This is a genomic window from Mucilaginibacter polytrichastri, assembly GCF_001911425.1.
GTDB classification, from domain to species: domain Bacteria; phylum Bacteroidota; class Bacteroidia; order Sphingobacteriales; family Sphingobacteriaceae; genus Mucilaginibacter; species Mucilaginibacter polytrichastri.
This window is the reverse complement of record NZ_MPPL01000001.1, coordinates 3835597-3893267: the sequence shown is the minus strand read 5'-3', so window position 1 is coordinate 3893267 and position 57671 is coordinate 3835597. Positions and strand designations below refer to the sequence as shown.

Here is a 57671-nt window from a genome sequence, read left to right as displayed (position 1 = left end):
GGGTCGCCTAAAACCGATACCATAGGTGTTTGGTATGTGATAGAAGACCCGGGTACAATACCGGCCTTATATACCAGTTCTACATCGGTAACGGTGTCGTATACTGCCAGTGTAATTAATGGTACCACATTGGGTGCCCCGTTTACCAGTACTACCGATAGTGGTTTTAATCCGTCGTACGTATTGGGGGCAACCATAAAGGGCTGGCAATTAGGGATAGAGGCTGCTAAAATTAATAAAGGTGGTAAAATACGATTGCTAATGTCGTCACGTTATGCATACGGCCCATACCCGCAAACGCAATATGGCCAGTATGACAACGGGAATTATAAATTACCGGCCAATGCTTTACTAGATTTTGAGATAACAATATTTGATGTAACTAATTAATAAATGAAACAAACGCTTACTACGCTTCTGCTACTTTGTACAATCGGGTTTATGTCTGCAGGATTAATTTCGTGCAAAAAAGACAGTAATAAAAACAGTACCATTAAAGAGTACGATCAGCAGCAGATTCAAAATTATATAACTGCCAACGGCCTTACCGGTATGAAACGCGACCTGAGCGGCGGCGATACAACCGGTATGTATTACCAGATATTAAGGCCCGGAAAAGGTAAAGTACTTGATTATTCTGACGCGGTATCTTTTGTATACACCATTAAAACACTCGACGGACAGTACACCGTTGTTGACACTGTTTTAAACCATGCTTATAACTACGTTGGCCACCTTGCCCCTAGTGGATTAATACTGGCCATAAAAAATATTTTAGTAAATGATGGTACACAAGCCAGAATATTAATTCCATCGCGCCTTGCTTATGGTGCTGCAGGTTCTGGTACGGGCAGTACTAGGTTACCGGGTAATGAAAGCCTCGACTATTATATTAATATGATAAATACTACAGTACTGGATGTGCCTAATAGTAACCTTCAGCCTATTTACGATGATATGGTTATACAGAACTATATGAAAACTAACGGGCTTACTGGTTATACAAAAACTGCATCTGGCTTATATTATAAGATTGCACAGGTGGGTACGGGTACTGTGCCGGTAACATCAAGTTCTGTTGTTGGCTTGCAATACACTGGTAAATTATTTAACGGAACCGTTTTTGATCAGTACAATGCTGTTGATACTACCGCAACTGCGGTAAACTATCAAAATATGATATTAGGTTGGCAAGAAGGTTTAAAACTGGTAACCAAAGGTGCAAAGTTATCGTTAATCATTCCATCGGCACTGGCTTTTGGCAAAACACCAGCTAGCAGCGGCTACTCGTTTTCTACACAAACACCGCCTGCAAACAGCTGCCTGGCTTATGATTTCAATATAGAATACGTAACTAACTAAAAAATTATCGCCCAAGGGCTTGCTTGTATGCCTTAAGGCAACGCGCACGCGCTTCGGTATTATCAACTATGGGTTCTGGATATTGGCTTGTGCCATACTCCGGAACCCATTTTTTTATGTACTCCATTTTAGGATCAAACTTTGTTAACTGCGAATCCGGGTTAAAGATCCTGAAATAAGGCATGGTATCTGTACCCGAGCCTGCCACCCATTGCCAGTTACCCACATTGGCCGATGCATCATAATCCAGCAATTTACGTGCAAAATAATGTTCGCCCCAGCGCCAGTCTATCAATAAATGTTTTACCAGCAGGCTGGCTACTACCATGCGTACGCGGTTGTGCATAAAACCGGTAGCATTTAACTCGCGCATACCGGCATCAACTAGTGGGTAGCCAGTTTTGCCATGGCACCAGGCTTCAAATTCTTTTTGGTTGTTACGCCACGCTATCCGGTCATATTCTGGCCGGTAAGCACTGTCAATGGTCTGCGGAAAGAAGTCAAGCGACATCATGTAAAACTCGCGCCATATCAATTCACTCAGCCAGGTACGTTCGGGGTATTGGGTAGCTTCGGTTACCAACTGCCTGATGCTTACGGTGCCAAAGCGCAAATGCAGGGCAACGTGCGATGTCCCTTTAATAGCAGGAAAGTCGCGCTTTTTAGCGTAATCTTCAATTACACTTTTATATTCAATAGGCGGAAACACTGCCTCACTTTCTATAAAGCCCATTTGCTGTAAAGTAATATCCTTTAGTGGTTGGGTTTTATAAAAGTTGGTAAAGTATTTCTCGGTAGGGTAAGCTTTAAGATGAAAAGATGTGAGGTTATTTAACCACCGTTTTTTGTAGGGCGTAAAAACGGTATAAGGTGTTTTGTCATCCTTTACCACTTCCTGGCCCTCTAAAATTACCTGGTCTTTAAAGGTTTTAAACTCAATTTGATGCTGCGCTAAAAAGCTACCCAGTTCTGCATCCCGTTTTTTGGCGTAGGGCTCATAGTCATGGTTGGTGTAAACTGCAGCCACATCATAATCATTAATGATCTCTTTCCATGCATTTGCCGGTTTATCGTATTTTAGTAATAAGCTGCTGCCGTGGTTTTGCAATTCTTTATCAATTGCCTCAATCTGGTTGTAAATAAACGTTACCCGGGCATCATCTCTATCTTCCAGATGATCTAAAATTTCTTTATCGAAGATGAACAGGCATAATACCGTGTTGCCGCTTTTAAGAGCCCGGTACAGGCCTGCATTATCATGCAACCGCAAATCGCGGCGAAACCAAAAGATGGTCAGTGGTTTTTTATCCATATATATTTTTAAGAGCGTCGGCTAGTTTGGGATATTTAAATGTAAAGTTAGTGCTTTCAATCTTTTCGGCCGATACTTTTGTGCTGCCCAATACAACTAAACTTAATTTCCCAAGCATTACGCGCAGCAAAAATGAAGGCACATTTGGCAACCAGTAAGGCCTGCGCAATTGTTTGGCAACAGCTTTGGTTAGTTGTTTGTTGGTAACAGGGTATGGGGCTACCATGTTATATACGGATTGTATGGTTGTGTTTTCAATAGCATGCAGGTACATGTCAACCGCATCTTCAATGTGTATCCAGGGTATCCATTGCTTGCCTGTACCCAATGCGGTACCCATGCCCAGTTTTATAGGGAGTGCCAGTTGCGGTAAAGCACCGCCTTTTTTACTTAGTACAACGCCGGTGCGTAATTTCACAATTCGCAGGTTCAGGTCTTTACCCTGGTCTACGGCTTGCTCCCATACTACGCAGCAATAACCCAGAAAATCTTTGGCTGGTTGGCTTTCTTCGGTCAGCAATTCATCGCCCCGATTACTGTAGTAACCCGTTGCAGATGCCGAAATAATATGTTTAACCAGGTTTGGTTTACGCCTCATGAGGTCATAAATTAATCCGATAGATTTTGTGCGGCTATCTATTAGTTCTCTTTTCCGCTTTTTAGTCCAGCGTTTGTCTGCAATACCTGCGCCGGCCAAATGGATAATAGTATCAACCCCAGTGAGGCAGTTCTCATCTATCTGGCCGCGATCCACATTCCATTGATAGGTTTTAATGCGGCTGTCGTGCCCTTTGCCACGGCTCAGGTGGCTAACTGTGTATCCTTTAGTAAGTAATAGTTCCGTTAAACCTTTACCAATTAAACCGCTGCCCCCGGTAATTAAAATGTGTTGGTTATGCATACCAAAGTACCCGCTAATATCATGCCTGTTGTAAGGCTTCTTTAAAAGTAAGTCGTTTCATGGGCACAATATCCAATATCGCATCATCGCGCGATATCAAATCGTACTTCAAATTTTCTACCAGCGTTTTGGCATGCGAATAACTGATAGGCGTTAAAAAGTTAAGCCAGTAAGAAGACAGTGCAGCCGATACCTGCGGTACAGTAACAATTTTGGTAACGGTATTACGGCAAATTTCGCCGTAGATCATCAGCATTTGCCTAAAGCTAATTACATCCGGCCCGCTGATATGGAACTCGCTGTTGTACGAAGCCTCATTAAGCAGGCAGCCTGTTAAGTAATTAATTACATCACAAACGGCAATGGGCTGCTCTTGTGCCTTGGCCCAGTTTGTAGCAATTATAACAGGCATTTTGCGGGTAAGCCCATCCAGCAGTTCGGTAGCAATGCTGCCCGAGCCTACCATCATAGTGGTTTTCAATATCGTAATAGCTGGGTCGGCCTTGGCCAAAATATCTTCTACATGCTGGCGCGAGAGGCCAACAGTGGTTAAATGATCGTCGATATCGCTCAGCGAAATAATTTGCTTACAATAAGTTTTGTCGATGGCGTCAACAAAGTTTTGAGCCACAATAGCCTCTAAACCGGCAAAGCCCGATGTTTGTACCATGGCATTAACCAGGTAATAAGCCACATCAATATCTGTTGGCAGGGGCTCCATACTATGGCTGCGCAGCAAATCACCAGTGATAATAGTTACCCTATCGGCATAAGCACTTTGTTTGGCAAATAAATTTTTGTCGCGTACAAGGCATACCACTTCATGACCTTTCTCCAGCAATGCCGGGATCAATAAAGTACCTATGTAACCATTCGCTCCGGTAAGCAGCACTTTCATATCTGTAATTGCAACAATAAAAAGAGCAGGGGGTTTTTACAATAGATGTTTAAAAGTTTTTAGGCCTGATTTTTTAGGCGTTTATGAAAGGGGGGGCGACTGGGAACAGATTAGTATCGGTCTAAAATACTTCGTCATCCTATGTTTGCATAGGATGACGAAGGGGGATATAAAATACTGAACCTCGACAGCTATGAGGTTGTAATCCCGATAGCTTTTAAGCCTATCAATAATAAGGTTGGATTTTATGCTCCAACCAAATGCGGCTTAAAAGTATCTGTCCTTACCTCAGCCTTTAACTCGTGCAAAATATTGTACAAGCCAAAATTGGTACGGTTTACATAAATAAAGTGTTTTACCCCACGAGCCTGTTTAAACTCAGGCATTTTGGCTATTTGCTCGCCAAAACTGTACAGGTCATCAAAAAAGGCAGTTTCGCCAAAATTAAAGGTAGTACCCAGATAAGGTTTGGCAAAAAGGCCGATCATTTGCTTATACTGAGTATAGTAAAACTCTATTTGCTGCGGCGAATCTTTCGGTAAAATCATTTCCAGTTCACGGAAAGCTTTGATGGTTTCGGCCTTGTCATCTAACAAATTGGTTGACGTAAGCGAGAAGAAAGGATAATAAAAATCTTCGGGCATCTCTTTAATACAGCCAAAATCAATACAGCCCAGTTTGCCTTCGGGGGTTATCATAAAGTTACCCGGGTGCGGGTCGGCGTGTACGGCACGCAGTTCGTGCTGCTGGAAGTTGTAGAAGTCCCACAATGCCTGGCCTATCTGGTTACGTAATTCCTGTGAAGGATTAGTAGCCATAAATTCCTTTAAATGTTGCCCATCAATCCAACTCATGGTAATAATACGTTTGCTGGATAGTGCAGGGAAATATTCGGGGAATACCACATTGTTCAGATTGGCGCATGCGGTAGAAAACTCGATAGAACGGCGTACTTCCAGCTCGTAATCAGTTTCTTCGAGCAGGCGTTCTTCCACCTCGCGCATGTAAACATCCAGTTCTTTTTCGCTCATGCCCAGCAGGCGGAAAGCAAAAGGCTTTACCAGCTTAAGGTCGGATGAAATGGAGTCGCCCACGCCGGGGTACTGGATTTTTACAGCCAGCTTACGGCCATCCAGTTCGGCCTCGTGAACCTGGCCTATTGAAGCAGCATTGGTAGACCGCAGGTTAAACTTATCGTAGATTTGCTCGGGCGATTTACCAAAATACTTTTTAAAAGTCTGCACAATCAGCGGGCCCGACAGTGGAGGGGCGTTATATTGCGATTGAGAAAATTTGTCCACATACGCTGTAGGCAGCAGGTTTTTATCCATGCTCAGCATTTGGGCTACTTTCAGCGCGCTGCCTTTCAGTTCGCTTAATGAGGCGTAGATATCTGTAGCATTATCCTCATTCAACTGGCTCTTGTCCATATCGGGATTGAAGAGTTTTTTAGAATAATGCTTAATATAATTACCGCCAACCTGGAAGCCGGTTTTTACAAAGCGGGCAGATCGCTCCACTTTGGAGGTTGGCATGCTGTTTTGTTCTTTACTTTGGTCACTCATCTTTTATCGTCAAATAATGCAGCCAGTTTGTTAAGGTCGATGTCTGTATAATCGTTAATTAAAATATCAACGGGTTTCAGTTCACCGGGTTTGTGTGTAGTGGTAATGGCTACCACTTTCATGCCGGCGCTATTTGCTGCTTTAACGCCGGAGATCGAATCTTCAAAAACCACACAATCGGCAGGCTGCATGTTAAGTGCAGTGGCTGCCTTTAAAAATATTTCAGGGTCGGGCTTGCCACGGGTAAGCCCTGTATTATCAACTATAGCATCAAAATACTGGCGGATGTTTAAATGCCCGAACACATAATCAACATTGCCACGCGATGCCGATGTGGCTACCGCCATAATCACACCAGCGTCTTTCAGTTCAGCCAAAAAGTGCTCTAAACCGGTAATTGGTTTAATAAAAGGCGCGTACAGCTTTTTGTAAAGCTCATTCTTTTCCTCAAACATGGCTTTCAGTTCGTCATCGTTAAACTGGCCGTCGAGGATGTGGTGCAGCCCCATTAAGCCAGGTACACCGCTCAGCTGCTCATTAAATAATTGTTGCGAAAGCGCCGGTAAACCGTGTGTTTCAAATAATTGCTGATAAGCTTTGAAATGGTAAACGTTATTGTCAATTAGTGTTCCGTCCATATCAAATATGGCAGCAAATTTTCTCATAGAAAAGCCCCCTCTAAATCTCCCCCGGTTGGGGAGACTTTGGGATTTAAAAATTAATATTATGATTAAACATCAAGCCCTCTCTTCAGGGAGGGCTTGGAGGGGTTACACCCCCATTCGCTCTTTAAACTTACCATTCTTGGCCAAAAACTTGCCATATTCCAGCAGGTTATCAATCGGCGAGCGTTGAAACAGGTCGAAGGTTACGTTAACGCCTTTCTCAATAGCTTCGTCGGTTTTTTCGAACCCGGCCGAGTTATCGTTAATCCAGAAGTTAAGTACAAAGCCAAACTGCATCCAAAGTCCGTCTTTATATCTTTTAGACAGGAAGCGGCGGTCTGCCAGTTCGCCCGTTTCCAGGCCTTGCTTAATCACATCGTCTGCAAAATTCTCAACAATCACCTTTAGTGTATCTAAAACCCGTGGATGCGATAAGCTTTTAGGCTGCCTGTTAATGCTGTAAATGGCAAAACTGCGGCTGCCTTTCAATAATTCGAAAAAGCTGTAAAAGAAAGACAGGGCTTTTTCTCTCGATGAGTATTGTAGCCAGATCTCCTGGGTTTTAATTTCGGTAATGGTTTTTGTAGCAATTTCGGCCCAGATGTTTTGCTCTAATGCCTCAAACGAACCAAAGAAACGATAAAACTCTTCTTCAGTAATTTCATTGTGTTTCGCAAATACGTATACCGACTTAGGTTGCTCGCCCTGGGTAAGTACATAATCTATATAAGCGGATTGTATGCTCTCAATAGTGGCCATAATGCTGCTTGTTTATGCTTTAAAGTTACAGTAATATCTACAAGCAAATGTCATGCTTGTATTATAAATTCGGCAGATAATTATGTAATACATAAACAATATGCTTAATATTTACATTCATTAAACAATGCCAGCACCGAAAAGAATCCTGAAAGAAAACCTGCCGACTAAAATATGCGCGCATTGCAGCTTACCTTTTGCCTGGCGCAAAAAATGGGAAAAGAACTGGGATGATGTAAAATATTGTAGCGAAAGATGCAGAAGAAGTAAATGATTACAAAACGCGTTTGTTTGTATGGTGCCATTAGTATGCACTTGTTGATTTAAAAATGAACAGGCAAAATTTATGTTACGCTATATTTTATCTTTCAACAATATATTACCTTTATACAATAATCTGTAAGTGCGCCCATGTACCCCTGGGTGGATGAAATGTTGGGAAGATGTCAAAAATTGATTGAGTGTGTGCAAATGACACAAATAATTGCAATTTTTACAAATCCGCTAGGCTAAAGCTATAGAATGAGCAATAAGACAATATTGGTTTGGTTCAGAAATGATTTGCGTGTAAACGATAACGAGATATTGTTAGAAGCTACACGCAAAGCCGATAAAGTATTGCCTGTTTATATCTTCGATCCCTATTATTTTACAACAACCGAAGCTGGTGCGCCTAAAACAGGTAACATCCGCGCCCGGTTTTTAATAGAGTCTGTAGCCAACCTGCGCCAAAACCTGCAAGCCCTGGGCGGCGATCTGATTGTGCGCACAGGTAACCCTGCCGAATTAATCCCTCAACTGGCGCAAGAGTACCAGGTGAATGAAGTTTACCATCACCGTGAGGTGTCTTTTGAGGAAACTGCCATCTCTGAAGCCTTGGAAGCTGCACTTTGGAAGATCAAACTTAATCTTAAACATTTTATAGGCCATACCCTTTACCATAAAGAAGACCTGCCTTTCCCGATAAAGGATATCCCCGATAGCTTTGCCGTTTTTAAAAAGAAGGTAGAACGCGATAGCGATGTACGACCAAGTGTACAAGCGCCTGAGCGTATTGATTTGCCCGATAATGCAGAACCCGGAGAAATACCAACCCTGCAACAATTAGGCTTAGAAGAGCCGCTTGCCGATAGCCGTGCCCGCTTTACCTTTACAGGTGGCGAAACTGCGGGTAGCGAGCAGTTGCAACTCTACATTACGCATGCCCTGGCAGCAATGGGCTCGAAGCCTGCGCGCAATGGTATGCAAACTTATGTTTCAGGCATATCTCCATGGCTGGCGCTGGGTTGTTTATCGCCCAGGCAGGTGTATTGGAGTGTGATGCAGCATTTTCATCATAACAACAACCCACTGGTGCTCGAGTTGTTGTGGCGCGATTACTTTAGGTTTATGTTTAAGAAACACGGCAGTACCAAGTTTTTTAATGCCGAAGGTTTTAAAGCCGAAGCACCTGAAGTTGCCCCAAAACAAGACGAACTTTTTGAGAGTTGGAAAAACGGTACCACTGGTAACGCCGCCATCGATGCAGCCATGACCGAGCTTAACCATACTGGTTTTATCAATAACCAAACCCGCCAGGCCCTGGCCGCTTATCTTATCAAGGAATTAAAAGTAGACTGGACCCGCGGTGCGCTTTATTTTGAGAGTGTACTGATAGATTATTCGCCTGCCAGCAACTGGGGCAACTGGATTTTTGTAGCCGGTGTAGGTAACGACCCCCGCGAAAACAAATACTTTGATACGGCTAAATTAAATGCCGAAAGTAAGGATGATTACCTGGCATTGTGGTTATCGCATAGTAAAGACGTAGCATAATTAGGTATCCCTTGATATAACCTGATATAACCGCCCGTCATCCTGAACTTGTTTCAGGATCCTACAGGACAGGTAATAAACATTGCATTTTATATACCAGGCATATGGAATCTTGAAGCAAGTGATCATCGTGACGGCAGTTAGATTAGATGACACTATTCTGATGCCTTAACTGTAACTTTTTCTGTGCAAAAGCGTTCTATATCATATAAATAAATACGTAATTTCGTATTGTTAATAAACCAAAAATGAACTCCTTCGAAGAATTTACCGTAATTATAGGCATCGCCGCCATTGCGTTCGAAGGCTTTGATTATTTCAAAGACTTCGTTAAGAAGCTATTTCATAAAGCCCACCAATAACCGTTTAAGCTTTTTTCCTGAACTTTTAAGGCATGTCTAAACTAACCATGCGTATAAGCGTTGTAGCCATATGACAAAAACACTCCGGCTTATTCTTGGCGATCAGTTAAACAGCAAGCATAGCTGGTTTGCTAAAAATGACCTCGAAGTATATTATGTGCTGATGGAAGTAATGCAGGAACAGCAATACGTAATGCATCATGTACAAAAAATACTGGCCTTTTTTGCAGCCATGCGCAATTTTGCGCATCAGCTTACTAAAGCTGGTCACCGGGTTATTTATATAAAGTTGGATGATACAGATAATCTGCAAAACTTCGATACAAACCTGCAACAGCTTATTTCTAGGCATAAGATCAACCGTTTTGAATATCAATTGCCCGACGAATACCGGCTTGACGAACAACTTAAAGCCTTTTGCCAAACACTCTCCATTGACAGCGGTGTAGCCGATACCGAACATTTTTTAACCACCCGTTACGAAGTGCGCGATTTTTTTGGCGACCGTAAAAGTTATCTGATGGAGACCTTTTACCGGAACATGCGCACCCGTTTAGGGATCCTGATGCAAGGCAAAGACCCACTGGGTAATAAGTGGAACTTTGATCATGATAACCGCAAGAAATACGATTACAAAGTACCATTGCAGGAGCCTATCCGGTTTGATCATAACGTGTTGGCGTTAAAAGCAATGATCGATAAAATGGGAGTGAAGTATTTTGGTAAGGTAGATGCTGAGGAATTCGGTTGGCCACTATCGCGCACGGAAGCGTTGCAATCGCTCAGCTATTTTTGCGAAAACCTGCTACCGCATTTTGGTACTTATGAGGATGCCATGCTTAACGAGCATATCAGCTTGTTTCACTCGCGCTTGTCGTTCGCCCAAAATGTTAAAATGATCTCGCCGGTCGAAATTACTACGGCAGTACTTGCCCAATGGGATAAAAATAAAGAAGCCATTACACTTGCACAGGTAGAGGGCTTTGTGAGGCAGGTAATTGGCTGGCGCGAATTTATGCGCGGAGTTTATTGGGCTAAGATGCCAGCATATGAAACGCTGAATTTCTTTAACCATCAAAGCAAACTGCCCAAATGGTTTTGGGATGGTAACACGAAGATGAATTGCCTCGGCAAGTGTATAGGCCAGTCGCTCGATAGCGCCTGGGCGCACCACATCCAGCGGCTGATGGTGATCGGTAACTTTGCGCTACTTTCGGGTTCTAATCCCGATGAGGTAGATCAATGGTATTTGGGTGTATACATTGATGCCCTGCAATGGGTAGAAATTACCAATACCCGCGGCATGAGCCAATTTGCAGATGGCGGCATTATTGCATCCAAGCCCTACGTATCCTCGGCTGCGTACATCAACAAAATGAGCGACTACTGCAAAAATTGCCACTACGACTACAAAAAGAAATACGGCGACCGTGCCTGCCCGTTCAATAGCCTCTATTGGAACTTCTTTGACCGCAATGCCGAAGCGTTAGAACGTAACCCACGCATTGGTATGATGTATAAAATTATGCGCAAGTTTCCGGCTGAAGAGTTGAGAAAGATTAATGAGCAGGCCGAGGTTTATTTGGGAATGGTTGATGACTTGTAGTGGGGGAGTTCATTACATAATTTTGCGTTATTCAGAACGAAGCAATCGCCAACTTATACAGACAGTGCTTTGATTAATGTGGTTGCTACTAATTAAAGGGAGTAATTTAATTATCGTCAGTCTGCTCATTGCAGGGGCTACCTACTTTTGGCTTGATCCAAAAGTAGGCAAACGATCAAGACAGAAAAATGCTTCGCCACACAAGGCCTACGCATGGCCCGCGTTTCTGTCAGGCCACCGCTCATAATTTGAGATCTACTGCGCTGATGATCCCCAAATAACCTAACAATTGTGGCATCTTAATTTTCGGGCAGCACAATACTCGCTTCAGCACATCCATTAATAGAAAATTGAGCAGCCACGAGTTTTTCTTTGGTGACTTTCTTTTTGCGGAAAAAAGAAAGTTACATCCACTGACGATGCCTAAACCACCCCGCCCATCCTAATGAAAAACGGATTTCTGCTGTATGAAAGTCAGTGCGAATTGGTCTGAGATTGCTTCGTACCTCGCAAAGACGTGCTAGGTTTGCGGGAGCTATGTAACGTTAAAAAAGCGCAGCGGCTATGAACCATTAACTACTAACTATGAACCTCTATCAAAAACTTACTAATTGGTTCATATATTACCTGAATATGAATTTATTTTAAACGGAAATACGAGGTAATTGTCTTAGTTTTGCACTGTTTTACAGATTGATTTCTAAGATGGATCGTTTCACATATCTAAATAACGAAAACACAGCCTATATTGACTCCTTATATGAAGCCTACCAGCAGGACCCTGCCTCGGTAGATTACGGTTGGCAAAAGTTTTTTGAAGGGTTTGACTTTGGTAAAGGTTCGGAAGGTGCGCATGCTGTTGCAGGTAGTGCCGAGACTCCGCCCAACCATGTGTTAAAAGAAATAAACGTTTTAAATATGATAAACGGGTACCGCTCACGCGGGCACTTGTTTACCCATACCAACCCGGTGCGCGAGCGTCGCCAATACTTTCCGGGTAAAGAGCTGGAAACCTTTGGCTTAAGCGATGCCGATCTGGACACTGTATTTAATGCAGGTGTTGAGATTGGTTTAGGCAAAGCTACCTTGCGCGATATCCGCCAGTTATTGGAGGATACCTATTGCCAAACAATAGGTGCCGAGTATAAATACATCCGCAACCCGATAAAAACCAAGTGGTTTGAGGACAGGATGGAGAAAACCCGCAACCAGCCTTCGTTTTCGGCAGATGAGAAAAAACGCATCCTGAACAAGCTGAACCAGGCTGTAGTTTTCGAAAACTTCCTGGGTACAAAGTTCCTTGGTCAGAAACGTTTCTCGCTGGAAGGTGCAGAGGCATTGATCCCGGCGCTTGATTCGGTGATTGAAAAAGGTTCTAAACTGGGTATCGAAGAGTTTACCATTGGTATGGCTCACCGTGGCCGTTTAAACGTATTGGCTAACATTATGGGCAAATCATACAAAGAGATCTTCTCTGAGTTTGAAGGTAAAAACTATGATGTTAATACCGTTTACGGTGGCGATGTTAAATATCACTTAGGTTTCTCTACCGATGTAGAAACATCAAACGGTAAAAGCGTTCACTTAAGCTTATGCCCAAATCCTTCTCACCTGGAAACTGTTGACCCGGTTGTTGAAGGCCAAACCCGCTCTAAAATAGACTTTAAATATAACGGCGATTATAACCGTATTGCACCCATATTAATACACGGTGATGCTTCTGTAGCAGGCCAGGGTATTATTTATGAAGTGCTGCAAATGGAAAAACTGGAAGGTTACCGCACTGGTGGTACCGTTCACCTTGTTATTAACAACCAGATCGGTTTTACCACCAACTATAAAGACGCCCGTTCTAGCACCTACTGTACAGATATTGCTAAAACCGTATTATCTCCTGTTTTCCACGTAAATGGTGACGATGCCGAGGCATTAGCTTATACCATTAACCTGGCCATGGAGTATCGCCAAACATTTAACGAAGATGTTTTTATTGATATCTTATGTTATAGAAGATACGGCCATAACGAAAGTGACGAGCCTAAATTTACCCAGCCGGTATTGTATAAGGCTATAGAGGCACACGCTAATCCACGCGAAATTTACCTGCAAAAATTACTGGCGCAGGGCGATATATCTGCTGATGCGGCTAAGGAAATGGAAAAAACTTTCCGCGACCTGCTACAGCAACAACTAAACGAAAGTAAATCTGAAGACCGTTTTACCGAAAGCAAACCAATGTTTGCCGGTGCATGGGATGGTTTACACATCGGTTCTGAAAAAGAAGTGGCTGCACCTACAACTACCTCGGTATCTACCGAAGAGTTAAAAGCAATTGGTGATAAGTTAACAGAGTTACCTGCTAACAAGCCGCTGTTTAAAAAGATAGAAAAACTGTTTGAAGACCGCCGCAAGATGGTTAATGAAACCCACATGTTCGATTGGGCAATGGGTGAGTTAATGGCTTATGGTTCGTTATTAAAAGAAGGGCACCCCGTACGCTTAAGCGGTGAGGATGTTAAACGTGGTACTTTCTCGCACCGCCACGCAGTAATTACACTGCCTGATACGGATGAGGAATATACACCGATGGATCACCTGGGTGCCGAAGCAAAATTCAGCATCTATAATTCATTACTTTCTGAGTATGGCGTTTTGGGTTTTGAGTATGGTTACGCTTTGGCTAACCCGCATGCCCTAACCATTTGGGAAGCACAATTTGGCGACTTTGTTAACGGTGCCCAAATTATTGTTGACCAGTATATAACCAGTGCCGAAACTAAATGGCAACGGGGTAACGGTTTGGTAATGTTATTGCCTCACGGTTACGAAGGCCAGGGCCCCGAGCATTCATCGGCACGTATAGAGCGCTTTATGGAGCTTTGTGCCGATAACAATATCCAGGTAGCCAATTGTACTACGCCTGCAAACTTTTTCCACGTATTACGCCGCCAACTACATCGCGATTTCCGCAAGCCGCTGGTTGTGTTTACACCGAAAAGCTTACTGCGCCACCCGGCTTGTGTGTCTCCATTGGCAGACTTTACCGACGGCCAGTTTCAGGAAATGATCGACGATACCTTTGTTGATGCCAAAAAAGTAAAACGCGTGTTGTTTTGCTCTGGTAAAATCTATTACGATTTGTTAGAGAAACAACAAACCGATAACCGTAAAGATGTCGCTGTTGTACGTGTAGAGCAGTTGTATCCTACGCCTAAAGACCAGATGGAGAAGCTTAAAGCTAAATACAGCAAAGCCGACGAATTTATCTGGGTACAGGAAGAACCCGAAAATATGGGCGCATGGCCATATATGTTGCGCAAGTTCCGCAAGAGCGAGCTGCAATTGGATGTAATTTCACGTAAAGAAAGTGCAAGTACAGCTACCGGTTATGCTAAACAGCACAATTCGCAGCAATTGTACATTATCGGCAAGGCATTTGAGTCGCCTGCTGTTGGCGCTGTGAAAGACACAGTAAAAGATACCACAAAAAAAATGGCTGAAACCAGCGCGGATTAAGTTCGGTTGTCAGTTGTCGGTTGTCAGTTGTCAGGATTAGTACCGACAACCGACAACTGACAACCGACAACTCATAACCGATAACAGACAACTATTATATATAAAGTATGAGTTTAGAAATAAAAGTTCCGCCGGTAGGCGAATCAATTACCGAAGTTACCTTGTCGCGCTGGATTAAAAAAGATGGCGACGCTGTGGAGATGGATGAAGTGATCGCTGAGCTAGAGTCAGACAAAGCAACGTTTGAACTAACTGCCGAACAAGCAGGGACTTTAAAAACAATTGCGAACGAAGGCGATGTTTTAGCCATCGGCGCTCCTGTGGCAAGTATTGAAGGTGGTGGTGGTGCTGCTGCACCCGCGCCTGCTCCGGTTGCAGAAAGTGCACCCGCTGCGGCTCCTGTTGCCGAAGCTCCTGCTACTGCCCCGGCAGCGCCAGCAGCAGCTACGGGTTCAATAGAAATAAAAGTTCCGCCGGTGGGCGAGTCTATTACTGAGGTTACCTTATCGCGCTGGATTAAAAAAGACGGTGATGAAGTAGCCATGGACGAAGCCATTGCCGAACTTGAATCTGACAAAGCAACATTTGAATTAACTGCCGAAAGCGCTGGTGTCTTAAAAACCATTGCTAAAGAAGGCGATACACTAGAGATTGGTGCTGTAGTTTGCAGCATCACAACCGGTGGCGCTTCTGCACCTGCAGCGGCTCCGCAAGCAACTGCGCCTGCTGCACAACCGGTTCAGGCTAATGCAGCTCCGGCTGGCCCTGCATCTTATGCAGCCGGCACGCCATCGCCTGCGGCAGCAAAAATACTGGCAGAAAAAGGTGTCGACCCACAATCTGTAACAGGTAATGGCGTTGGTGGCCGTATTACTAAAGAAGATGCTGTAAATGCACAAGCAGGGGCTAAACCTGCCGCTGCACCTGTGCCAGCTTCAACCCCGGCTCCTGTGGCTTCAAAAGCTCCTGCAGCTGCACCTGCTGTAACGGGCGCACGTAACGAGCGTCGCGAAAAAATGACCTCCTTGCGTAAAACCATTGCTAAGCGTTTGGTTGCCGTTAAAAATGAAACTGCCATGTTAACCACCTTTAACGAGGTTGATATGGCTCCAATTATGGAGTTACGCGGTAAATACAAAGATAAATTTAAAGAGAAACATGGTGTAGGCTTAGGCTTTATGTCGTTTTTCACCAAGGCAGTTTGCGAGGCATTAAAAGAATGGCCTGCGGTAGGCGCCCGTATAGAAGGTGATGAAATCGTTTACAGCGATTTTGTTGACGTATCAATCGCGGTATCAGCACCACGTGGCCTGGTTGTTCCGGTTATCCGCAACGCAGATAAAATGGGCCTTGCCGATATTGAGAAAGCAGTTGTTGCACTGGCTGGTAAAGCCCGCGAAAACAAACTGACTATTGAAGAAATGACAGGCGGCTCATTTACCATCACCAACGGTGGTGTGTTTGGGTCGATGTTATCTACCCCGATCATCAATTCGCCGCAATCGGCTATACTGGGTATGCACAATATTATTGAGCGCCCGGTAGCAGTTAACGGCCAGGTGGTAATTCGCCCGATGATGTATCTGGCATTATCTTACGATCACCGTGTAATTGACGGCCGCGAGTCTGTTAGCTTCCTGGTAAGGGTAAAACAATTACTGGAAGATCCTGCAAGGTTATTATTAGGCGTTTAATACGCATCCAAATAAAGCAAAGCCTTTCAGATTTTCTGGAAGGCTTTGTTGTTTAATGCTTGCGGGGCTAAAAGAGCAAGGATAAAAGATAGATTGAAAGAGTAAGGATAAAAGAAAAAAGAACACACCCCTATGAAAGGAACTGCATTTTGTAGGGGTCTGTGCGTCCCTTCTCGAGAGGGGAATTGTAGTTCAGTACATATAGTACAAACGTTAACAGGGGTGTGTCACTAAGCAAGATTATAATACATATATAACATGAAAAAAAATAAGCCAACTATACTCATCGTAAACGACGATGGCATTACTGCACCTGGTATCAAGGCCTTAATGGAAACCATGGCCGAAATTGGCCGCGTAGTGGTTGTAGCACCGGATAGTCCGCAATCTGGGATGGGGCATGCCATTACTATTGGCAAGCCGTTACGTTTAGATAAAGTTGAACTGTATGACGGCTTTGAAACCTACAGTTGCTCCGGTACCCCGGTCGACTGTGTAAAGCTGGCCGTTAACCTCATTTTCAAAGGGCAAAAACCAGATCTATGCGTATCGGGTATTAACCATGGTTTGAATAATTCGATCAATGTGCTTTACTCGGGCACTATGTCGGCAGCTGTTGAGGGGGCTATAGAAGGCATCCCTTCTATTGGCTATTCGCTGGATGATTTTACTTTGCAGGCCAATTTTAGCCATGCCCTTAAATATGTAAAGGAAATTGCCTTGCAGGTATTAGCTAATGGCTTGCCCACGGCTACTTTATTAAATGTGAACTTCCCAAATACGGCTGATCTGAAAGGAATTAAGATCTGCCGCCAGGCGCGTGCCAAGTGGGCCGAAGAGTTTGACGAAAGGCTTGATCCGCATAAACGGCCTTATTACTGGCTGACCGGTGTTTTTCAGCTGGATGACCAGGGCGAAGATACCGACGTTTGGGCATTAGATCATGGTTATGTATCGATAGTACCAGTACAGTTTGATATGACGGCACACCATGCTATTGCGGTTTTAAACGGATGGAAATTTAATTGATTTTTATATTTGTTGCTCATTCTTCTATAACCTATGAAAACCCCATCTAAATATTTTACCCTGGCAACCCGGTTGTTTTTTCTACTGCTGACGTGCGCCGTTTCAGCGTTTGCGCAGGATAATGTTGTGAAAACAAATAAAGGCTACATTAAAGGAGAAAAGGAAAATCAAGCCATCGTATTTAAAGGCGTGCCTTACGCGCAGCCACCGGTTGGTGTTTTACGTTTTAAAGCTCCAGAGCCGCACGAAAAATGGAAAGATACTTTATCATGCACCAATTTCGGTAATATAGCTTCTCAATATGATGATGGTAAGAAGGTAGCTAAAGGTGCCGAAGATTGTCTGTTGCTTAATATATACACACCAGCTACCAATGCTAATGTTAAAATGCCGGTTGTAGTTTGGGTACATGGAGGTTCTTTAACTTCGGGATCGGGCATGGGTAAAAACGGTCATGCCTTTGCAGATAGGGATAGTGTTGTAGCTGTTACCATTAATTACCGTTTAGGTGTGTTTGGTTTTATGTATTTAGGCGATGTAGATAAGTCATTAAAAACCTCGGGCAACAATGGTTTGCTTGATTTAGAGATGGCTTTGCAGTGGATCAAGGAAAATATTGAATCTTTTGGTGGCGATCCTTCAAGGGTAACCGTAATGGGCGAATCGGCAGGGGCGAAGCTGAGCAGCACTTTGCTGTTATCGCCAAAGGCCAAAGGCTTATTTAGTCAGTTGGTTTTAGAGAGTGGCGGTGTGCAATGCGTTCGCGATACTGTAACAGCCAAAGCAATCCGCCAAAGGGTTATGAACGAACTCCATATAAGCAAGGCCAAGGATTTACTAACCATACCAACTAATCAGTTGATAGAAGCGCAAGGCAAGGTTTGTAACGGGGCTATGGGGACAAACTATTTCGGCCCGGTTAGTGATGGCGTAATTATTTCTGGTGACCCTTACGAATGGATTGTCAAACAAAAAAATAAAGGCATCAAACTTTTAATAGGCACCAATAAGCGAGAAAGTATTGCATTTATGAATGCCGATAAACGTTTATACCAACCCGATTCTGTGTCCCTGCATGATTGGTTTGGCGACAATTATAAATATTCCTTAGCCAGTTATCAATCAGAATCCAAAAGAATAGGGCCGGATTCGGCAGCTGTGAGTGTACTTACCCAATATATGTATCAGATGCACTCCTATCGTTTGGCCGATGCTTTAGCCAAAGCCGGTAACGAGTTATGGATGTACCGTTTTGACTATAGTAAAGACGGGAAGGGCGCTACCCACGGCGAAGAGCTGCCTTATGTTTGGTATCTGCCAAGCGAACATCATTCAGATACCTTTAATATCCCATTGGCTGTGCAAATGCATACGGCATGGGTTAACTTCATTAAAGGGAACAAGCCTGGAAAAATTAATTATGCCGATTGGCCACCTTATCAGGGTATTTTTCGGTCGGTTATGATATTTAATAATGTATCAGGGCCCGCCGTGTTGAAAGAGGTGTTTAATGATGCTAATCATCCATCGGGCAGTCTGGTGCTCAATTAGCAAATCAATATAAATTGTACATTTGGCCTAATCATGCTAAAAAAGAATAATATCTATTTGGGGATAGCTTTAGGGCTGGTGTTTCCTGCTATATCCTGGTTGCTGTTTGGGTACCTTTATAAAGGTGTTGTGTTTATGCACAAACCTGCAATTCCATATTTGGTAGCGATAGCTTTGAATTTGGCCGTTATGAAGTTTATAGGCCAGCAGCAAAATAAAACAGCGCAAGGTATTATGCTATCTACCTTTTTGTTCATGATCGTGATATTTTTACTGGTACTAAAATTCTGATATGAAGTATTACCTGGTTGCTGGTGAAGCCTCGGGCGATTTGCACGGAGCTAACCTGATGAAGGAACTTAAAAAGCTCGATCAGCAGGCTGAGTTTCGTTACTACGGCGGCGACCTGATGCAGGCCGAAGGCGGCGACTTAGTGAAACATTATGCCGATATGGCTTTTATGGGTTTTGTAGAAGTGGTGGCTAATCTGCGTACCATCTTAAAAAATATGGCTGCCTGTAAAAAGGACATCAAGGCGTATCAGCCCGAAGTATTGATTTTGATCGACTTTCCCGGCTTTAATCTTAAAATAGCCGAATTTGCCAAAAAGCAAGGGTTCCCGGTTTACTATTATATCTCGCCCAAAGTTTGGGCCTGGAACCAGAAACGTGTACTGAAAATTAAACGGGTGGTTGATCACCTGTTCTGTATCCTCCCTTTCGAAGTAGAATTTTATAAAGGCTGGGGGATGGATGTAGATTATGTGGGAAACCCATTATTGGATGCCATATCTGCCTTTAAACCCAACAATAATTTTATAGAAGAGCACCAGCTTGGTAATAAAAAAATAGTTGCCCTATTGCCGGGCAGCCGCAAGCAAGAAATTAACTTTTTATTGCCCGATATGCTGGCGGCCGCCAAGCAATTCCCCGATTATCAGTTTGTTATTGCCGGTGCGCCATCATTTAATGCGGAGTACTATGATCAGTACCTTGCCGGTGAAACTATCCCTATTGTATTTAATGCTACCTACGATCTGCTTAGTAATGCCGAAGCTGCAATTGTAGCCTCGGGTACTGCAACGTTGGAGACGGCGTTATTCCATGTGCCACAGGCAGTGGTGTATAAAGGCGGGGCTGTAACTATTGCTATTGCACGGGCGCTGATCAAGATCAGGTTTATATCATTGGTAAATTTAATTGTAGACCGCCAGATTGTTAAAGAACTGATACAGCAGGATTGTAACCCGCAAACTATAGGGGCTGAGTTAGAACTGATACTGAACGATACAAGCTATCGCCGGCAAATGCTAGATGATTACGCTAAACTCGATGAGCGGATGGGAGAGCCGGGGGCTTCGGCCAAAACTGCCGGGCTGATTGTAAAGTATGCACAAAAAAATAGAGACCTGGCAGCTGCCAAATCTCTATCGTTTTCATAGGTGTTGATGTATATTTTATAGGTAGATGATGTGCGGTGTATTAAGCTGCAGACAAGTTTTTGCCTTGCACGCTCTGAGCTATTTTTTCTATCAGCTCATTTTTAGTACGTTTTACAGCTATCAAATCTGCTTGTAAAATGGCTCTTAATTCGTTATCGAAACGGTTAACTAATTTGGTAACGGTTGCTATTTTTTCGATTTTCATAACTGTAATTTTTTCAGGTTAAAATATTTATTAACTAATTCTTTTTTACTTTATCAATGTGACCTTTTTTGGTCAGGTTATTTTTTCTGCGTTTAGCCTCTGTGTATTGCCTTGCCACTTGTTCTTTGTCGCGCTCGTCAGAAGGCTTCTCAGGATTCATGGGGTTTTCCCATTCCTGTTTTACATTTTCCTGATTGTCGGTTTTAATAACTATCATGTCATTGTATTTGATAAGAGTTATTCCAATACAATGCCAAAAAAGTATACTGGGTTGCAAAAGTACGTAGCCTGAAATTGGTTTTGGTTCAGAAATGTCTGATTAGTGTCATAGAGGCTCATTTGTTTTTGAAAAAAATATCAAAAAAAATTAAATTAGAGTTTTAAAAATACTAATTGGGTTATACAGAAACTATTTAACCTGCATCTTTTTGTGATTAGCCAGGTGTACAATTAGTACGATAACAGACAGTATTGTACCAATTGCGCACACGCCGTTCCATTGGTAGTGGCCCCAAAGCTGGCTGGCCAGAAATGTACCTGCCGAGCCGCCGACAAAATAGGACACCATGTAAACCGTATTAACCCTATTGCGTGCTTCTTCTGTTAATGAAAAAATGATAGCCTGGTTAGAGATGTGCGTAGCCTGTACACCCATATCCATAATAATAACCCCGATAACAAGGCCTATAATACTATGGCTGGAAAAGTAAAAGATGATAAATGATACAACCACCAGCAAAATAGTAAAGGTGGAAAGTTTGTAAGCATCAACCCTATCTGTTAAGCGCCCCATTAAGCCAACTGCCACAGCGCCAAATGCACCAACCAGCCCGAAGGCGCCGGCCACATCACTGCCTTTATTAAATTGTGGCAGCTTAAGCAAAAATATCAGGGTAGACCAAAATGCGCTGAATGCTGCAAAGCACAAGGCCCCACGGAAAGCAGCCAGGCGTAATTTAGGCTCGGCCATAAAGAGGTGGCCCAGGGATTTCATAAGGTCAGTGTATTTGCCAGTGTACGATGGCTCAATTTCGGGCAGTAACCAATAAATGAGTCCCCATAAAGCAACCATCATTATAGCTGCAACATAAAATATAGCCTGCCAGCCAAAGTGTGCGCCTACAAAACCACTGACGGTACGCGACAGTAAAATACCGATCAATAGGCCACTCATTACAAAACCAATTTTTTTTCCACGTTCTTTAGGGTGTGCCAGGTGGGCAGCCATGGGGATTAATAATTGCGGTATAATAGATGATAGGCCTACTAAGAAACTGGCTATATATAATAAAGGAAGTGAAGGGGCTAAGGCAACCCCTAAAAGTGAGATCACAACTAAGGCAAAATCAATCAGCATTAGTTTTTTGCGTTTAAACATATCGCCAAGCGGTACGATGAACAATAAGCCTGCTGCATACCCAATTTGCGTAAACATAGATACCTGGCCGGCTTTGCTGTTACTCACATGGAAGGTATCGGCAATATCGGTAAGTAAAGGCTGGTTGTAATAGATGTTTGCAACCACCAAACCGGTAGTAATTGTCATTACCCACAATGTTAACGGGCTCAGTTCGTTATTAGCTGCAGTTGGTGTATCATTATGCATTTGCAATAATAAAAATACTATTTGCCGAAATTTTATTTTTTGAAATTATAGGCGTAATTTTTATGTAATTTTTAGATGTATAAATAACATTTATTGAACATATAATAACGTTATTAAAGAAACGTTTGTATATTCGTAACGGTTGATCGAAATAAATAAAAATAATTTTTAAAAATATTTTGTGGTTTCGAAACTTAGTGTTACTTTTACACCATCGGAAACGATAACAAAAATGTCTTCTCATAATTTAGGTTTATAATTGGTTAGTAAAGGCCTCCTGCCCATCAGGAGGCTTTACTGTTTTTAAGCCTTTTGTGTTTTCAGTATCTCCCGCAAATTATCCAACGTTTACCTTTAATGTTCTCTTTTTATCATCTGCCGGATGTTGTTGCTTTGTATTATCGGAAACACAGGAATAAAATTTAAACAATGGTAATAGAAGCACGCTGGCGTATAATGGGCAATACCGTTATGTATATCAATTTGAAAACTTACCTGCAATCGAAATTTAATATAAATAGTTTAAAATGTAAACGATTGTAAATCGTCTTATATATTAGGCTAGGAAAGAATTCTTTATTTCGATAGGTTATAGTTTAATAAACTGGTACCCATTGGTTTAAACAGGCAGTATCATTGTTGGGTTTTCTTTCCATGTCAGATTAAAATGTGATTAACATTAAAAATTATGGAAATTTTTATTTATTTACTAACAAGGTTTGTATTACTGCTCTGCTTAATAGCGATAGTTTATGTAATTGTTAAACCAGAGAAAGAACTATCCGAACATTCTGATATTTTTTAGGTGCCGGAAAGGCTGTAAAACGAATATTAACAAATTTTAACTACCAGGAGAGCGAGAATTTGTTGATATTGGTAATACACCCTAATCAACCTTTAAAATGCATCTTAATTATCGATTGTTATGCGTTTGGTTATTGATGCTTGCATCTCATCAACTTTATGCGCAAACTGTAACGGGCCTGGTAATAGAAAGGAGTACCATGCTTCCTGTATCAGGCGCTACAGTTACGGCACAAAATTATAAAGGATACACCGGTTATAATGGCTATTTTAAAATAGCCCGGGTTAATGCGGGCGACACAATTAAAATTGTATATGCGGGGTTTAAACCTTACAGGTTTAGTTACAGGCCCAAAAACAAGCCCGATACGGTCAAAATTATGCTGGAACCGGTTTCATTAATGCTCAACGAGGTATCTGTTAGGGCCTCAAGAAATATAAATTTGGATTCTGTTAAAAACAGGGATCAATTTAAAGCTGTATTTAATCACAAATACAAAGGTTTGCAGGATATATTTATTTCAAATGCGAGGGTCAACAAATTTATTCCGTACGATAATATAACAGCACCCAATAGTACAACCACTATTTTGAGTGTAAACTTGTTGCAGGTTGCCGGCCTGATAACCCAAAAAAAATCTAAAGTCTCTAAACTACAACAGACACTTATTGCCGACGAGCAGTTTAACTATGCAGGTCAGCGGTTTTCCAGGCAAAAAATAACTGCCATAACCGGGTTGAAAGGTGATTCTTTACAGAAATTTACAGAAAAGTGTCAGCTTGGATTAGGAAATACCCAAAGTATGACCGATTACGACATTATGGTATATATTAAAAAAAGCTATGCCGACTTTGTTAAAAGGTAAGCGTTAAAATAAATGAATTATCAGTTTCATTTTAATGCTTAAAATAATATATTTGCCACCCGAACACGGGGGATTAGCTCAGCTGGCTAGAGCGCTTGCATGGCATGCAAGAGGTCATCGGTTCGACTCCGATATTCTCCACAATAATAATCAAGGCTTTACGATTTTTCGTAAAGCCTTTTTTACTAGATAAAGTTTTAAACGAAGCATGAATTTGATTTTCCTTGCACAAAGGCAGTAGCTCGAGATCAAGCACCTTCATCGATGATTTAATGTTAATTTTCTTATACTATTGATTATTTAAAACGCTGCCGGCTGAATATTTTTAAAATAACTCATTGTTACCCTAAAGATCGCTGAGGGAATAGATATGCGTCAGCTCAGAAGGTGCCTTACCGAATTTTTTCTTGAAGGAATGCGAGAAGTGCGATAAGCTTTCAAAGCCTAAGTCAAGATAGATGGCCGAAGGCTTTTGGTGCTTAATCTCGATGAGGAATTTTGCTACGTTCAGTCGCTTGTTTTGTAGCCACTGACGTGGCGGTAAGCCGAATGTCTTTTGGAAATCGCGCTTGAACCCCGCCAGGCTGCGACCAGTTAGCTGTGCAAATTTTTCAATAGGAACGTTGAAGTGATAATTGCTAAGCATAAACTTTTCCAGGTCTATCTTGTAAGGTTCTGAAAAATCAAATAGAAAGTTGCGAAGGCCTGGGAGGGCAAGCATTAGTAATTTAACTCCTTCTTTTACCTTCAGGATGCCCATTTCGTCCGTCATCTCAGCTCCAGAGCTTCGGGCGTATGGAACAATGGATTGAAAATAACCCTGCAGGAATTCGTTAGATGGAATTAAAATATTTGGCGGGCCGATATATTTCCGGTCCGCTTCAAGCTTTTCTTCTAACACAATTTTTCTTAACAGGTCCTCTTGTAGGGATATCACTATTGTTTCGTAGTTACCTCCCGGAAGCGGTGTTTTGGTGAGCGTACCCAACTGATTTTTGCCGATCAGCAGCATTTCTCCACCGGTCATCGAAATGCTTTGTCCGGAGGTTTCCATAATTAACTGTCCTGAAACCTGCAATATCAAGGTATGGTGGTTCCAGAAACATACTTTCTCTTTCCGCTCGGTAGAGAGGTATGAATAGAAGATGACGCCGGGGAGAATTTCTGCAGGACTGGTCATTTAGCGTTGTAAGTAAGTGCCGCCAAGTATAGCGCCTGGTGCAAAAGTAGTGTTTAAGGTGTTCATTTCTTCTGGTGTAAATACGATATCCATCGCTGCGATATTTTCCGGCAAGCGCGACCTGCGACTCATGCTTACTAAAGGCATAATATTATGCCCTTGCTCCTTCACCCAGGCAATCGCAACCTGTGTTGGTGTATATCCTTTGTTGTTGGCTAATTGCTTTAAAACTTCTACTTTTTCCAGATTATGAATTAGGTTTTCACCTTGAAAGCGAGAGAAATGGTTACGGTAATCGTTTTCGGCAAGCGGAGCTTTCATTTCACCGGTCAATAAACTTTCAGCTGTATTAGCGAAAGCCACTATGCTAATACCTAATTCTTTTGCTGCTGGCAGCAGTTCGCTTTCTATCCCGCGCTCGGCTAGCGAATAGCCGATCTCCAGTGCGCTTATTGGGTAAATGCCGTTTGCTTTACGGAGCTGGTCAGCCGTAATTTCTGATACGCCGATGTGGCGTACTTTACCTTCTTTAATCAGATCGGCAACCGTGCCTATAATGTCTTCTACCGGTACGCTGTTATCCATTCGGCTGGGTTGGTAAAGGTCAATAGTTTCAATACCCAAGCGGGTTAGCGAATAGTTGATAAAATTCTTGATAGCGATAGGCCGCAGATCCATTCCTATTGGCAGGCCATTGTGAAAGATAGCACCGAATTTTACGCTGATAAAGGCATCGTCGCGCCTTCCTTTAATAGCTTTGCCCACCAGTATTTCATTATGGCCGGCACCGTAAAAGTCGCCGGTATTCAAAAAATTAATGCCATTATCCAACGCTTCATGGATCGTGGCAATACTTTCTGCTTCGTCAGGGGTAGAGCCACCCCATATAGCGGACATGCGCATACAACCTAAACCAAGTTTGGATACGAACGGGCCATTTTGGCCCAATTGAATTTGTGTGATGTTTTTCATGATACAAATATCAAAGTTCAAAATACGTTATAGTTTATTCCACGGCTCAAATATTTTGTCTGTACGGCTCATTAAAGCTTTTTTGTTTCAAGCTCATTTAACGCAAATTTATCTTAAGCAGCCCGGTCTGCATGTCGTAGCGGTTTAATAAATCTAAAACGGTGGCCAGGAATATTTCTGTTTTTCCTGTTGTTGGCTACAGCCTGTCAAATGGGATGGTATTGGAGGAAGAAAATATAAGTCAGCAAAAAATAAAATACCACTAACAACTTCAAGCTATAAGGCTTTAAAAACTAAGTATTTAAAAACCTGTTGGTACTCTGTTGTTTACGATGATGAAATACATTTTGAAACTACATGTCGATAAAGCGACTTCAGTAAAAACGCTGCTTCCACTAATTACGTAAGCATTTATGATGATGGATAAAAGTTTAAAAAGGATACCGGTACTGCGTTATGGTCTTATTGTTTTGTTGGTATCTATCCTTTTTTCGGGAGCATTTTATCTTTATTTGCGCTACGATAGTACCCGGCAATTACGTTATAAAATTAGCAACCTGCTTAGCGCACGTGCTAATTCTGATTTGGTAGACAGCTGCCTGCTTAACCTTTACACTGCCGATAACAATAGTCGTTTATATGCCCTTACCGGCGACAAAAAGTACATCGATCTGTTTTCGGCCCAAATTAACACTTTAAGCAAGCAATTGGCGCGCATTAAATTTGGTAACAGCAATATAACTGCCCTAAACGCTGATAAACTAAGCGGGCTGGTATCAGAAAAGAAAGCAAAAACCAATAACTATATCAGGCTGAGGCTGCTTACCGACAGCCTCATTACATCTGCCCTTAAGATTGACAGTATGTTAACGTACACTAAAGCAAGTGTGCCTGTGCCGGTAATAAAAACGGTAAAAACTGTTGTGCATATAGATACCATTAAGCCGGTAGCCATTGTTACAGAAGCGCCTAAGAGGCGTAAATTGTTTGGACGAATCCTTTCAGCCATTTCGGGTAAAGACAAGCAGAGCAAAAACATAGCACCGGCACCGGTAGTTGTTAAAAAAGATACACTTATTAAAACCATCGTACAATCTGGCGCTGCTTTTAACATGGTGGCGGGTAAAACACATCGCAACCACCACCAGCTTTATTTGGCAAACACCAACTTGCGGAAAGATGAACGCGATATCTTAATCATCAATAATAATCTTATCATTAACATTATATCAGAACTAAGCAGGTATAAAAAATTAGAGCTAAAGTACGCAGCCGATAGCAAGGCCGAGCTGGCTGATAAGGTTACTAATATGCTAAGAGAGTATAACCACATTTCCCAATTTACAATATTGGCCCTCGTGTTGTTATTAATAGCGGTGTTTTATAACATCTGGAAAATATTTGGAAATGAGATGGCCCTTATCGCCGATTCTGAAAAGGCAGAGCAATATGCCAATAACAAAAGCAGTTTTATGGCCAACATGAGCCACGAGATCCGCACGCCGCTTAACTCGGTGATCGGTTTTTCTGAACAGTTGGGTATGAGTAAGCTCTCGCCAGATCAAACCTTGCAGATCAATGCCATCAGAAGCTCATCAGTAATGTTGTTGGAGGTGGTTAACGAGATTCTGGATTTTACCAAGTATGAAACCGGTAAAATGACTTTTGAGCAGCAGCCGTTTATTCCTCACACGGTACTAAATGATGTATTTAATACCGTAGGTATTCAAGCCGCTAAAAAGGGATTGGCTTTAAAACAGGATATTTTATTGAACGAGGATATTTGTATCAGCGGTGATGTATTGCGGCTAAAACAGGTGGTGATGAACCTGCTGGTTAATGCCATTAAATTTACCCCTTCGGGCGAAATATCGCTGCATGCTAAACTTGTTATCACTAACAATAAACCGGTATTAAAAGTAAGGGTTAAGGATACGGGTATCGGTATCAAAAAGCACGATCTGCCAACCCTATTCGACGAATTTTCGCAGGTTGATGATGCACAAAAGATTACCCGCCACAAGGGTACAGGATTGGGCCTGGCCATTTGTAAAAAAATAATTGAGCTACAGGGTGGCCGTATAAAAGTAACCAGCGAAGCAGGGAAGGGGTCGGTGTTTAGTTTTGAGCTGCCGGTTAGTATGGCAAGTAAAGAAGATTATATTATAGAACAGCAAGTAAGCCCGGATGAGTTAGCCTCGCTGGTAATGGGAGCAAATGTACTATTGGCCGAAGATAATGAACTGAATGTACTACTGGCTAAAACGATACTTAAAAAGTGGAACATTACCTGCGATGTTGCCTACAATGGGCAGGAGGCTTTTACGTTGTTTGAAGAAAATAAATATGACCTGATACTCACCGATATACAAATGCCCATTATGGGCGGGCTGGAACTTTTAGCATTGGTACGGCAATCTCCCAATGCATTAAAAGCTGAAGTGCCTGTTATTGCGCTTACCGCAAATGTACTGAAGGAAGCCCGCGATGCTTATTTTAAAGCAGGGATTGATGATATAGTATTGAAGCCATTTAACGAGCGTAACCTCATTGAAAGAATAAGTTTTGCTTTAAAGAATAAGTATACCCAAACCGACAACTTTTTGACCCAAAATATGACTGACAGTAATGCATCAGCAAGCTAAATATTAAGATGGTGGACGCACATTGTGTTGTTTTCTTAATAATTAGCTTGCTTTCTTCATGCGTCAATTAAATCTCGGCCAGGTACTTATGCACAAAGCTAATGGCCATTGAGCCTTCGCCCACGGCAGATGCCACACGGTTCATTGCGCCCGAACGTACATCGCCTGCGGCAAATATGCCCGGGCAACTGGTTTCCAGCGAATATGGGTCGCGTTTTGATTTCCATATTTTACCAAATCTTTCATTGCGCTGCAAGTCAGAGCCAGTTTGTACAAAGCCGCGGTTATCTGTAATAATGGCATCGCAAAGCCATTCGGTATAAGGTTTTGCGCCAATAAATATATAAAGCGCGGCTGCCTCTTCTGTTGCTGTTGTGCCGTTTTTTAAATCTTCAATAACCAATTCTTCCAACCTGTCTGTACCCTTGGCTTCCTTAATTTCAGAACAGCCACGGATAGTAATATTACCTACCTGTTTAATTTGGTCGATGAGATAAGATGACATGGTGGACGATAAATCGGGCTTACGGATTACCAAAAAAACATGTTTTGCAAATTTAGACAGGTACATAGCGCCTTGCCCGGCAGAGTTACCGCCACCAACCACATAAACCATTTTATCGCAACAGGCAGATGCTTCTGTGGTTGCAGCACCATAATAGACGCCTGCGCCTGTAAAGCTGGCAATGCCCGGCGTATCCAGTTTCCGGTAATCAACCCCGGTGGTAATTACAATGGCACGGGTGGTAATGGTGGTGTCATCATCCATCGTTATCATTTTATAACCATCCTTAAAATTAATCTCTTTAACAGATTGCGGGGTTAAAAATTCTGTACCAAACCTAGATGCCTGCGTTAAGGCCCTACGGGTAAGGTCAGAGCCGCTTAGCCCTGTCGGGAAGCCCAGGTAATTTTCAATTCTTGAGCTTGTACCCGCTTGCCCACCTGGCGATTTACGCTCTATCAGTAAGGTTTTCAATCCTTCAGATGCGCCGTATACAGAGGCTGCCAGCCCGGCGGGGCCTGCGCCAATAATGGCTACGTCATAAACCTCGCTTTTAGCTTTAGAGGTCAACCCAATTTTTTCGGCAATGTCTTGTATGGTCGGGCATGTACTTACCACGCCATCGGTATAAATAATGGCAGGCAGATCTTTCAGATCAATTTTGTTGATCGCTAACAGCTGTTTACCCTCGGGGCTGTCTACATCTATCCATAAATAGGGCACCAGGTAGCCGGTAAGGAAAGCCTTAACATCATGTGTTTTTGGCGAAAAGTTATAGCCCAGCACCTTAATGCCGCTAAAATCGGGGCGGTAGTGGCTTTGCCAATCATCTAGCAGATCGTCAACCACGGGGTATAATTTTTCCTGTGGCGGGTCCCAAGGCTTGCTCAGGTAATAATCAAGCCTTACTTCATTAATGGCTTTAATGGCAGCATTTGTATCTGAGTAGGCGGTAAGCAATATGCGTTTGGCATCGGGGTAAAATTCTATGGTTTTGGTCAAAAAGTCTACGCCTTCCATCTCGGGCATGCGCTGGTCCGAGATAAACATGGCCACTACCTCGCCTTTGTTTTTTAGTTCAACCAAACTGGCTAAAGCTTCATTGGCAGATGTAGTGCTTAAAATGCGGTATTCTTTATGGTAATGTGCTCTTAAATCGCGGGTAATGGCCCTTAATACGCTATTATCGTCATCTATAGAAAATATGATAGGTTGTTTCATGAGGGATGTTTTTAGATGATGTTACTTTTCGTTAATTGGGATACAAACAATAAATGAGGTTTGCCCCGGTACAGATTTTAATTTAACAGAGCCGTGGTGCTGCTCAATAATGCGCATTACAACATCGAGGCCAAGGCCGGTTCCTTTGCCAATTTCTTTGGTGGTAAAAAAGGGATCAAATATCATAGGGCTGATATCCTCCGGTATGCCGGGGCCGTTGTCTGTAATGGTAACCACCACGCTGTTTCGTTCTTGCTTGGTGTTTATAGTTAGTGTGCCTTTATTGTTTATGGCCATGGCATCAATGGCATTATCAATAATGTTAGTCCAAACCTGGTTTAGTTCGCCGGCCAGGGCTTTAGCCAGGGGCAAATCGTGTGCAAAATCAAGGACTATTTTAATGTTACCTTTCTTTATCTTGTAGTTCAGCAGGGTTATAGTGCTCTCCAGCCCGCTATGGATGCTGATAAATTGCTTATCGCCGCCGCGGTCCATGTGGCTAAAGTTTTTTACAGCGCCAACCAGTTCAGAGATACGGGTTGAGGCTTCTGCAATTTCTTTTACAATTTTGCTGGTACTTAAGTGATAACTCAGCCATTTAAATACAGGCACCAGGGCATTCTCCGGTGGTATCACGGCAAGGTACTCCAGGTCGGTTACGTTAATGCCGTAGTCTACCAGTATTTCGGCAAAGGTGTAGTCATCAATGCCATGTTCTTCCAGCCAATCGGTCAATTCATCTTCCATCGCCGATTTCTCCAGCATGCTGAGCTCGTTTTCCTGTTCACGATCAATGATCGCATGCAACCTTTCCTGAAAAATTTCCATCTGCGCCGGGTCGAGCTTCAAGCCGGCTGTTTGTTTGAAAATTTTCGGGATGTTTTGAAGCAATTCCGAAAGTGATGCTGCGTTGCGGCCAATGGCTGCAGCCGGGTTATTTAGTTCGTGTGCCAGGCCTGCCGACAGCTTGCCCAGGGCAAACATTTTTTCGTATTGCTGCTGGCGTGTTGTGGCATATCTAACCCGTGTAATCATGGTGTGTACCAGTGCCTCGGTAAGCTCAAAGTATAGCTTGGTTGCCTTCTTAATGTTTTCAATAGATACCGACATTACAACAGCATCCTGCACGCAAATAACATACACGGTAGAAATTTTTCCGCGCGAGAAAGGCAGGTAACCGCTAATGGCACCACTTTCGAAAATGCCAATTTCATTGGCTTGTTTACCCTGCTGTATAGACACGCTAAATTTTCCTTCGAGCAGGAAATCAGTGGAGTGAAAGGTATCACCTATTTCATATATGGTTTCTCCCGTTTTTATTTCACGGCATTCGCCAATATCCAGTAACCATTGCAATTGATCATCCGGTACTTCGGCAAGGGGCTCAAAACTTTTTAATAGTTCAACAGTACATGGCTGCATAATGGATTTTTTATGTTTTTAAAATGCCATTGCAGGCATTTTTTGGGTAGATTAAATGTTTGTTATAATAGATACTGCCAAGATAAGCAGAGTAGTAGAAAAATAATTCAATAATAATTTCCAATAGTTATATAGATATACAAGTTTACCGCATTGTTACATCCGGCTGTATTAAATTGTCGTTAATTTATATTTTTAAGTAGCCAGGGCTGGCGAAATATAAATATAATACCGGGTGGAGCATGGCGGGTATTATATGAAATGAAAATGCCGGCACAATTAAAGCGTGCGCCGGCAAATCTATAAAGAATATTATTAAAAGAAATAATTAAACGAAGAATTATTGGCAGCTAAAGTTTTGTGTTTCATGGAAGCTGATTAGTTTCAGCATTACATCAATAGCAATTTCATAATTTTTGGCACCAACCAGCTTTTTATATTGCTCTTCGAGTGCTAATATCTGCGATTTAATGTGGTTGTAAAAAGCTTCGCCATCGGGTGTTAAGTATAATACCATTGAGCGCGCATCTGTTGCGCTTTTTTCGCTTCGCACCATATTGGTAGCTTCCAGCTCTTTAATTATTTTACTGGTAGCCTGTTTAGTTACATTTAACCTCTCGGCCAAGGCACTGTTAGACATGCCTGTGGTACCTATGCTCATAAACAACGGCAAGTGCGAATAATTAAAGCAGGGCTGATCGCCGCAACACAGTTGCTTGTTGATCCACTCGTCTGTGAGGCGCTTTAATATATATACCAGCTTTGCAGCAATTCTGTCTGTACCTTCCATATTTAATTTATTTGGGCTATAAGCTTTACAACAAATTTTTGATGTTGTTTTTGCGGCAACCTTTTATACGGTCGTTAGTCAACTTAGTTTACCAAGTTAGTATTAAAAATCGAATTTTACTAATGCTCTTACACCCCATTTTGGTGCTTCAGGGTCATCCAGGTAGGTAAAACGCCTAACCAGGTCTAATCTTAACACTTTAAAGATGTTACCTACACCAACGCTGCCTTCCACATAAGGGCCGTTGCTTAATGAGCGGGTAGTAGCAACACCTTCTTCGTTAACCGGGTATTGTAATAATGCCGGGTTATTGGCCGGGTTGTTTTCGGCTCTAACACCACCCCATAGGGCTTTAACGTCTACAATTTCGCGGAGTTTTAATTTTTTCAGCAAGGGTACTTTGTTAAACAAAAAGCCATTAAAATTATGATCTACAATTATGCTGGCGTAATGGTCGCTCACAAACTCCAGGAAATTCATTAAGTTGTACGACTGTAGCTGCAATGCATAAGACTGGTTGGCATGGTGAATATCCAGCAGTGCAAATGGCAGCGTACCGAAAATGTAACCACCTTCTACTGTAACATCTGTATAACCTAATTGCGATACATAAAAACGCTTGTTAACGTTACCTGTAAAGCTGGAATATTTATACTGGCCGCCCAGTAAGCCATCAAAGCCCTGGTTGTAGCGTAAGGTAAAAATGGGGTATTTATCAATAATAGGGATACGGTAAAGTTTACCCTGGTAAAAACGTTCGTGCGGTGCATAACGCAACTCTAAGTTAAGCTCGGTAGTGCTTAGTCTGTCTACATTGCTGATGCTGCTGTTAATATCGGCAGAGTTTGCCGGTAAATGGCCGTATCCGTTTAGGAAATATAATGAACCGGCAGACGTTTGGCCCCATTTTTTAAACCCTACTTTATAAGAGAAGTGGTTTAAAAACTCGTGCACATAATCTAAACGGAAAATATCATTGTACAGCCACATGTCGTTGTCGCCACGTTTAAAAGAAAGCAAAAAGTTATCTTCCTGCACAAACTGTAATTCTTGTCCCGGTATTTTGGTATCGTGCTGAAAACTTGCCCGCACATAATTTTGGGGGAAAGAGTAGATCGATTTATCGTTAAGTGAGTAGGTAGTACTTAAAAAGTATTTAAACTTCTCGTCTTTAACACCATAGGCCCCATAAGTTTCGAGGTAAAACCGCTTGCTAAGGTTAGGCGTGGTACGGCCACCAATACGTGGGCGGAAACCTTCTACCGGGTTAAAACTGTAAAAGGTATTAACCGGGCCAACTTCAAACGCGCCGTAGCTTTTATAGCCGGCCACAAATAAGGTAACCAAATCCATAGTGCGTTTAAACGATGGGATGGTTTGCAGGCTATCAATGTTTTTGTAAATGTTGGCCTGTGCTGCCGGTAGGCTATCCGGGCGGCTCATAGACCAGTACTTATCGTCTTTGGCATCAGAGTTGGTGGCAACAACCTGTGCCGGGCCTTCGTAAGTTTGCTTAGGGCGCGGGTTGTTAATAGCAAAGTTGGTGAGGATAACCTTACGCTCACCATAAATACCGCCGCCTTTGTTTTTGCTGATCCCGAAGTCCATTTTCAGGTCGCTCTGGCTTAAGTGGTAGCGGCCATCTGTGTTTTTCTCAAACTCAAGCGTGGCCTGCATTTGGCGCACAAAGTTTAAGTTGATGTTTTTATTAACGGTTAACACCGCGTTTTCTACCGCGAAGTTACCATCCATAGTTACATATAGTTTACCCTCAAACAATAAGTCATTAGTGTTACGGGGGGTAAAGCTCAACTCAATTAAGTTGGGCGACTGGTCTTTTAAGGTATCGGTAATAAAGAATTTATAAAAATCGGGCGAGTGGTCTGCAATAGGGCTTAATATCTGGTTGGTTAACAGCGATACGTTGTTATCATAAATATTAATGTCCTGGTAAATACGGTTAAAGTAGGCAGATAGGCCCTGGTTGTCAATAAAATTCTCGTCGTATTTTACTTGCTTGGTAGCTTCAACAATTTGCTTTTTGGTATAAGGAGCCTTGCGGTAGTAGTTGTTAGATAACTTTTCTTCCATGTACATCGGCAACAAAGTTTTGCCACCTATAGCGGTAGAATCTTGCTGCTGAAACAAAAACTGGTAATTCTTAAATAATTTCTTGTTCCTGAATTTGTCTGATAAGTTACTCAGGTAAAAGTTCATCCGCTCGTACTGCTGGTACTCGGTATAGTCGTAGCTCTCTAAACGGTTTTGGTTTTTATGCGCAATAACCTGGCGTATCAATTCTACAGCCGGGTTATCCTTGTTACGGTATTTAGCTTTTTTGCCGGCCTTTACCACTACTTCATTTAATAAGCGCTGGTCTACACCTAAGGCAATATTAATAACCTGCTCTTTACCCGGCTCAATGGTTCGCACTACGGTTTTGTAACCAACAAATGAAACCTTAATCTGCGTATAAGTATTATTAGAAGTGGTAAGGCTAAACTTGCCTTGGTTATCTGTGCTTATACCCTGTGTGCTGCCCGCAAATACTACAGTTACATAAGGTAAAGTCTCTTTTGTTTTAGCATCGGTTACTGTACCCTTTACAATAGTATTTTGTGCATGGGCCAGCAAGCTGGTACTTAACAGAAAAAGCACCAGTAAAGTGCCACGATATAAATTTTTAGTAAAAGTAAAACTCATTATAGTTGTGAACGTGTTAATTAGCTAAGGTGTTGTTATGATGATTGTAGTAAGCTTCACTGCCATCTTTATGCGCGGTAAGTTGCTTAACCGCGTTTGGCTGACTGGCCATGTGCAGCAATGTTTGGCCGTAAGTGCGGATAGAGAATACTAAAAACTCCATATCAATTTCTGCACCTAATAGATTTTGTTTAAGGCCTTCTTTAATGGCACCCATCAGGTATGTTTTAATCTGTTTGCCAGATGCTGCATCTACAGGAAAGTTAACTTTTGGCAAATGCAATTGAACCGGATTTCTTAACGCAAGCTTATGGCGCAGAGCCAAAAGACGGGCATGTAAATCGTTCAATGGATTGTGGTGTAAGTCAAGTGCTTTCATTATCGTTCTGATTGATGATACAAAGGTAAACTAAGTTGACTAATATGGTCAACTTAGTTTACGATTTAACGATTTTTAACAGTGTTATGACATAGCCCCGTATTTTAGAATATTTAGCAATTGTAAATAAGATGTTAAGTTTTCTTCGGGATGAAGTAAGGAAATTTACAGCAGGCATTCTTTTATACTTATAAGCACATATACTTACATGTATTTATTGGATTAATATTAAAAAGTCGGAATTTAATTTGGTAATACAGAGATGTAGAATAGCCCATTTTTAGAATTACTACGATTTTTATTTAAATTTAATTTTAGTGGATTAGTTTTGTGATGATAACCATATAGCGAAAACACTTAACTGTAAATGGCCCGCGCATATTGGTAGTTAATTCAAAAGCAAAACATCGAAAAATAAATAAGCCCATAACCCCTTTTACCGTAATATATGCCGTTCAATAAAATACCCCAACATATTCTGAAAATTTGCTTAACTGTATTTTTTATAATAAGTGCTTTTTATAACAGCCTTGCGCAGGCCCCCCTGGCTGGCGATAGCATTAAGGTAGCCATTGAACCGGGGTACGATAGCGTTGGTAATTCGCAACGGTTCTTCTTCGGCGAAAATTATCGGGGATTGTGGGCTGCGCCTGTCAAGATGAAAATCTTTCGCTTGAGCCAGGAAAAAGGCGGCCTTAAGATCTTGCAGAAGGGCGGGGGCATGCAAACCAAATCACTGCGCCTCAAAGATTCTACCGGGCAGGAGTGGGTTATCCGTACCATCCAAAAATATCCCGATGCGGTGTTGCCGCCAACATTAAGGCCAACCGTTGCCGCGGCAATTATACAAGATCAAATTTCGGCCGAGCATCCTTACGCGGCTTTAACTGTACCGCCGCTGGCCAAAGCGCTTGATGTACCGCATGCCAACCCGCAAATTGTTTTTATGCCAGATGACCCTGCCCTTGGCGAGTTTAGGAAGGATTTTGCTAACCAGGTTTTCTTGTTTGAAGAGCGCGAACCGGGAGATGAAAAAACCGACAATACACCCAAGGCCCAAAAGAAACTTAAGAACGATAACGACAATCATGTTGACCAGAAACTGGTATTAAGAGCGCGTTTACTCGATATGCTATTGGGCGACTGGGACCGCCACGAAGACCAATGGCGCTGGGAACGTAATGAAGATGATAAAGGAAACATCAACTATAAACCAGTACCCCGCGACAGGGACCAGGTATATAACAGCGCCGGCGGGCTTTTCCCCTGGTTAGTTTCGCGGCATTTAATGATGGCCAAGTTTCAGGATTATCGCGACCATATCAGATCTATTAACCGCTGGAACCTGAACGCCCGGAATGTTGACCGTTACTTTTTAAATGGCCTGGATGAAAAGGACTGGAAAGAGCAGATTGCCTATGTGCAAAGTAAGCTTACCGATCAGGTAATTACCAATGCCATTAAACAAATGCCAGACACCATTTTTAAACTAAGCGGTGCCAAACTGATCCATAACTTAATTGCCCGCAGAAATATACTGGATAAACAGGCTATTAAATACTATAAATTTATAGCCACCATAGTAGAAATACCGGCATCAGACAAGCGTGAGAAGTTTGAAATTGTAAACCAGCCCGATGGGATGTTAAACGTAGCCATCCATAAGTATAAGGATGAAAAAGAGGGCAAGATTACCTACCAGCGCACTTTCGACCCTAAGGTAACTCATGAAGTAAGGCTTTATGGCTTTGATGGTAAAGATATGTTTGCTGTACATGGCGAACATGCATCGCCCATTACAGTGAGAATGATTGGCGGGGATGACGAAGATACCTTTGCGATTGACAGCAATGTGCATGAAAAAGGCAGGCTGTATATTTACGATCGGTCTGACGAAAAGAATAACCTGCCTAAATCGTCGCAGGCACGCATCCGCACCTCTACCGATACTACGGTTAACCAGTATCAAAGCAAGGGTTTTAAGTATAACTTTTTGCAGCCACTTATTTTGGGAAGTTATAATAAGGATTACGGCGTACAGTTTATCGGCGATTTTATTTACGAGAAACAAGGTTTCCGTAAATATCCGTACGCTTTCAGACAGAGCCTGATTGTTAATTATGGCTTTGCGACCAACTCGCTGATGTTAAACTATAACGGCGAGTTTAAGCAGGTAACCGGTAAGTCAGATCTGGTGGTTAATGTGTTATCTAAAGGGCCTAATTATACCAGTAACTTTTTTGGGGTAGGGAATGAGAGCCAGTTTATAAATGAGGGCAATAAAAAGATCCGTTACTATCGTGGCATTTATGATTATATAGGCGCAGATGTAAGGCTGCGGCACACCTATGGTAAATGGACGGTGAGCGGAGGCGTGATGGGCCAATTCTACAATGGATCTGAAGATAAAAACAACGATAGGTTTTTAAATACCTATAACCAGGAAAACCCCGGGCAGCAGGTTTATGGGTCGCATGTTTATGCCGGGGTGGTGAGTACCGTTGCTGTAGATACGCGCGACAAAGCATCAGACCCGCATAAGGGAATTTACTGGACTACCACACTATCCGATATGCAGGGCATCAATAATGGTAACCATAACTACGGGCAAATTGTGTCGGAGTTTAGTTTCTACATCAACCCGGATAAAGATTCGACATTTGTAATAGCCAACCGCATTGGCGGCGGTACCACTTTAGGTAATGCCGAGTACTTTCAACAGTTAAAACTGGGTGGCAGCCAAAGCCTGCGCGGCTTTTACCTATGGCGTTTTACAGGTAAAAGCATGGCCTACAATAACCTCGAACTGCGCTTAAAACTATTCTATATTAAATCATATGTATTGCCGGGTACCATTGGTATTGTGGGTTTTAATGATGTGGGCAGGGTATGGTCACCGGGCGAATCATCTGATGTATGGCACGATGGTTACGGCGGTGGTATATGGTTTAGCCCGGCCCGGTTGGTAATGATCCAAGCGGTAGTTGGGGCTTCTAAGGAAGGTACATATCCATACATCTCTGCAGGATTTAGATTTTAAACAGCTTTTATTATACGGATAAACAAAAGCGCCGCAGAATAATTTCTGCAGCTCTTTTAGGAGCCTTAAATCTGTACCTCATTTAATTGCTCATACAGATCATCGTACGAGTATACGTTTTCGGCGCAGGTTATATGCTCATATAAAACGCTTACCCTTAATGCCTTTAAGCCCGATACGCCTTGCAGGTCTTCAATGTCAAACTGCTCGATACCTTCTGCTAATATACGTTTGGCCTGCAGCAGGGCAATGTATTTTTTGTACTCTTCGGCCTCCTCGTGTTTGGTGTATACGATTGTTATTTTTCCTTGCTGGGTAATCCGCTCGATAGAATCTTTTACATGGGCCTTATCAATCCGTTTTTTAATTACCTCGTAACGGATGTTGTAGGCACCATCCACATCAAAATGCTTTTCATCCATCCTGAACCTGATGGCAATTGGTGTGCTAAATACCAGCAGCAGCCCGGTTACACCTAAATGGTAAGGCAGCCTGGCTTTAAGGTAATGTTCTTCTATAGCCATTTCGCTTAGCACCTGTAACTGCCATAAGCGCAAATGTTGCAGGTGGTTTTCGTCAAAACCTTTGTTGGGAGTAATGGAATTGCCGATATATAAATTGTGTTCCACCCCATCGGTTTTAAAACGCTCGAAATAATGCGGAAAATAACGTTGTATTTCCAACTGGCGTTTATCCATTATGGCCACCATTTTTTCATTAATTACAGACAGTGTTTTTTCATAATCGCGGCGATTACTGTTAAACTGACCGGTTAGCGGGTCGGTACCATAAAAATAAGTCTCGATGCTTGCTTTAACAGCCGGGCTAAAATTAGTTGTATTTTCTAAAATCGGGTAAATATGTGTTCGTAAATAATTTTGGATCTGCTGCTCTGTATCAGCCTTAATGCTGATGGTAAGATCTTCGATAAACTCTTTCAGATCAAAAATTTGTTGTTCTGCAACAGCTACAAGCTTGTTTTGGTTTAAATCTTCCAGTATGGTCACCAATTGAGTTAACTGGTTAATCAGGTCATTTTTAACGCTGGCGTTGCGGGTAACAGACGAATCTTTGATATCGATCTGGCCATATAAAGGATATACATCCTTAAACTTTATTTCTTTCAAGGTATAATCTATACCCTCGTTTTGGCTGAGGATATAGTTTTTGGCTTCCCGCTTAAATTTCCAGTGCACACTGGGGTGCAGGGTCGTATAGTTGTTTTGTATAACAGCCTGAATTTGGTTTTGCAGTTCGTTAACCTTACGGTCAAGCGTATCCACAATAAAGGGCATCACAATGTCCAGCTTTTTTGCCGTAACACTGTTAAAGTCTTTGGTACGGCACGATACCAGCTCTAACAATCCTAATAGATTGCCGTTTTTAACTACCGGCGCCAATATAAAGCTCTTTATATTTTGCTTCTGAAAGTGGCGTAACAGGTTACTCTCGGGTATTTGCGATAGCATCTCATCTACATCTGCAATAGCCAAAAAGCGGTGCTCGTCTATCAGCATCTGGTACGAGTCGGCACGCAGTATTTTCTGGCAGTCTTCCTCAAATTGCTCGGGTAGTATATAACTCTGAAACTTGTTAATTAAGCCGGTATGGGTAAATTTCTTTTCCTCTTTCTCATAAGCGGTAAAGCCAATGTGCATATCCGCAATGTTAAAGATTGACCGGAAAATAGACTCGAGGTTTTGGTGCACATCCGGATCGGATGAGTTGCCTAGCAACGTGCCTTTTAAAATAGATAGTGCGTTTTCGGTGGTGGCATCGTACAGGGTCATGATGGCAAAACCTTTAAGGCTCCAGCTGCCCGGCGGAAATTTTTCTTTCCACAAAGCCAGGTCATCATAATTATTCATGAGCTGCATAATGTCTTCCTCAGACAGATCTACTGACTTATCTGTAGCGGTTATCTCCAAAAAATCTGCATTGTATAAAATGCGGTAATGTCTTGAAACACCTTCGGCAGTGGGTATGTCATAAAACAGCGGTTTGCTAAAATCGAGGTTAGTGCCATAATGCGCGTTAAGAATAATGCAGCAACTCATGATATAAAATTGCTGGTAATCAAAATCGCGGATGTTAATCTCGAAGTTGGTGCCGGCAGCTTTTAATATATTTTGAAACCTTTTGGTATAATTAAAGGTAAGCCCTAAAAATGGAATGCTTACAGCTTTGATCTCGTTAAGGGATAGCGCCGGCGGGAATAACTCATCAAGTAACTGATGTATCAGCTCTTTATTAGCTTCCAGTTGGTCAACATCAGCAATTCCATCCCTTAATTCGGGATGCGGCGCTATCTTTTGCAATAAGGCATCGGCCTTACGGGCATGGAAACTACCATCTGTTGCTGCAGTCTCTTCCAGCATTTCAATTATTTTATGAAACGAAAGCTTAATTTGGAAGGGGCTGTCAGGAAATTGCGGAAGCATCATAGTGCGATGTATTAAATCAACACAAATTTATCTAAAAAAAAGTGCTTATGCAGGTTGGTTAACAGGTTTTTACAAGCAGGTGAATTTCAGGTAGCAGTTATATGACGATTGTGTCATTTTTAATAATAATGTACTTGCTTACAATATATTATTTATCTCTTCATGAAAGAAAAAGCGGCGGCAGTGCCTGCGCCCAGCGCGGCACCGGCGGCCACATCTGTAGGGAAGTGTTCGCCCAGGTACATACGCGAATAGCCGATAGAGCCAGCCCATAAAAACGATGGTGCAATTACATACCATTTGGGGTATGCAATTGACAGGGCCGTAGCTGTAGAAAACGCTGTTGAGGCATGCCCCGACGGGAATGACGTACTGCCCGCCCGGTAAACCGGGATAAAGGTTATGTTTTTAATAAAAGGCCTGGGGCGTTTAACAAAGTGTTTAACAAGTAAGGTTACGCCATAGCTTATGGCGGTACTGCTGGCAACATAAAAAGAGTTTTGGCGCATCTCTTTGTTATTGCTGATAATGCCGCCCACCAGTAAGCCGGCCGGTACGCCCACATCTACATAATGAATGGAGTGGGTTATAAAAAGCATGGCTTCGGTTTGTTGGGGTGTACGGCTTTTAGCCAGATCAACCATAATACTGTTGTCAAATTGCTGAATACCCGATTGTGCCGATAGTTTAAAACAACAAAGTAGCAGAATATTGGTTATGAAGAATAAACGTATTAAAAGGCTCCCGGGGACTAATTTCATCAGTGGCGGCTAAAAAATTTAATATTATATTTAACCCAGTCCGCATACATTTACGGGCAGGGTTAAAACCAAATTACAATTATAAAGTGATTTGCACCAAATGATTAAAAATGGTGACAGATTTCAAACATAAGGATATATGAATTATCAGCATTTGTTAGACCAGGTTTATGATTATGCGTTAAAATACTTTAAAACGCATGATACCTCCAAGCTGGTATATCATAATAAAAAACATACCGAAGATGTAGCGAAGGCTACCACGCAAATAGCCAATCACTATCAATTAAATGATCGTGATTTTTTTCTGGTTGCGGCTGCTGCCTGGTTTCATGACCTGGGCTATATGCTAAGCCTTATTAATCATGAAGAGCATAGCGTAACCATTGCCAAAGCATTTTTAGCAGAACATAAAGTTGATGCCGAAGATATAAAAGTTATTGAGGCTTGTATACTGGCTACCCGCATGCCGCAAAAACCAGCCAACCAGTTAGAAAATATTTTGTGCGATGCCGATCTGTTTCACCTGGGTACAGATGATTTTAAGAAGAAAGATGAACTGATGCATGAAGAGTATAACGAACTGAATCATGCCGATCTCAATAAACTCGCCTGGCGGCAAAAAAGCATTAAGTTTTTAGAAGATCACCAGTACCATACAGATTATTGCCGGTTGCTGCTCAATACACAGAAAGCAAAAAACATTGAAGATTTAAAAGAAAAAGTAGCTAACGCCGTGACCAAGTTTGAAGATAAGCCCCAAAAGAAAGCGGATGAAAAATCGGGAGAAATAAATCCCGCTTTCCCTGTGCCGGAGATTGCATCCATCAAGAAAAAAGATAAAAAGGAGCGGCCTGAAAAGGGTATTGAAACCATGTTCAGGATCAGCTCCAGCAATCACCAGCGTTTGAGTGATATGGCCGATAACAAGGCGCATATTATGATCACCGTAAACTCCATTATTTTATCGGCTATCATCAGTTTATTACTGCGCCGTTTAAGTGAGTACGGCTACCTTATTGTACCAACATTTATTTTGCTTACAGTAAGTTTACTGGCCATGACGTTCTCTATCCTGTCTACCCGGCCATCCATCCCACCAGGAATATTTACAAAGCAAGATGTGGACGATAAAACCGTGAACCTGCTGTTTTTTGGTAACTTTTACAAAATGCCGTTAGAAGATTACCAGTATGGGATGAAGAAGGTGATGGAGGATAAAGACTTTTTGTACGGCAGTTTAATTAAAGATGTTTATACGCAGGGGGTAGTGCTGGGTAAAAAATACCGGCTGCTGCGCATTGGCTATAACATATTTATGTTTGGCCTTATTATTTCTGTAGTAGCGTTTATTGTGGCTTCGGCATTTTTTGGTAACAAACCGGCTTAATTGATGAAACAATACCGTTTTTTTGACCGCGACCTGAGCTGGTTGGGCTTTAATGAGCGCGTTATGGAAGAGGCCGCCAATACGCAGGTACCGCTATTTGAAAGGCTTAAGTTTCTGAGCATCTTCTCATCCAACCTCGACGAGTTTTACCGGGTACGCATGCCCGTAATAAGGGCGTTAAAAAAGATTGGCGAAAAGGATAATAACAACATTGATGCCGATGAGCAGGCGGGTGTTTTGTACCAGGCCATTAGCCTAATTAATACACAGCAAGCCCGTTTTGGCGAAATACTAACCCAGCAATTGTTGCCTGCCTTTAAGGCGCAAAACATCCACCTGCTGTATAATGAGGATTGCCCAGATGTTATTAAAAAACCAATAACCGAATATTTTTTGGCAGAAGTAATGGCTTTTTTGCAGCCGGTTTTGCTGAATGGAAAAACAGACTTTTTCCCCGAGAATAACAAGCTGTACCTGATTGTGCAGCTAAAGGACAAGCAGGGCCTGGAGCAGGTAATGATCCTGAATATCCCGTCTGATGAGTTGCCCCGCTTTTTTTCCGTAAAAACTGATGGTACACACTTTATTGTTTTTCTGGATGATGTGATCAGGTACAACCTGGATAAGGTTTTTGAGGGCTACACCGTTGAAGGCTGCTTTGCCTTTAAAGTAACCCGCGATGCAGAACTGGATTTGACAGATGATTATTCGGGCAGTTTATCAGACCAGATCGAAAAGCAACTCAACAAAAGAGATTTTGGCCTGGCCACACGCTTTTTGCACCAGCCCGGTATTCCGTTGCGTATTTTACATTTGTTAAAGCAGCAACTCAGCCTGCTCAATGCTACCAATATAGAAGGCGGCCGCTACCACAACCTTAAAGACTTTTTTTCGCTGCCGGTTAAAGGTCCGGATATGGCTTTCGAATCCTGGCATGCCATCAGTTCTGATGAAATAAAAACGGACGAAACACTGATAGCACAGATTGCCAAAAGAGATTTTGTAGTGCATACCCCGTATGAGAACTACGATACCATTCTGCGCTTTTTTAATGAGGCTGCCGTTAATCCCGATGTTAAAGAGATCTATATCACGCTGTACCGGGTTGCCAGTAATTCGCGCATTGTACATGCACTCATCAGTGCCGCCAAGAACGGTAAAAAAGTGCACGTAATGGTAGAACTTAAAGCCCGGTTTGATGAAGCCAATAACCTTAAATGGGCCAGGGTGATGAAGAATGCCGGTGTGCAAATCACCTACAGCGTTACAGCATTAAAGGTACATGCTAAGGTAGGCCTGGTTAAAATGGAACAGGAGGGCCGCATGGTATACGCTGGTTTGCTGGCTACCGGTAATTTTAATGAGAGCACCGCTAAGTTTTATACCGATCATATCCTGTTTACCGGTAACCGCGATTTGCTGAGTGAAATAGAACTTTTGTTTATGTTTTTGGCTAAACGCGAAAAGCCTTCCAAGTCAAGCACTATTAATTTTAAGCATTTACTGGTGGCGCAGTTTAACCTGCAAACTAAGTTTATTGAACTGATAGACCGCGAAATTGGATACGCCAAAAAAGGCCTCCCGGCAGCGCTTACCCTCAAAATGAACAACCTTGAAGAGCAGGTGCTGATTAGTAAACTGTATGAGGCATCGCAGGCTGGGGTTAAAATTTCGCTGATTATCCGCAGTATTTGCTGTTTGATCCCCGGCGTTAAGGGTATGAGCGAAAACATCAGCATCAAGCGGATAGTAGACCGCTTTTTAGAGCATGGGCGCATCTTTATCTTTAACAATAACGGCAACAAAGAAGTGTTTATGGGCTCTGCCGATTGGATGAACCGTAATGTTTACCACCGCATAGAGGTATGTTTCCCAGTTTATGACGAAGCCGTTAAGCAAGCCATGATCCAAATCATCGACCTGCAGATGCAGGACAATGTGCAGGCAGTGCAGCTTAATGAGCAAATGCAAAATATTCCAATCCTGGAAAAAGCGCCGTTCATGAGGTCGCAGGAGGCGATTTATAAATTGCTGTCCGGCAAAAAATAAAAGGCAGCGCACATCCCGGTGCGCTGGTCATAAAATGATCTTACCTGCACGGTAAGATCATTTTATTCATTATCGTAATCGATACAATCTTTTGATTTACAATATTTTAACTTGTGTATGTCTTTATATCACTAAAGTGTTGTGATTAAACGATATATCATGTTTTAGTAAATTTGATTTTGTTCTATCTATTTGACAGTCAGATTTATAGATAAATGGTATGTGCTTTGGCGTACATGTAATAAGATGAGACGTTTAGAAGCGTAAGTTTAATATTTACCGGCTATTAAAATTGATGGGTATGGAAAACTATACTACTAAAGCAGAGGCAATAATTGCTTTACAGGAGCGGGGTTACGATCAGGATTTTGTTTGGAAAGATGAGTACTTGTTTTATGTACAGCAAAGCGAAATGATTAAACCAGATGATTTTGAAATAACAGAAACTTACCGTTTTGAAGGCAAGCGCCGGCTATGCGATAACTACATTATATATGCCGTTCGGGGTATCAACAAAGATATTAGGGGCATATTGATGACCCCATACAGTGTTTACAGCAAACACAAATCTATCCATTTTGTGGAGCCGGCTAGGCGATAACCTTAAATAGGGCTACTATCCTTTGCCGGGTTTTGCGTAAATATCAGGCTCAGCAGGTCATAAAGCTCGGGGTGCTTGTGCTGCAATTGTTCCGGCTTTTCAAAAAAGTACTCAGATGCCACGGCTAAAAACTCGGCCTCGTTGGTTAAAGCGTAAGGGTTAATGTCAGATTTTCCGCTCTCTATTTTGTGCATTTCCTGGTGTATTTGTTTTAGCCAGGGCACGGTATATTGGTGTTGCATCAGCATTTCGGGGATGCCGTCTGTGGCGCCGTCTGCCTTATCAAGCAGGTGTACAAACTCATGGATGGCCGTATTCTCCTTGCCTGCCGAATCCGAAAATCCCTTGATTAAGGCGGCCCGCGAAAGCAGCATTTGCCCGTTCATGTAGCCCGAACCCACCATGCCCAGAATGTTACGGTTCTCGCCGCCCTCAAACTGAAAGTCGTTGTCGAAGGTATCCGGGTAAAGGATTACGTTGGTGAGGTTCTTGTATTTCCAGTCTTCCCCAAACCCAAAAATTGGGATCACTGCGCTGGATGCAACCAGTATCTTATCCAGTTCGGTTATCTCGGTGCCAACACCTTCAATGTGCACATATTGCAGAAAATTGTTAACCTTGGTTTCAAACTTTGCCTTGCCCGCTTCGTCCAGCCTGGCATAGTAGGCTACGTGCTGTTCCAGTAAGGGTTCATGTGTATCCGGTTCATCATCAATAACTTCGGTAGTGTTGGCCGTCGTTTTTTTGCGGATCAAAAAATAAACGATTACAACAAGCAGCAGGGCAGCAAGGGCGATATTCATGGGGCAAAAGGTAAGTATTTTAGCTGTATTAACAGGAAATAGTGTGCCTGGTTTTTTTTAGTATCGGTAATAGTTGGTAGCAATTGATTACTTATAATTGTACAAACAACATAAATATGCGCGTCTGCCTGACTAAGATTCTATATTGCATTATTATCCCGTTTGCTTTATTTACTACCAATGTTTATGCCGGGGCTGTCTGTAAACCGGTTGGCCTTAAGTGCGAATATTTAACCAACCCCATCGGTTTGGATGCCCCGCATCCCCGCTTTACCTGGTACATGCAGGATGCCAGATTGGGCGCTAAACAAACCGCTTACCAGATTGATATTTCTGCAGATTCTGCCGTGTTAAGCAAGGGAGACGGTACAATTTGGCATACCGGAAAGGTTAATTCTGCGGTTAATTTAGTTACTTATTTAAGTAATGCCTTAAAGCCGTTTACAAGGTACTTTTGGAGGGTTTATGTATGGGATAAGGACGGGGTAAGGGCAACATCTGCCATAGCCAGTTTTGAGATGGGCATGATGGAAACCCAAAATTGGAAAGGCGACTGGATCAGCGATACCAAAAGTAAGGAAGTAAAAGAAGCGCCTTATTTTCGGCAGATATTCCGGGCCGGGAAAAAAATAAAATCGGCAAGGGCTTATATGGCCGCCGCCGGTTTATACGAATTATATATCAACGGAAAAAAGATCGGCAACCACCGGCTCGACCCGATGTACACCCGGTTCGACAGGCGCAACCTATATGTTACCTATGATGTTACTGCTCAGTTGCAGCAAGGGCAAAATGCAATTGGGGTTTTATTGGGTAATGGCTGGTACAATCACCAGTCTACCGCGGTGTGGAACTTTCACCAGGTGGGCTGGCGCAACAGGCCTGCCTTTTGCCTGGATTTGCGTATTATCTACGAAGACGGTACCACTGAAACCATCACCACTGACCCTACCTGGAAATCGTCGCTCGGGCCGCTGGTTTTCAACAGTATTTACACCGCAGAGCATTACGATGCCCGCCGCGAAATGCCAGGATGGAACACCATTAACTATACCGATACCGCCAAATGGAAAAACGTTTACCTGCGCCAGGCACCATCGCGCAATATTGTGGCGCAGGCCATGCAGCCGATTAGGGATATAGAGCAGATCCAAGCTCAGTCTGTCAATAAGTTTGATAATAAAACCTATGTGTTTGACCTGGGGCGCAACATTTCGGGCGTAAGCAGGATTACTTTGCACGGCGATTCGGGTACGGTGATCCGCCTGAAACATGGCGAGCGTTTGTATAAAAACGGCCATGTAGATCAGTCTAACATCGATCTGCATTACCGCCCTACAGATGATACCGACCCTTTCCAAACCGATATTTATACCCTGAACGGCAATGGCGAGGAAACCTTTATGCCACGCTTTAACTACAAGGGCTTTCAGTATGTAGAGCTTACCAGCAGCAAGCCCGTACAGCTAACCAAAGAAAGTTTGACCGGGGTGTTTATGCACAGCGATGTGGCCCCAATTGGTACCATCAGCTCATCAAACCCTGTTATTGATAAAATATGGCAAGCTACCAATAACTCTTACCTCAGCAACCTGTTTGGCTACCCCACAGATTGCCCGCAGCGTGAAAAGAATGGCTGGACAGGCGATGCCCATATTGCCGTGGAAACCGGCTTGTACGGTTTTGATGGCATCACCATTTACGAGAAATGGCTGGCCGACCATCGCGACGAGCAGCAGCCTAACGGCGTACTGCCCGCCATTATCCCTACCAGCGGCTGGGGCTACTCCTGGGCGAACGGCCCCGACTGGACCAGCACCATTGCCATTATTCCCTGGAATATTTACATGTTTTATGGCGATAAAAAGCTACTGGCCGATTGCTATGACAATATTAAGCTATATGTAGATCACCTGGATAATATTACCCCAACCGGCTTAACCACCTGGGGGCTTGGCGACTGGGTGCCGGTAAAATCGGTTTCTCCGGTGGAGTTAATTACTTCGACCTATTATTTTACAGATGCCAGCATTTTGGCAAAGTCGGCAAAGTTATTAGGTAAGCAGGCAGATTATATAAAGTATACCGCCCTGGCCAACAAGATTAAAAATGCCATCAATAATAAATACCTTAACCGTACTACCGGTATATATGGCAAAGGCTTGCAAACAGAATTAAGCATGCCGCTGTACTGGGGCCTGGTGCCAGAGGAGTTAAAAGCCAAAGTTGCCGCTAACCTGGCTAAGCGGGTTGCTGCCGATAACTTCCATTTGGATGTTGGTATTTTGGGTGCTAAAGCCATTTTAAATGCTTTGAGCGATAACGGCTATGCCGACATTGCCTACAAAATTGCATCGCAGGAAACTTACCCCTCATGGGGTTGGTGGATAGTGAACAACGCCACCACGCTTTACGAAAACTGGAACATCGATGCAAAATCCGACATTTCCCTTAACCACATTATGTTTGGCGAAATTAATGCCTGGCTGTACAAAGGCATTGCAGGTATTAAGGTAGATCCTGCCGATCCCGGTTTTAAGCACGTGCTGCTGGAGCCTAATTTTGTGGAGGGGCTAAATAGGTTCGAGGCTAAACATACAGGGCCTTATGGCGAGGTTGTGTCTTCCTGGGAAAAGAAGGGTAAAAAGATAAGCTATCAAGTAACAGTCCCGGCTAATTCTACGGCTACTGTTAAATTTCCGTTGGGTAAAAAAGTGTACTCAGCTAATAAACCCTTGGCAATTAATGCCGGTTTGTACAACATCCCGGCGGGGAGTTACACCTTCGAAATTATGTAGCCAAACAGCAGGGTATTAATGGTTAAATAATTTCCGGATGCGTCAATAAAAACATTGTGTTTTATTGACGCATTGTTATTTTTAAGATATATTAGCTTTTATAAACCAATTAATACCATGTTAAACAGAAGAAACTTCCTGAAAAGCTCGGGTGTTATCGGCTTGAGTGCACTTTTTTTGCCACAGGCAGAGGCCGCTTTATTCAACGCAGCCAATCACCCGTTAGGGGTACAGCTTTATACCTTATTTAATACCATTGATGCCGATGTTAAGGGTTCGCTGAAAAAGTTAGCCGCCATAGGTTATAAAGAAATAGAGTCGGCATTTAGTAAACAGCCCGGTTATTACGGGATGACACCTAAGCAATTTGCAGCCTTGTGCAAAAGCCTGGGCCTAAGCTGGAAATCGCACCATGTTTTGGGTGCGCCGTTTAAACTACCCCCGGGAGCTAAAATGCCTTTAGGTGCCGATGGTAAGCCGATCAAGCTTTCGGCCGTTAAAAATCTGAAATATAACATGCAGGAACTGGTAGATCAGGCTGCCGAAGGTGGTGTCCCTTTCCTGGTATGCGCCAATACACCAACCGCAACAACCGCCGAGATTAAAAGCTCTATCGATGTGCTTACCAAAACAGGTGAGGCTTGTAAAAAAGCCGGCTTGCAGCTTTGCTACCATAACCACGATATGGAATTTAAGGCTGTTGATGGCAAATTACCTTATAATATGCTGCTGGACGAAATTAACCCCGAGCTGCTGAAAATGGAGCTCGACCTGGCCTGGGCTACCAAAGCTAAGGTTGATATCCCGGCCATGTTTGCCAAACATGCGGGTCGTTTCCCGCTGCTGCACGTTAAAGATATTACGGCCAATTCGGTTTTAGGACCGGTTGGCAGCGGTATTGTCGATTTTAAAACTGTATTTGCAAACGCGGCTGTAGGCGGTGTTAAGCACTATTTTGTAGAGCATGATATGCCTAAAGATGCTTATGCCAGTTTAACGCAAAGTTATAAGGCTTTAAGGGCTATGGGTTTATAGTAAAACTTGCTATATTGTTCTGCAATTATAAACCAATAGAAGAACATTTATGCGTAAGCTATTTTTAATGGCTGCTGTATGGCTAATGGCCATACCAGCCTTTGCTAAGTCTGTATTAATTTTCAGCAAAACAGCCGGTTATCACCACAACTCGATAGCGGCGGGCATCCCGGCCATTATTAAACTGGGGCAGGAGAACGGTTTCAGCGTGGATACCACAACCAATGCTGCCCTTTTTACCGAGAGCAATTTGAAGAAGTACGATGCTGTGATTTTTTTAAGCACCACTGGCGATGTATTGAATGATGAGCAGCAGGAAGCTTTTAAAAAATATATCGAATCGGGTAAGGGATTTGTGGGGGTACATGCCGCCACAGATACCGAGTATGACTGGCCCTGGTATGGCGATCTGGTAGGTGCTTATTTTAAAAGCCACCCCAAGCAACAACAGGCTACCTTCCACGTGGTAGACCGCAATTTTATTGCCACCAAACACCTGCCCGAAACATGGAGCCGGTTCGACGAATTATACAACTTTAAATACATTGCCAAAGGCTTGCACATCCTCATTACCATTGATGAGAAAAGCTATACCGGCGGCGAAAACGGCGATAACCACCCTATGAGCTGGTATCATGATTATGACGGCGGCCGTTCGTTTTATACCGAACTTGGGCATACTGATGAGTCATACGTTGATCCGCTTTATCTGAAGCACCTTTTAGGCGGTATTAAATACGCAGCACGCATTAAATAATACCAGCTGTAAATTAAACCCATGATCAATACCCATAAGTTATTCATCGGCGTGCTCGCCGGGGTCATTTTATCGTCGTGCAATCAGCCAAAAACCAAAGATACTGATGGCTGGCGTGTTTACGGCGGCAATAAGCAAAGCACCCGGTATTCATCGCTTACGCAGATAGATACCAATAACGTAAAGGATTTGACGGTGGCGTGGACGCACCATACCCATGATGCCGATACTAATGCGCACTCGCAAATTCAGTGTAATCCAATTATTGTGGATGGGGTGCTGTATGCCACAACGCCGCATTTAAAACTGGTTGCACTAAACGCCGCAACAGGCGAGCAGAAATGGGCGTTCGACCCCGATCAGCAGAATATTACCAGCACCAGCCCTAACCGTTTTGCCTTGAATAATAGCCGCGGCGTTACCTATTGGGAAGATGGCGACGACAAGCGGATCATCTTTTGCGCGGGTTCATTCATTTACGCTGTTAATGCCGTAAACGGACAACCCATTAAAGATTTTGGCAGTGATGGTAAGGTTAATATGCATGATAACCTCGATAGGGTGGTGAAGGATGCCTACATTACTGCCACCACGCCGGGCATTATTTATAAAGACTTATACATTGTTGGTAGCCGGGTTAACGAAACCTCAGACGCGGCACCGGGCCATATCCGCGCTTATGATTTGCGGACAGGTAAATTCAAATGGATTTTCCACACCATCCCGCACCCCGGCGAAAAGGGGTACGAAACATGGGATGATCCCAACGCCTGGAAACATATTGGCGCGGCCAACTCCTGGAGTGGTTTTAGTTTGGACGAAGCACGCGGATTACTGTTTGCACCTACCGGATCTGCCGCGTTTGATTTTTATGGCGGCAAGCGAAAAGGGGCAGGGCTTTATGCCAATAGCCTGCTGGCTTTAGATGCCGCTACCGGGAAACTGGTTTGGCATTACCAGGTGATCCATCATGATGTTTGGGATAAGGATCTGCCAACGGCACCGTCGTTAGTTACCATTAGAAAGGATGGCAAAAATATTGATGCCGTAGCCCAGCCAACCAAACACGGTTTTATATTTGTGCTAGACAGGGCAACGGGCAAACCATTATTCCCGGTTGATGAAAAGCAAATGGATATCCACACCGAACTGGTGGGCGAGAAACTTTGGCCCACACAACCAATCCCCCGTTTACCGGAACCATTTGCCAGGCAATCACTATCTGAAAAAGACATTAACCCCAACCTTTCTGCCGATGAAAGGGCCGATGTGCTGAACCAGTTGAAAGGCTACCGTTATGGCAGTATGTTTATCCCGCCGGGCAAGCAGCCTTCGGTAATATTTCCCGGCTTTGATGGCGGTGCCGAATGGGGTGGACCTGCTGCCGACCCAACCACAGGCTGGCTCTACATTAATGCCAACGAAATGGCCTGGGTATTAACCATGATAGATGCAACCAAACAACCAACAGGCGCAGAAGATTTCGGCCAGGCCGGTCAGCGTTTGTTTGCCCAAAACTGCATGGGCTGCCACGGGCAGGACCGTAAAGGCTCGGGTAATTATCCCTCGCTCATCAACATCAACAAAAAATATCGCGATGAAGAGATCCTAAACCTCATTGCCAGCGGCAGGCGCATGATGCCCTCCTTTAAGCAATTAAGTTTGCAGGACAGGCAGGCCGTTGTATCATTCATCACCAATAATACAACCAACCAAACCAGGAAGTTTACCGAAGCCAAAGCGCCAATAGATACCTTCCTGAACCTGCCTTACCAGATGACGGGTTATAAGAAATTTTTAAGTAAAGACGGTTCGCCGGCCATAGCACCACCCTGGGGAACGCTGAATGCCATTAACCTGAACACCGGTAAACGTGAGTGGCGCATCCCACTGGGCGACGACCCTAAAATTAAAAACGCCGGCACCGAAAACTATGGCGGCCCGGCAGTAACCGCCGGCGGGCTGGTATTTATAGCTGCCACAAAAGACAGTAAGATAAGGGCTTTCAACAAAACCACGGGCAAACTCCTCTGGCAAGCCGACCTACCCGCATCCGGCTTTGCCACACCAAGTATTTACGAGGTAGATGGCAGGCAGTATGTAGTAATTGCCTGCGGAGGCGGTAAGTTAAAAACAAAATCGGGCGATGCCTATGTGGCGTTTGCTTTGGCAGGGAAATAAATAGGTTGCGATTACGTATTGAGTTTTCTTTGTCATTGCGAGGTACGAAGCAATCTCGTAGCTATACAGATCGAAACTACTAACGACGAGATTGCCACGCTATCGCTCGCAATGACAAATTGTAAAAGTTAAATAAAGAGTGTTGGTCGCAGAAATAGATGAGTTATTAATAGATGATGATGCTTAGTGAAGTGCAACAGCAAAATTTAGATATAGATTAATAGGAGGGGTGTGTTTCTACTCTATATATGTAGCAGAAACACACCCCTAGTTCATCTCAAAAGGCAATAAGATTTTTATACTAAGCAACCTCCTTCACCTCTTCCTCTTCAGCTAGTATCAACGGGTTTACACTTTCATCATCCTTTTCAACACGCAGGTTTTGTACAATGTGCTGCTGGCGGGTTGGGGTGTTTTTGCCCATAAAGTACTCGAGCATGCCTTTAATGTTGGCATCTCTAAGTATTACCGGGTCCAGGCGCATATCCTTACCAATGAATAGCCCAAACTCATCGGGCGAAATTTCTCCCAGTCCTTTAAATCGGGTAATCTCCGGCTTGTTGCCTAATTTGGCTATGGCGTTACGGCGTTCTTCGTCGCTGTAACAGTAAATGGTTTCTTTTTTATTACGCACCCTAAATAACGGCGTCTGCAGGATAGATACGTGCCCGGCCTTTACCAGATCTGGGAAAAACTGTAAAAAGAAGGTCATCAGTAACAGACGGATGTGCATCCCATCCACATCGGCATCGGTAGCTACTACAATATTATTGTAGCTTAAGCCATCCAGGCCGTCCTCAATATTAAGGGCATGTTGCAGCAGATTAAATTCTTCGTTTTCGTAAACCACCTTTTTGGTTAGTCCGTAGCAGTTTAAGGGTTTACCCTTTAAGCTAAAAACAGCCTGGGTTTGCACATCGCGCGATTTTGTGATCGATCCGCTTGCCGAATCACCCTCGGTAATAAACAAGGTGGTATCACGGCGGCGCTCGTGGTTATCGCTAAAATGCAGCTTGCAATCGCGTAATTTACGGTTGTGTAACGATGCCTTTTTAGCGCGCTCGTTAGCCAATTTTTTAATGCCAGCAATATCCTTACGCTCGCGTTCTGACTGCAATATGCGTTTTAAAAGTGCATCGGCAGCCGCCGGGTTTTTGTGCAGGTAGTTATCCAGTTCGGTTTTAACAAAATCATTAATAAAACCACGAACGGTAGGCCCGTCTGGTGCAATATTTTGCGAACCAAGCTTGGTTTTAGTTTGCGACTCGAATACCGGCTCTTGTACCTTTATGGCAATAGCCGCCACGATAGAGCCGCGCACATCGGCAGCATCAAACTCTTTTTTATAAAACTCGCGGATGGTTTTCACCACCGCTTCGCGGAAAGCTGCCTGGTGGGTACCACCCTGGGTAGTATTTTGTCCGTTTACAAATGAGTAGTATTCTTCGCCATATTGCTGGCCGTGCGTCATGGCTACTTCTATATCATTACCCTTAAGGTGAATGATGGGGTAACGCAGTGTTTCGGCATCGGTATTACGCAGTAAAAGATCGTGAAGACCTTTTTCTGAAAAGTATTTTTGTCCGTTAAAATTTACAGTGAGCCCGGCATTCAGGAAAACATAGTTCCAGATCATGTTATCCACAAACTCGGGGATAAAACGGTAATGGCGAAAGATGCTTTCGTCTGGTATAAAGTTTATAGCGGTACCATTACGTTGCGTAGTTTCTTTTTCGGCTTCTTCGCGCACCAGTTCGCCTTTGGCAAATTCGGCTATCTTGGTACGGCTATCGCGGTATGATTGTACTACAAAGGTTGACGAAAGCGCATTAACCGCCTTGGTACCCACCCCGTTTAAGCCTACCGATTTCTGGAAAGCCTTGCTATCGTATTTACCCCCGGTATTGATCTTGGATACGCAATCAATAACCTTTCCCAAGGGAATACCACGGCCATAATCACGAACAGAAACTTTATGGTCGCTCATGTTGATATCGATGGTTTTACCCGCCCCCATCACAAACTCATCTATCGAGTTATCTACAATCTCTTTCAGCAGCACATAAACACCATCATCATAGGCAGATCCATCACCCAGCTTACCGATGTACATACCGGGGCGCAGGCGGATATGCTCTTTCCAATCGAGCGATCGTATACTATCCTCACTATAATTTACTTCTTCCATGATGCTTTTTTTGGGTTGGGACGTTCTAGGTCGAATATACTAAATTTCGATAATACATACCACGCTTGTAACCTTGCGTCAAAGGTACAACGCGAAAGCTATTACATCAAACATGTAACGCTATTACTTAAATTTAATGCAGTTGCGGGCTTTATCTATGTATTTGAAAAACTCGGGGCCTTTGTCGTTGGTTAAACAAATGGCCATTATGGTGCCTGTGTGGTCTTTTTGCAGGGTAATAACCAAGGCATATTTATAATGGCGCGTAACCGGCGAATCGCTCAGGTTAACCAGGTATGATTTGCCGGCATCGGCATTGTATTGGGTAAGTATGCGCTCATCCAGATTACGGGTAAAGTAGGCATTATCTGCGCTAAAAACAGATACCTGTTCTTTAGCAATATTAATATAAGCCGAATCGGCATTGGCATAATATTTAGTGACCTGTTTATAAGGCTTTATCTCAAACCAAACCTCAAACTCCTGGCCTGGTAGGGTAATCCCATAATCATAAGCTACATCCTCATTGTTTACGGGGGCAATTTCTTTAAAACCTTCGGGAAGTGTAAATGCAATGTTTGCTTCGGTGGCTAAACGGCAAAATTCTTTCATTTGCCTGTCAACCTGCGCGTATTTGGTTTGCGCACAGGCCTGCCGGCCGTAACCAAACAGACACACTAACACAAACAATTGCTTAAATAGCCTTAGGGTAGCTTTCATTAATTATAACAATGGTAATAGGTAGATCTTAAATCCGAACGAATAACATATATAAATTACATTCGGTATCGTAACGCTAAAACAACTCATACATAACAAGTATAAAGCCAAACCCCACCTGGTTTAGCCACTTGTTTTTTAAAGCACACATATCGCATTTTAAAAAGACGATTTTGCATCATTATGGTTACACATTATGATATGCAACCTTTTTAACGAGACCAAGGCGAAAAAGGTTAATACCAGCATTTAAAAAATGACACCATCAAAAGTTATTTCGATTGCCATAATTGGGTATTATTTTCCCCTTATTTCCCCATTAAAGAATTTGATGATATTTAACAATAGCTCCTCATATATAAATTTATGTGCTTAAGTTTATTGCACTTAATTTTTTAAATAAAAAAAAGAACGGATATTTTAACTGGTGCTTAAACTTAGGCCGGCAAAAATAGTTCAATATTACATGGCAGATTCCGGCATGTGCGTAAGCAGTATCAATTATATGGCGTATTGATTGCTCCAAGCCCCGTTCGTTATACCAATACGATTTAATTAAAAGGAATGATACAAATAGTCAAAAACTAATTATCAGCCAGCCATAACTTTTTTCAGCTAATAATGGCCTAATAAATGCAAGCAATTCTTACTGCATAGTATAATTATTGTTGCGCAATACTATCTAATTTAATTAGTCAGGTATTAGGAGAGTTACTTTGCAGTTGGGGCATAACTGCAATTTGCCCCGGTATAATCTATGCGTATACAACCACTTAAAGGATTAAATTAGCCTCGCTAATACCTTAAAGTAGGTATTATTACATTTTTGCAGGTTTTATGTGTATTTTAATACCATAAACTTTATAAGCGTTATTTTTACTGATGTTAATTTAAAAAGCCAGACCAATATATTAATGACCCCTCCTGCTTATAACATAGCCCGAAAACCTTATTTAATTATTGACAACTACTCCGGTGTTATGAAGATACTTGCTGTGCTACTTTTATTGTTACCTTTTGGGAGCTTCGCCCAAACGCAAACAGCCGAGCAATTAATAAAAAGCGGGAATACCAAAGCCAACCAAAAAGATTACCAGGGAGCCATAGCCGATTTTACGCAGGCTATAGAA

The 57671-nt window shown here is 42.8% G+C and carries 42 protein-coding genes and 1 tRNA gene (1 of these 43 running past the window's edge); 22 read left to right on the top strand and 21 right to left on the bottom strand.

Features of this window, described 5'->3' with window-relative positions; all coding sequences use genetic code 11:
* On the top strand, nucleotides 1-390 hold the 3' portion of the coding sequence (locus RG47T_RS16470; RefSeq protein ID WP_171972546.1) for an FKBP-type peptidyl-prolyl cis-trans isomerase. It extends 156 nt beyond the left edge of the window; only the last 390 of its 546 coding nucleotides appear in the window; the start codon falls outside the window, past its left edge; it ends in the stop codon at nucleotides 388-390.
* Between the two features lie 3 nt (nucleotides 391-393).
* Nucleotides 394-1362: an FKBP-type peptidyl-prolyl cis-trans isomerase gene (locus RG47T_RS16465; RefSeq protein ID WP_083627437.1), complete on the top strand. Its 969-nt coding sequence runs from the start codon at nucleotides 394-396 to the stop codon at nucleotides 1360-1362.
* Nucleotides 1363-1366: 4 nt separating this feature from the next.
* Here RG47T_RS16465 and RG47T_RS16460 read toward each other — a convergent pair whose 3' ends face one another.
* The 6 genes from RG47T_RS16460 to RG47T_RS16435 all read right to left on the bottom strand — a co-directional run bounded on the left by RG47T_RS16460 (nucleotide 1367) and on the right by RG47T_RS16435 (nucleotide 7462).
* Nucleotides 1367-2674: a cryptochrome/photolyase family protein gene (locus tag RG47T_RS16460; RefSeq protein ID WP_074490483.1), complete on the bottom strand. Its 1308-nt coding sequence runs from the start codon at nucleotides 2672-2674 to the stop codon at nucleotides 1367-1369.
* Nucleotides 2667-3575, bottom strand: a complete 909-nt coding sequence (locus RG47T_RS16455; RefSeq protein ID WP_074490482.1) for a TIGR01777 family oxidoreductase — start codon at nucleotides 3573-3575, stop codon at nucleotides 2667-2669. Before RG47T_RS16455 ends, RG47T_RS16460 begins: the two co-directional genes overlap by 8 nt.
* 19 nt (nucleotides 3576-3594) lie before the next feature.
* On the bottom strand, nucleotides 3595-4473 hold the full coding sequence (locus RG47T_RS16450) for an NAD(P)H-binding protein (protein WP_074490481.1): 879 nt from the start codon (nucleotides 4471-4473) through the stop codon (nucleotides 3595-3597).
* 245 nt (nucleotides 4474-4718) lie between these two features.
* Nucleotides 4719-6038 carry an ABC1 kinase family protein gene (locus tag RG47T_RS16445; protein ID WP_074490480.1) on the bottom strand — a complete coding sequence of 440 codons (1320 nt, stop codon included), beginning with the start codon at nucleotides 6036-6038 and terminating at the stop codon, nucleotides 4719-4721.
* Nucleotides 6035-6703, bottom strand: coding sequence for an HAD family hydrolase (locus RG47T_RS16440; RefSeq protein ID WP_074490479.1), 669 nt, complete (start codon nucleotides 6701-6703; stop codon nucleotides 6035-6037). The genes RG47T_RS16445 and RG47T_RS16440 overlap by 4 nt, the downstream gene beginning before the upstream one ends.
* 105 nt (nucleotides 6704-6808) lie before the next feature.
* Nucleotides 6809-7462: a TetR family transcriptional regulator C-terminal domain-containing protein gene (locus RG47T_RS16435; protein ID WP_074490478.1), complete on the bottom strand. Its 654-nt coding sequence runs from the start codon at nucleotides 7460-7462 to the stop codon at nucleotides 6809-6811.
* A 127-nt stretch (nucleotides 7463-7589) separates the two neighbouring features.
* Here RG47T_RS16435 and RG47T_RS26980 point away from each other — a divergent pair, with 127 nt between their 5' ends.
* The 9 genes from RG47T_RS26980 to lpxB all read left to right on the top strand — a co-directional run bounded on the left by RG47T_RS26980 (nucleotide 7590) and on the right by lpxB (nucleotide 20476).
* On the top strand, nucleotides 7590-7736 hold the full coding sequence (locus RG47T_RS26980; RefSeq protein WP_216351066.1) for a DUF2256 domain-containing protein: 147 nt from the start codon (nucleotides 7590-7592) through the stop codon (nucleotides 7734-7736).
* A 248-nt stretch (nucleotides 7737-7984) separates the two neighbouring features.
* Nucleotides 7985-9277: a DASH family cryptochrome gene (locus RG47T_RS16425; RefSeq protein WP_074490477.1), complete on the top strand. Its 1293-nt coding sequence runs from the start codon at nucleotides 7985-7987 to the stop codon at nucleotides 9275-9277.
* 432 nt (nucleotides 9278-9709) lie between these two features.
* The gene (locus RG47T_RS16420; RefSeq protein WP_074490476.1) at nucleotides 9710-11245 is read left to right on the top strand and encodes a cryptochrome/photolyase family protein; all 1536 of its coding nucleotides are present in this window, start codon (nucleotides 9710-9712) and stop codon (nucleotides 11243-11245) included.
* 705 nt (nucleotides 11246-11950) lie between these two features.
* Complete coding sequence (locus RG47T_RS16415) at nucleotides 11951-14761, top strand: 2-oxoglutarate dehydrogenase E1 component (RefSeq protein WP_074490475.1); 2811 nt, start codon at nucleotides 11951-11953, stop codon at nucleotides 14759-14761.
* Nucleotides 14762-14868: 107 nt separating this feature from the next.
* Entirely contained in the window at nucleotides 14869-16455 is a 1587-nt protein-coding gene (odhB, locus tag RG47T_RS16410) for a 2-oxoglutarate dehydrogenase complex dihydrolipoyllysine-residue succinyltransferase (protein ID WP_074490474.1), read from the top strand.
* A gap of 258 nt (nucleotides 16456-16713) precedes the next feature.
* On the top strand, nucleotides 16714-17484 hold the full coding sequence (gene surE, locus RG47T_RS16405) for a 5'/3'-nucleotidase SurE (protein ID WP_074490473.1): 771 nt from the start codon (nucleotides 16714-16716) through the stop codon (nucleotides 17482-17484).
* A gap of 33 nt (nucleotides 17485-17517) precedes the next feature.
* Complete coding sequence (locus RG47T_RS16400) at nucleotides 17518-19035, top strand: carboxylesterase/lipase family protein (RefSeq protein ID WP_074490472.1); 1518 nt, start codon at nucleotides 17518-17520, stop codon at nucleotides 19033-19035.
* Nucleotides 19036-19068: 33 nt separating this feature from the next.
* A complete protein-coding gene (locus tag RG47T_RS16395; protein WP_074490471.1) occupies nucleotides 19069-19326 on the top strand; it encodes a hypothetical protein in 258 nt (85 codons plus the stop codon).
* Between the two features lies 1 nt (nucleotide 19327).
* Nucleotides 19328-20476 (top strand): lipid-A-disaccharide synthase, encoded by a 1149-nt coding sequence (gene lpxB, locus RG47T_RS16390; protein WP_074490470.1) that lies wholly within the window; start codon nucleotides 19328-19330, stop codon nucleotides 20474-20476.
* Nucleotides 20477-20516: 40 nt separating this feature from the next.
* Here lpxB and RG47T_RS26130 read toward each other — a convergent pair whose 3' ends face one another.
* From RG47T_RS26130 to RG47T_RS16380, 3 genes are all read right to left on the bottom strand, one after another.
* Nucleotides 20517-20681, bottom strand: coding sequence for a hypothetical protein (locus tag RG47T_RS26130; protein WP_171972545.1), 165 nt, complete (start codon nucleotides 20679-20681; stop codon nucleotides 20517-20519).
* A 34-nt stretch (nucleotides 20682-20715) separates the two neighbouring features.
* Nucleotides 20716-20898, bottom strand: a complete 183-nt coding sequence (locus RG47T_RS16385) for a hypothetical protein (protein WP_074490469.1) — start codon at nucleotides 20896-20898, stop codon at nucleotides 20716-20718.
* Nucleotides 20899-21090: 192 nt separating this feature from the next.
* Nucleotides 21091-22287: an MFS transporter gene (locus tag RG47T_RS16380; RefSeq protein ID WP_074490468.1), complete on the bottom strand. Its 1197-nt coding sequence runs from the start codon at nucleotides 22285-22287 to the stop codon at nucleotides 21091-21093.
* A gap of 902 nt (nucleotides 22288-23189) precedes the next feature.
* Here RG47T_RS16380 and RG47T_RS16375 point away from each other — a divergent pair.
* Together RG47T_RS16375 and RG47T_RS16370 are read left to right on the top strand one after the other, a co-directional pair.
* Entirely contained in the window at nucleotides 23190-23957 is a 768-nt protein-coding gene (locus RG47T_RS16375; protein WP_083627436.1) for a carboxypeptidase-like regulatory domain-containing protein, read from the top strand.
* Between the two features lie 67 nt (nucleotides 23958-24024).
* A tRNA-Ala gene (locus RG47T_RS16370) sits at nucleotides 24025-24098 on the top strand.
* Nucleotides 24099-24303: 205 nt separating this feature from the next.
* Here RG47T_RS16370 and RG47T_RS16365 read toward each other — a convergent pair.
* The gene (locus RG47T_RS16365) at nucleotides 24304-25137 is read right to left on the bottom strand and encodes an AraC family transcriptional regulator (RefSeq protein WP_074490466.1); all 834 of its coding nucleotides are present in this window, start codon (nucleotides 25135-25137) and stop codon (nucleotides 24304-24306) included.
* Nucleotides 25138-26109 (bottom strand): aldo/keto reductase, encoded by a 972-nt coding sequence (locus RG47T_RS16360; protein ID WP_074490465.1) that lies wholly within the window; start codon nucleotides 26107-26109, stop codon nucleotides 25138-25140. It abuts the gene before it with no gap.
* Between the two features lie 413 nt (nucleotides 26110-26522).
* Here RG47T_RS16360 and RG47T_RS16355 point away from each other — a divergent pair, with 413 nt between their 5' ends.
* Nucleotides 26523-28754, top strand: coding sequence for an ATP-binding protein (locus RG47T_RS16355; protein ID WP_083627435.1), 2232 nt, complete (start codon nucleotides 26523-26525; stop codon nucleotides 28752-28754).
* A gap of 67 nt (nucleotides 28755-28821) precedes the next feature.
* Here RG47T_RS16355 and RG47T_RS16350 read toward each other — a convergent pair whose 3' ends face one another.
* The 5 genes from RG47T_RS16350 to RG47T_RS16330 all read right to left on the bottom strand — a co-directional run bounded on the left by RG47T_RS16350 (nucleotide 28822) and on the right by RG47T_RS16330 (nucleotide 35774).
* Nucleotides 28822-30480: an NAD(P)/FAD-dependent oxidoreductase gene (locus RG47T_RS16350; RefSeq protein WP_074490463.1), complete on the bottom strand. Its 1659-nt coding sequence runs from the start codon at nucleotides 30478-30480 to the stop codon at nucleotides 28822-28824.
* A 21-nt stretch (nucleotides 30481-30501) separates the two neighbouring features.
* Nucleotides 30502-31902 (bottom strand): ATP-binding protein, encoded by a 1401-nt coding sequence (locus tag RG47T_RS16345; protein ID WP_074490462.1) that lies wholly within the window; start codon nucleotides 31900-31902, stop codon nucleotides 30502-30504.
* A 340-nt stretch (nucleotides 31903-32242) separates the two neighbouring features.
* Entirely contained in the window at nucleotides 32243-32692 is a 450-nt protein-coding gene (locus RG47T_RS16340) for a MarR family winged helix-turn-helix transcriptional regulator (protein WP_074490461.1), read from the bottom strand.
* A gap of 102 nt (nucleotides 32693-32794) precedes the next feature.
* The gene (locus RG47T_RS16335) at nucleotides 32795-35395 is read right to left on the bottom strand and encodes a DUF5686 and carboxypeptidase-like regulatory domain-containing protein (RefSeq protein ID WP_074490460.1); all 2601 of its coding nucleotides are present in this window, start codon (nucleotides 35393-35395) and stop codon (nucleotides 32795-32797) included.
* Nucleotides 35396-35411: 16 nt separating this feature from the next.
* Nucleotides 35412-35774, bottom strand: a complete 363-nt coding sequence (locus RG47T_RS16330; RefSeq protein ID WP_074490459.1) for a hypothetical protein — start codon at nucleotides 35772-35774, stop codon at nucleotides 35412-35414.
* Nucleotides 35775-36222: 448 nt separating this feature from the next.
* Between RG47T_RS16330 and RG47T_RS16325 the strand changes: the two genes are divergently transcribed.
* Nucleotides 36223-38814 (top strand): BamA/TamA family outer membrane protein, encoded by a 2592-nt coding sequence (locus tag RG47T_RS16325; RefSeq protein WP_074490458.1) that lies wholly within the window; start codon nucleotides 36223-36225, stop codon nucleotides 38812-38814.
* A gap of 65 nt (nucleotides 38815-38879) precedes the next feature.
* On the opposite strand, the gene RG47T_RS16320 is transcribed toward RG47T_RS16325, so the two are convergent.
* Nucleotides 38880-41258, bottom strand: a complete 2379-nt coding sequence (locus RG47T_RS16320) for a GAF domain-containing protein (RefSeq protein WP_074490457.1) — start codon at nucleotides 41256-41258, stop codon at nucleotides 38880-38882.
* Between the two features lie 152 nt (nucleotides 41259-41410).
* Nucleotides 41411-42019: a phosphatase PAP2 family protein gene (locus RG47T_RS16315; protein WP_074490456.1), complete on the bottom strand. Its 609-nt coding sequence runs from the start codon at nucleotides 42017-42019 to the stop codon at nucleotides 41411-41413.
* Between the two features lie 139 nt (nucleotides 42020-42158).
* On the opposite strand from RG47T_RS16315, the gene RG47T_RS16310 reads away from it, so the two are divergent.
* The 3 genes from RG47T_RS16310 to RG47T_RS16300 all read left to right on the top strand — a co-directional run bounded on the left by RG47T_RS16310 (nucleotide 42159) and on the right by RG47T_RS16300 (nucleotide 46059).
* On the top strand, nucleotides 42159-43409 hold the full coding sequence (locus RG47T_RS16310; RefSeq protein ID WP_074490455.1) for a Pycsar system effector family protein: 1251 nt from the start codon (nucleotides 42159-42161) through the stop codon (nucleotides 43407-43409).
* 3 nt (nucleotides 43410-43412) lie between these two features.
* Nucleotides 43413-45458 (top strand): polyphosphate kinase 1, encoded by a 2046-nt coding sequence (gene ppk1 / locus RG47T_RS16305; protein ID WP_074490454.1) that lies wholly within the window; start codon nucleotides 43413-43415, stop codon nucleotides 45456-45458.
* Nucleotides 45459-45759: 301 nt separating this feature from the next.
* Nucleotides 45760-46059, top strand: a complete 300-nt coding sequence (locus RG47T_RS16300; RefSeq protein ID WP_074493527.1) for a hypothetical protein — start codon at nucleotides 45760-45762, stop codon at nucleotides 46057-46059.
* 2 nt (nucleotides 46060-46061) lie between these two features.
* Here RG47T_RS16300 and RG47T_RS16295 read toward each other — a convergent pair whose 3' ends face one another.
* Nucleotides 46062-46862: a M90 family metallopeptidase gene (locus RG47T_RS16295; protein ID WP_074490453.1), complete on the bottom strand. Its 801-nt coding sequence runs from the start codon at nucleotides 46860-46862 to the stop codon at nucleotides 46062-46064.
* Between the two features lie 116 nt (nucleotides 46863-46978).
* Between RG47T_RS16295 and RG47T_RS16290 the strand changes: the two genes are divergently transcribed.
* From RG47T_RS16290 to RG47T_RS16275, 4 genes are all read left to right on the top strand, one after another.
* Nucleotides 46979-49660, top strand: coding sequence for an alpha-L-rhamnosidase (locus tag RG47T_RS16290; RefSeq protein WP_074490452.1), 2682 nt, complete (start codon nucleotides 46979-46981; stop codon nucleotides 49658-49660).
* A 117-nt stretch (nucleotides 49661-49777) separates the two neighbouring features.
* Nucleotides 49778-50695 (top strand): sugar phosphate isomerase/epimerase family protein, encoded by a 918-nt coding sequence (locus RG47T_RS16285; RefSeq protein ID WP_074490451.1) that lies wholly within the window; start codon nucleotides 49778-49780, stop codon nucleotides 50693-50695.
* 49 nt (nucleotides 50696-50744) lie between these two features.
* Nucleotides 50745-51452, top strand: a complete 708-nt coding sequence (locus RG47T_RS16280; protein ID WP_074490450.1) for a ThuA domain-containing protein — start codon at nucleotides 50745-50747, stop codon at nucleotides 51450-51452.
* 21 nt (nucleotides 51453-51473) lie between these two features.
* Nucleotides 51474-53633 carry an outer membrane protein assembly factor BamB family protein gene (locus RG47T_RS16275; protein WP_074490449.1) on the top strand — a complete coding sequence of 720 codons (2160 nt, stop codon included), beginning with the start codon at nucleotides 51474-51476 and terminating at the stop codon, nucleotides 53631-53633.
* Nucleotides 53634-53934: 301 nt separating this feature from the next.
* Here the strand turns inward: RG47T_RS16275 and RG47T_RS16270 are convergent, their stop codons facing one another.
* The gene (locus tag RG47T_RS16270) at nucleotides 53935-55821 is read right to left on the bottom strand and encodes a DNA topoisomerase IV subunit B (protein WP_074490448.1); all 1887 of its coding nucleotides are present in this window, start codon (nucleotides 55819-55821) and stop codon (nucleotides 53935-53937) included.
* A 123-nt stretch (nucleotides 55822-55944) separates the two neighbouring features.
* Nucleotides 55945-56541 carry a hypothetical protein gene (locus RG47T_RS16265; protein ID WP_074490447.1) on the bottom strand — a complete coding sequence of 199 codons (597 nt, stop codon included), beginning with the start codon at nucleotides 56539-56541 and terminating at the stop codon, nucleotides 55945-55947.
* Nucleotides 56542-57671: the final 1130 nt, after the last annotated feature.

Coding starts and splice junctions, on each gene's coding strand:
- RG47T_RS16465 (WP_083627437.1), top strand. CDS start 394: ATGAAACAAACGCTTACTACGCTTCTGCTACTTTGTACAATCGGGTTT.
- RG47T_RS16460 (WP_074490483.1), bottom strand. CDS start 2,674: ATGGATAAAAAACCACTGACCATCTTTTGGTTTCGCCGCGATTTGCGG.
- RG47T_RS16455 (WP_074490482.1), bottom strand. CDS start 3,575: ATGCATAACCAACACATTTTAATTACCGGGGGCAGCGGTTTAATTGGT.
- RG47T_RS16450 (WP_074490481.1), bottom strand. CDS start 4,473: ATGAAAGTGCTGCTTACCGGAGCGAATGGTTACATAGGTACTTTATTG.
- RG47T_RS16445 (WP_074490480.1), bottom strand. CDS start 6,038: ATGAGTGACCAAAGTAAAGAACAAAACAGCATGCCAACCTCCAAAGTG.
- RG47T_RS16440 (WP_074490479.1), bottom strand. CDS start 6,703: ATGAGAAAATTTGCTGCCATATTTGATATGGACGGAACACTAATTGAC.
- RG47T_RS16435 (WP_074490478.1), bottom strand. CDS start 7,462: ATGGCCACTATTGAGAGCATACAATCCGCTTATATAGATTATGTACTT.
- RG47T_RS26980 (WP_216351066.1), top strand. CDS start 7,590: ATGCCAGCACCGAAAAGAATCCTGAAAGAAAACCTGCCGACTAAAATA.
- RG47T_RS16425 (WP_074490477.1), top strand. CDS start 7,985: ATGAGCAATAAGACAATATTGGTTTGGTTCAGAAATGATTTGCGTGTA.
- RG47T_RS16420 (WP_074490476.1), top strand. CDS start 9,710: ATGACAAAAACACTCCGGCTTATTCTTGGCGATCAGTTAAACAGCAAG.
- RG47T_RS16415 (WP_074490475.1), top strand. CDS start 11,951: ATGGATCGTTTCACATATCTAAATAACGAAAACACAGCCTATATTGAC.
- odhB (WP_074490474.1), top strand. CDS start 14,869: ATGAGTTTAGAAATAAAAGTTCCGCCGGTAGGCGAATCAATTACCGAA.
- surE (WP_074490473.1), top strand. CDS start 16,714: ATGAAAAAAAATAAGCCAACTATACTCATCGTAAACGACGATGGCATT.
- RG47T_RS16400 (WP_074490472.1), top strand. CDS start 17,518: ATGAAAACCCCATCTAAATATTTTACCCTGGCAACCCGGTTGTTTTTT.
- RG47T_RS16395 (WP_074490471.1), top strand. CDS start 19,069: ATGCTAAAAAAGAATAATATCTATTTGGGGATAGCTTTAGGGCTGGTG.
- lpxB (WP_074490470.1), top strand. CDS start 19,328: ATGAAGTATTACCTGGTTGCTGGTGAAGCCTCGGGCGATTTGCACGGA.
- RG47T_RS26130 (WP_171972545.1), bottom strand. CDS start 20,681: ATGAAAATCGAAAAAATAGCAACCGTTACCAAATTAGTTAACCGTTTC.
- RG47T_RS16385 (WP_074490469.1), bottom strand. CDS start 20,898: ATGATAGTTATTAAAACCGACAATCAGGAAAATGTAAAACAGGAATGG.
- RG47T_RS16380 (WP_074490468.1), bottom strand. CDS start 22,287: ATGCATAATGATACACCAACTGCAGCTAATAACGAACTGAGCCCGTTA.
- RG47T_RS16375 (WP_083627436.1), top strand. CDS start 23,190: ATGCATCTTAATTATCGATTGTTATGCGTTTGGTTATTGATGCTTGCA.
- RG47T_RS16365 (WP_074490466.1), bottom strand. CDS start 25,137: ATGACCAGTCCTGCAGAAATTCTCCCCGGCGTCATCTTCTATTCATAC.
- RG47T_RS16360 (WP_074490465.1), bottom strand. CDS start 26,109: ATGAAAAACATCACACAAATTCAATTGGGCCAAAATGGCCCGTTCGTA.
- RG47T_RS16355 (WP_083627435.1), top strand. CDS start 26,523: ATGATGATGGATAAAAGTTTAAAAAGGATACCGGTACTGCGTTATGGT.
- RG47T_RS16350 (WP_074490463.1), bottom strand. CDS start 30,480: ATGAAACAACCTATCATATTTTCTATAGATGACGATAATAGCGTATTA.
- RG47T_RS16345 (WP_074490462.1), bottom strand. CDS start 31,902: ATGCAGCCATGTACTGTTGAACTATTAAAAAGTTTTGAGCCCCTTGCC.
- RG47T_RS16340 (WP_074490461.1), bottom strand. CDS start 32,692: ATGGAAGGTACAGACAGAATTGCTGCAAAGCTGGTATATATATTAAAG.
- RG47T_RS16335 (WP_074490460.1), bottom strand. CDS start 35,395: ATGAGTTTTACTTTTACTAAAAATTTATATCGTGGCACTTTACTGGTG.
- RG47T_RS16330 (WP_074490459.1), bottom strand. CDS start 35,774: ATGAAAGCACTTGACTTACACCACAATCCATTGAACGATTTACATGCC.
- RG47T_RS16325 (WP_074490458.1), top strand. CDS start 36,223: ATGCCGTTCAATAAAATACCCCAACATATTCTGAAAATTTGCTTAACT.
- RG47T_RS16320 (WP_074490457.1), bottom strand. CDS start 41,258: ATGATGCTTCCGCAATTTCCTGACAGCCCCTTCCAAATTAAGCTTTCG.
- RG47T_RS16315 (WP_074490456.1), bottom strand. CDS start 42,019: ATGAAATTAGTCCCCGGGAGCCTTTTAATACGTTTATTCTTCATAACC.
- RG47T_RS16310 (WP_074490455.1), top strand. CDS start 42,159: ATGAATTATCAGCATTTGTTAGACCAGGTTTATGATTATGCGTTAAAA.
- ppk1 (WP_074490454.1), top strand. CDS start 43,413: ATGAAACAATACCGTTTTTTTGACCGCGACCTGAGCTGGTTGGGCTTT.
- RG47T_RS16300 (WP_074493527.1), top strand. CDS start 45,760: ATGGAAAACTATACTACTAAAGCAGAGGCAATAATTGCTTTACAGGAG.
- RG47T_RS16295 (WP_074490453.1), bottom strand. CDS start 46,862: ATGAATATCGCCCTTGCTGCCCTGCTGCTTGTTGTAATCGTTTATTTT.
- RG47T_RS16290 (WP_074490452.1), top strand. CDS start 46,979: ATGCGCGTCTGCCTGACTAAGATTCTATATTGCATTATTATCCCGTTT.
- RG47T_RS16285 (WP_074490451.1), top strand. CDS start 49,778: ATGTTAAACAGAAGAAACTTCCTGAAAAGCTCGGGTGTTATCGGCTTG.
- RG47T_RS16280 (WP_074490450.1), top strand. CDS start 50,745: ATGCGTAAGCTATTTTTAATGGCTGCTGTATGGCTAATGGCCATACCA.
- RG47T_RS16275 (WP_074490449.1), top strand. CDS start 51,474: ATGATCAATACCCATAAGTTATTCATCGGCGTGCTCGCCGGGGTCATT.
- RG47T_RS16270 (WP_074490448.1), bottom strand. CDS start 55,821: ATGGAAGAAGTAAATTATAGTGAGGATAGTATACGATCGCTCGATTGG.
- RG47T_RS16265 (WP_074490447.1), bottom strand. CDS start 56,541: ATGAAAGCTACCCTAAGGCTATTTAAGCAATTGTTTGTGTTAGTGTGT.